We start from the raw sequence: 49899 nt of genomic DNA on the forward strand, positions 1-49899 counted from the left end.
GGCCGCGGTCGACCTGGGCCGCCAGTGCCCGGTAGCTGAGGCGGGTGGTGCCGTCGTCGAGGGCGGGTTCGTCGGGGTACGCCCGTACGGATGCCTCGAAGACGTCGAGGAGGGTGCGGGGCGGGGCGGCGGGGCCGGCGCGGAACCGTGCCGCCTTGCCGGGCTCCTCGTAGGGTGCCGTACCTCCGTCCGGGGTGCCGTGGGTGCTGCGGTCGTCGAGGAGAGCGAGTTCAGTGCGGTCGGGTGTGGCTGGCATCGGCCCTCGCGTGTCGTTCCGGCAATTGGTCCGGTTCATCGGCGGAGACCTGATTCACCCTGTTTGTTCCGGTCTGTCGCCGAACAACCCACCAGCCTAGTGCGGGGTCAAGAATTTTCTCGTCGAAGCTTCGGGTGTGGCCGGTTGCCGACGGTCGGCCGCTCGCCGGCGACCGGGAACTTTCACTTCTCGACCGTGTAGCGGACCCGCGCCCACAACGGCAGGGCGAACCAGCACAGCAGGTACCAGGCCACCACTCCGGCCACCAGCCACGGCACGACGGCATCGTGGGTGGCCACCCGCAGGACGAGGAAGAGCGCCGCCGTGCACGTGGCCAGCAGCAGGACGAGGCCGGCGAAGGTCAGGCGCGAGGCCCAGGCCACGGCCTCGGGCTTGATCCGGCGGCCCGAGACGACGCGGTGGAAGGCCACGGGGCCGATGAGCGCGCCCGTGGCGAGGGAGCCGAGGACGATGGTGACGATGTAGATCGTCTTGTCGGTCTGGGGAAGCTCGTGGAAGAGCGGGGTGAAAACGACGGTCAGGAGGAAGCCGAAGAGGATCTGTACGCCCGTCTGGGCGACGCGGATCTCCTGGATCAGTTCTTGCCACTGCCGGTCGGCGCGCTCCTTCTCGCTCTCGTCCCGTCCTTGGTCCCTCTGGTCGGTGGCGTCGGACATGCCGTCTCCCTGGGTTCGTGTGCGGCGGGCCGGGTGGCCCCTGACGCACGGGCCCGCGTACTGCTTCCGGCTTCCCCGGACCCGTCGGCGAAGGGACTGCCGTCGAGGCCGTCCAGGAGGTCGGCCGGATGCCGGTAGACGGCGCGGGCCCCCGCTTCCTCGAGGTCCCGCCGGGGGATCCCGCCGCTGAGCAGTCCCACCCCGACCACGCCGGCCCGCGTGGCGGCCGTCATGTCCCACACGCTGTCGCCGACGAAGACCGCGTCGGCCGCGTCCGCGCCGACGAGCCCGAGGGCGTGCACCACCGGATCGGGCGCGGGTTTGCCCTCGCTGACGTCGTCGGCGCTCGCGGTCGCCGTGATGGCGTCGTCGGCGCCGATGGCGCCCTTGAGCGCGGTCAGCTCACCGGCGCTCGCGGAGGTCACCAGGACGACCCGCCAGCCCCTGCGGTCGAGCTCGCGCAGCAGCTCGGCGGCCCGGTCGAGGCCGGGCAGCCGGTCGAAGTACGTGGCGTACAGCGTGTCGTGCCCCGCGGTGAGCCGCTCGTCCCCGCTCGTGTCGCGGCCCTCCCCCAGCAGGTGGCCGAGGAGGTCCTCGCCCGGCAGGCCGATGGCGCGGTGGATGGCGTGCATCGCCACGGTGTGGCCGCCCTGCCGCAGCGCCTCCCACCAGCAGACGACGTGCAGGTGGTTGGTGTCGGTGAGAGTCCCGTCGACGTCGAACAGTGCGGCTCGTGTCATCTTCCACCTCCATGCGGGACCGGTGCCCGGGTCCCTTTGCGGACCCCTCCAGGGCTGCGCCTCGTACGGGCGCCTACCCGCAACGCTCCCGCCCACTCGCTCCGCGTTCACCGGCCGCGGGGTTTCGGCGGCGCCGGACGGGTAAGGCGCCTGCCGTCCGGACGGGGACACCCGGCCGGGCGAGTCGGATCGAACGAGGGAGGTCCTCCCGTGAACCAGCCTGCTGTCGATACGGCCGGCGGGGCTCCTCCCCCGGAGGCCCTGAGCCCGCCCCCCATGCCCGGCGGCGCGCTCCCCAAGGACCACACCCAGGCGATCCTGGAGGTCACCAAACGCGTGGCGGCGCTGCTCAAGCAGTCCGGGCAGCCGTTCGCGCTCGCCGGCAGCGTGGCCGCGTTCGCCCACGGCGTCCCGGCCCGGTTCCAGCACGACACGGACTTCTGCATGCGGCGCGAGGATGCCGACGCGGCGATCAAGGCCCTGGAGGACGGCGGCATCGAGATGCGCGGGGCCGCCGAGGACTGGCTGGTCAAGGGCCGCACGGGAGGGGAGGAAATCGACCTGATCTTCGAACTCGCCCGCCGGCCCGTCGGGACGGAACTGCTGGAACGGGCCACCGTGAAATCGGTGGACTCCGTGTGGATGCCGGTCCTGTCCCCCACCGACCTGATGGACAGCCTGCTCGCCGCCCTGTCCGAGCACTACTGCGACTTCGGCGATCTGCTGCCGATGGCCCGGATGCTGCGCGAGCAGATCGACTGGGGCCGGCTGGACCGCGTACACCGCGACACCCCGCTGCCGGATGCCTTCCTCTACCTCCTCGATCGGTTGAACGTCATCGACCGGGGAAAGGGGACCCCATGACTTCCGTCGAGAACCTCGACTACCGCGTGGAGCACCTGCGCGACCGCCTGGCGCACGAGGACATCGCCGAGCTCGGCGTGCGGGTGGAGGCGCGCGGAGCGTGGGTGATGGTCTGGGGCGGCGTCGCCGACGCCCGGTCCCGGGCGGCCGTACTGCGGATCGCCGCGGAGGAACTGGAGGGCGTGCCCTGGCACGAGGACCTGACCGTGCAGCACGCGGGGCCTCCCGGGTCGGCGGAGGTGCTGTCGTGATCCGCATCGCCGCCGTCGGGGACATCCACCTCGGGCCGGGCAGTGCCGGCACCCTGCGGCCGGCCTTCGACACGCTGGGCGACTGCGCGGACGTGCTGCTGCTGGCGGGCGACCTCACCCGGCACGGCACCCGCGAGGAGGCCCGGGTGGTGGCCGCGGAAGTCGCCGGGCTGCCCGTGCCGGTCGTCGCCGTCCTCGGCAACCACGACTACCAGAGCGACCAGGCTGACCTCGTCACCCGCGAGCTGGCCGAGGAGGGCGTCCACGTCCTGGAGGGCGACGGCGTCACCCTCGACATCCGGGGCGTCACCGTGGGGATCGCCGGGACCAAGGGCTTCGGCGGGGGTTTCGCCGGCCGCAGCGCCGCGGAGTTCGGGGAGCCGGAGATGAAGGCCTTCATCCGCTACACCCGGGCGTGCGCGGACGGGCTCGGCCGCACCCTGAGCGAGCTGCGCACCCGGGGCAGCGGCCTGCGGGTGGCCCTCACCCACTTCTCTCCCGTCCCGGACACCCTGGCGGGCGAGCCCCTGGAGATCTATCCCTTCCTCGGCAGCTACCTGCTGGCGGAGGCCATCGACGGGGCCGGAGCCGATCTGGCGGTCCACGGGCACGCTCACCTGGGCACCGAGCACGGGATGACGGGCGGCGGGGTCCGGGTGCGCAACGTCGCCATGCCCGTCATCGACCGCGCCTTCGCCGTCTACCACCTGGCCCCGCCGCCCGGATGAGGGCCCGCGCCCACGACGTGCGGGCCGCGGGAAGGGTCAGACCGCCGCGATCGGGTATATAACCGAACGGGAAACCCACGACGGCCCTGCCGCGCCCCGCGCGGCCCCCCGACCCGTCGGAGGACACTCATGACCCCCCTTCGCGACACCCTGGACCCCGCCCATACGGGGTATCCGGTGGACACCACGGACGACACCCTCGAGATTCCCGAGAACCCCCTCGCCGTCAGCACGGACGACGCCCGGAGCCTTTCCGTGGCGCTCTTCCACCGGCTGCGCTCCCTGGCCGAGGGCACCGCGGAATACTCCTACGTCCGCAACACGCTGGTCGAGCTGAACCTCAGCCTGGTGAAGTACGCCGCCCGGCGCTTCCGCAACCGCAGCGAACCCTTCGAGGACATCGTCCAGGTGGGCACCATCGGCCTGATCAAGGCCATCAACCGGTACGACGTCGAGCGCGGGGTCGAGTTCGCCACCTTCGCCGTGCCGACCATCACGGGCGAGATGAAGCGCTTCTTCCGGGACACCAGCTGGTCCGTGAAGGTCCCCAGGCGCCTGCAGGAGCTGCGCCTGGACATGGCGAAGTGCTGCGACGCGATGGAACAGGACCTGGGCCGCCGCCCGACCGACCACGAGCTCGCGGAGCATCTGGGCGTCAGCGACGACGCCCTGGCCGAGGGCCGGCAGGCCGCCAACTGCTACGTCGCCGAATCCCTCAGCACCTCCGTCGGCCAGGACGCGGACGGCGGCGCGCTGCCGCGTTCGCTGGGCTCGGAGGAGGAGGCGTACGAGCGGATCGAGGACCTGGAGACGCTCAAGCCCCTCCTGAACGCGCTCGGTGAGCGCGACCGGCTGGTGCTGCAGCTGCGCTTCGGCGAGGAGCTCACCCAGTCGCAGATCGGCGAGCGCCTGGGCATCTCCCAGATGCACGTGTCCCGGCTGCTGAGCCGGATCATGGCCAGGCTGCGCACCGGAATGCTGGAGGACCCCCTGGAAGGCCCCGGCGACGGTGAGGGACACGAGGACGCCGGCGCTTCCTGACGGCCCCGGCGCCGGCCGGGAGCCGGCGTCACCACGACACGGACTGCGGTCCCCGGACATCCGGGGACCGCAGCGGCGAGTCGATCTCCGCCCACACGCACTTGCCGTCCGCGAGGGGCAGCGTGCCCCAGCGGCGGGCGATCCGTTCGACGATGAGCAGCCCGTACCCGCCCGGCCGGGCCGGATCCGGACGTGAGCGCGGCGTCGGGGCGACGGGGTTGCCGTCCGTGACCTCGACGCGCAGCACCTCGTCCGTGCACTCCAGGAGCAGGGCTCGGGGCCCGCCCGCGTGCAGGCAGGCGTTGGCCACGACCTCGGACACCAGCAGCAGGACGTCCTCCGCGTCGTCGCGGGCGCCCGGCATCCACTTCCAGTCGATCAGGGCATCGCGGGTGAAGTCACGGCAACGGGTGACGACGTCCGTCATCCCGGTCAGCAAGAGGCTCCGGCTCCGCCTCCGGTCGGGGGAGCGAGGCTCCATGGCGCGCTCCTCCCTCACGCGTGTCGCGGCTCGGCCAGAGCGTGCGCCACGTCGGGGTGTACGGCGAAGATCCCGTCCGCGCCCGTGATGCGGAACATGCGCGCCACGGCTGGGCTCAGCCCGGCCAGCGCGATGCTGCCGCCTTCCTCCCGGAGCGAAAGCCGGCTGTGCAGGAGTACGTTCAGGCCGGTGGAGTCGCAGAACCGGACCCCGGAGAAGTCCACGAGGAGCCTGCGCGCACCGCCCTCGACGGCGGCGGTGAGTGCGGCGCGCAAGGGTTCCGCCGTGTCGTGGTCCAGCTCACCGGTGAGCGTGAAGACCAGTACGTCGCCCTCGGTCCGCACGTCCACGGCGAATCTGTCACCGTCGGCCGGCGGGGCCATGGGGAACCACCTTCTTCCCACGTGCGCAGGTTCGTGCTGTGCCATCGTCCTGCCGACTGCCGCGCGATGCGACCGGCCGGTTCTGCACGGCACCTACCCGGGCGCGCGCACATCATTCGACGGGGCGGCCGGTGGTCCGGGGCGGGCGCAGGCCGGGCACAGGCCCCGGTAGGTGATCTCGACCGCGGAGACCGCGAATCCGAAGCGTTCCGCCGCCGGCAGCACCGCCAGCGGGTCCCCGTCGGGGCGGACGTCGCGGATGAGCCCGCAGCCGGAGCACACCAGGTGCTGGTGCGGGTGGTGCGCGTTGGGGTCGTAGCGTTTGGCGCGGCCGTCGGTGCTGACCTCGGCGACCTCGCCGAGGGCCACCAGCTCGCCCAGGGCGTTGTAGACGGTGGCCCGGGAGATCTCCGGCAGCCGCCGTGCCGCGCGGGCGTGCACCTCGTCCGCCGTCAGGTGCACGTGGTCGCCGTCGAGGACCTCGGCGACGACCCGCCGCTGGGACGTGAGGCGCCAACCGCGCCCCCGCAGCCGTTCCAGCAGGTCACTCATCTCGGCTCCCCCCGTCAGGTTCGGTGCGTGCCCGCCGTGCGCCGATCGGCTTTCCGGAATCCGATCGGATATGGGCTTGGTACTCATCTTGACTTGGATTGCGTCCATCGTAGGATCGGTTCCGTTGACAGCCAAGAGGCAGGAAGACTCCCGAGCGGCGGGAGTACGGGACGGCGACCACTCGGCGTCGAGCGACCGACGAGGCCGAGGCCCGTGCACAGGGACCCCGTGTCCCGCCTGTTCGACCGCATTCGGTCCTGAGCACCGCGATCCCCCTGGTACGGAAGGATTCCCATGTCCGAGAACCACGATGCAATCGTCACGGACGACAAGGCGCAGGGCGGGGGCGGCTGTCCCGTCGCGCACGAGCGCGCCGCGCACCCCACCCAGGGCGGTGGAAACCGCCAGTGGTGGCCCGAGCGGCTGAACCTGAAGATCCTCGCCAAGAACCCGGCGGTGGCCAATCCGCTGGGCGAGGACTTCGACTACGCCACGGCGTTCCAGAGCCTCGACCTGCCCGCGGTGAAGCGGGACATCGCGGAGGTCCTGACGACCTCCCAGGACTGGTGGCCCGCCGACTTCGGCCACTACGGCCCCTTCATGGTCCGGATGGCCTGGCACAGCGCCGGCACCTACCGCATCAGTGACGGACGCGGCGGCGCCGGCGCCGGGCAGCAGCGCTTCGCGCCCCTCAACAGCTGGCCGGACAACGGCAACCTCGACAAGGCCCGCCGACTGCTGTGGCCCGTCAAGAAGAAGTACGGCCAGAGCCTGTCGTGGGCCGACCTGATGATCCTCACCGGCAACGTCGCGCTGGAGCAGATGGGCTTCGAGACCTTCGGCTTCGGCGGCGGCCGCGCCGACGTCTGGGAGCCGGACGAGGACGTGTACTGGGGTCCCGAGACCACGTGGCTCGACGACCGGCGCTACACCGGCGACCGCGAGCTGGAGAGTCCGCTCGGCGCCGTCCAGATGGGCCTGATCTACGTCAATCCGGAGGGCCCGAACGGCAACCCGGACCCCGTCGCCGCGGCCCGCGACATCCGCGAGACGTTCCGCCGGATGGCGATGAACGACGAGGAGACGGTGGCGCTGATCGCGGGCGGCCACACCTTCGGCAAGACCCACGGCGCCGGGCCGGCCGAGAGCGTGGGCGCCGACCCCGAGGCCGCCCCGATCGAGGCGCAGGGCCTGGGCTGGGCCAACTCCTTCGGCACCGGCAAGGGCGGGGACGCCATCACCAGCGGTCTGGAGGGCATCTGGACCAACACCCCGACCACGTGGGACAACAGCTTCTTCGAGATCCTCTTCGGCTACGAGTGGGAGCAGTTCAAGAGCCCCGCCGGAGCCCACCAGTGGCGGCCCAAGGACGGCGGCGGCGCGGGCACCGTGCCCGACGCCCACGACCCGTCGAAGACGCACGCCCCGACGATGCTGACGACCGACCTGGCGCTGCGCTTCGACCCGGCCTACGAGCAGATCTCGCGGCGGTTCCTTCAGGACCCGGCCGCGTTCGCGGACGCCTTCGCCCGCGCCTGGTTCAAGCTGACCCACCGCGACATGGGCCCCGTCGTGCGCTACCTCGGCCCCGAGGTGCCGTCCGAGGAGCTGCTGTGGCAGGACCCGCTGCCCGCGGTGGACCACGAGCTCGTCGACGCCGCGGACGTCGCCTCCCTCAAGGAGCAGGTCCTCGCCTCGGACCTGTCGGTGTCGCAGCTGGTGTCCACGGCGTGGGCGTCGGCCTCGTCCTTCCGCGGCAGCGACAAGCGCGGCGGCGCCAACGGTGCCCGCGTCCGCCTGCAGCCGCAGAGCGGCTGGGAGGTCAACGAGCCGGACCAGCTGGCGGGTGTGCTGCGCGTGCTGACGGGGATCCAGGAGGCGTTCAACTCCTCCCAGGCCGGAGGCAAGCGGATCTCGCTCGCCGACCTGATCGTGCTGGCGGGCGCGGCCGCGGTCGAGCAGGGGGCCAGGGACGCCGGGTTCGACCTCCGGGTGCCGTTCACGCCGGGCCGGGTGGACGCCTCGCAGGAGCAGACGGACGTGGAGTCGTTCGCGGCCCTGGAGCCGACCGCCGACGGTTTCCGCAACTACCTCGGCAAGGGCAACCGGCTGCCGGCCGAGTACCTGCTGCTGGACCGGGCCAACCTGCTGAACCTGAGCGCGCCCGAGCTGACGGTCCTCGTCGGCGGCCTGCGCGTGCTGGGCGCCAACCACCAGCAGTCCCAGCACGGCGTGTTCACCAGGACGCCCGGTTCGCTGACCAACGACTTCTTCGTCAACCTCCTCGACCTGGGGACGGTGTGGACGGCGACGTCCCAGGACGCGAACACCTTCGAGGGCCGTGACACCGCCACCGGCGAGGTCAAGTGGACCGGCACCAGGGCCGACCTGGTCTTCGGCTCCAACTCCGAGCTCCGGGCGCTGGCGGAGGTCTACGCGAGCGACGACGCCAAGGAGAAGTTCGCCAAGGACTTCGTCGCCGCGTGGGACAAGGTGATGAACCTCGACCGGTTCGACCTCTCCTGATCACCGGTCACCGATCACCGATCAAGCGTCCGGGCCGGTCGGCACCCCACGGTGCCGGCCGGCCCGGCGCCGGTCACAGGCGTACGGCGCGCGCCAGACGGCCCAGGTCGACGAACTTGAAGTCGGTGTCGGTACGGGCTTCCCCGTCCGGGCCGGTGGTCTGCGGGGTGTTGGCCCCGTCCTGGACGACGAGGAGGCCGTTGGGGAACCTCCGCCCCAGCGGGGCGCTCATGACGGCGGCGCCGTCGCACTCCTGGGAGCCGTCGGGCGCTCCGGGCCGGTCGCCGGCGGTGATGCGGAAGCCCCGGACGTAACGGTCGCCGCGCTCGCGGTCGAAGACGGCGAAGGTGTCGTCGCCCTGGCTGGAGGCGAGCAGGTAGCCGGCGCGGCGCGGGTGCCGGGCGTCGCGCCAGATGGTCAGGCCCTCCACGTCGGCGGAGAGATGGCGGCCCCCGAAGCCGGGGTCGGCGCCCGCGTCGCACTCCTCGGTCTGCGGGTTCCAGGTGCCGGGCACCCCGAAGGAGCGGACCTTCTCGATCAGCCGGGCGGGCGAGCGCAGGTCGGCGTCCAGCTTCCAGATGCCGACGTCCTCCTGGCCCGCGTACAGGTCGCCCGTGTCCGGGTCGACGACCATGCCCTCGACCTGGGGCAGTTCGCCCGGTTCGTTGCAGGGCGTCCAGGTCCTGCCGTCGGGCAGGGGGAAGGAGGCGGGCAGCGAGGTGGTGCGGACCGTGCGGTAGCCGACCTTTCCCTGGGGGGTGGGCAGGAGTTCGGCCAGTGCGAGAGCGGTGGCGTGGCGCCGGCTGGCGACCGCGAAGGAGCGGCCGCTGCGGCGGTCGGTGTAGGCGGCCAGCCCGTAGGCGGTCCGCTGGTCGGCGACCTCGTCCGGATCTGCCGAGAAGACGAGCGGGGCGGCCGCCTCGTCGGTGACGTCGACCAGGGGGGCGCCCGTCCGCCCGGCGTCGATCCGGTAGACGCGCAGCTGGTCGCGGCCCCGGTCGGAGACGACGGCCACGTCGTGGCGGCCGTCGGGGAAGCGGAGGCCGGAGATCAGGTCGACGTTGTTGAACCGGCCGGCGGCGTCCCCTTCCCGGGGCGGCGGCGGGGCCGGCACGGACTGCACCTGGCGCCCGTCCAGGTCGTACACGCGCAGGCCGCCCTCCTTGGCGGTGGCGATGACCAGGCTGCGGTCGGGGTCCTTGGCGTTGCGCCAGATGGCGGGGTCGTCCGCGTTGGCGTTGCCGCCGGCCTCGTCGTCGAAGAGGGAGGGCGTCTCGACGGAGGCGGGCACCTGGGCCAGTGGCGGCGGGGCGCCGCGGTCCCCGTGGGCGTGCGCCGGTACGGCGATCACGCCCAGGGTTACCACGGCGGCCATGCCGACGGCCGTCGTCCGCCTTCTCGGGATCGCGCTCATCTTGCCTCCTGGTCACGGGGTCGGGGTGCGGCCGGCCGCGCAGTCGGGTCCCACGGGTGCTCCGCGGCCGGGCCGCCCCCACCGTGGGCCACCCGCGGGTGGCCGCCATGGAGCAGACATGACGTGAGCATGACTTCGCTGTGAAATCCCGTGCCGGGCCGCTTCCTTAGCGGAACGTTAGATCTGCGCGGCGGAGCTTGTCCGGGTGCGACGCGGGCCGCATGCTCTGGACACTCCCCCGCCTCCGGGGCCGTTCTCCCCTCTCCCCTCAGGGACTTCCCTCTGGAGCCGCCATGTCCCCGTCCGCCGTCGCGCCCGGATCCCGGCCCGGGTCCCAGCCCGGACGCACCCCCGGCCCGCCCGCCGCTCCGCCGGCCGGCGACGAGCGCAACAAGCGCCGCCTCGCACTGATCGGCGGTTCGCTCGGCAACCTCGTCGAGTGGTACGACTGGTTCGTCTACGCCAGTTTCGCGATCTACTTCGCCGACTCCTTCTTCCCCGGCGACAATCCGACCACCCAGCTGATGAACACCGCGGGGATCTTCGCGGTCGGCTTCCTGATGCGGCCCGTCGGCGGCTGGATCCTCGGCCGCGCCGCCGACCGGCACGGACGCAAGAGCGCGCTCACGCTCACCGTCACCATGATGTCCGTCGCCGCGCTGCTCATCGCCGTCGCCCCGACCTACGGCCAGGCCGGCTACTTCGGCGCGCTGGTGCTGCTGCTGGCCCGCCTCCTGCAGGGCATGAGCATCGGCGGAGAGTACGCCGCCAGCGCCACCTACCTGACCGAGGCCTCGGCCCGCAACCGCCGCGGCCTCGGCTCCTCCTTCCAGTACGTGTCGATGACCTGCGGCCAACTCCTGGGCCTGGGCATCCTGATCACGATGCAGCACACGCTCACCACGAACCAGTTGGAGAGCTGGGGCTGGCGGATCCCCTTCGTCCTCGGGGCGTTGTTCGCGGTGGTCGTCTTCTGGCTGCGGCGCAGGCTCCAGGAGACCGATGCCTTCCGGGAGGAGGCCGCGGCCGGCGAGGACGGGCACGACGACAGCACGCGCGGCACGCTGCGGGCCCTGTGGCAGTACCGGCGGCAGGCCGGCCTGGTCATGGCCCTGACCCTCGGCGGCACCGTGGCCTACTACACCTACACCACCTACCTGACCAAGTACCTGGTCGGCAGCGCGGGCATGGAGAAGACCACCGCCACCCTGGTCAGCTTCACCGCCCTGACCGTCTTCGCCGTGCTCCAGCCCTTCGCCGGCATGCTGTCGGACCGGATCGGCCGCCGCCCCCTGCTGATCACGTTCGCGGTGGGCTGCACCGTCGGCACGTACCCGATCATGACCGCCCTGGGGTCGGCGTCCTCGTACTGGTCCGCTCTCGGCCTCTCGCTCCTCGCCTTGGTGATCATCACCGGTTACACGTCCATCAACGCGGCGGTCAAGGCCGAACTGTTCCCCACCCGGGTGCGCGCCCTGGGCGTGGCCCTGCCGTACGCCGTCGCCAACGCGCTCTTCGGCGGCACCGCGGAGTACGTGGCGCTCTGGTTCAAGAACAGCGGTCACGAGACCATGTTCTTCTGGTACGTCTCCGGGTGCGCGCTGATCTCCCTCGTGACGTACGTGCTCATGCCGGACACGCGCGACGCGGCCCTCAGCCGCGCCGAGGCCGATGCCGACGCCGACCGGGGGGATTCGGCCGCGGCGCCGGCCGAAGCCGTGCGCTGAACGGCGCCGGTAGCCTGGGGCGGCGGCAGCGCGCGCCGCGCACCCCGCCGTGATGGAGGCCTTGCATGCACGCGCTCCTCGTCGAGGACGACGACAGGATGGCGCAGGCCCTCGGCACCGCCCTCGCCCAGCGCGGGCACACCGTCCGCCGCGTCGCACGGGCCCAGGACGCGCTGCGCCACACCCGCGAGGCCGAGTTCGTCCTGCTCGACCTGGGGCTGCCCGACCTGGACGGGATCGAGCTGCTGCGGCGGCTGCGGACCGTGTGCGGCGTCCCGCTGATCGTGGTCACCGCCCGCTGCGAGGAACGCGACGTCGTGCAGGGCCTGCGGGCCGGCGCCGACGACTACGTCGTCAAACCGTTCCGGATGGCCGAGCTGATGGCCCGGATCGACACCGTCCGGCGCCGTACGGACGCACGCGCCGACCGCGACGCCCCGGCCGCGGCCGCGGTACGCCGCGGGGACGTGGAGGTGGACCTGGCGGGGCGCACCGTCACCGTCGCGGGCGACCGGGTGCGGCTGACGCGGCGCGAGTTCGACGTCCTCGCCCTCCTGGCGGCCCGGCCCGACGAGGTGCACTCCCGCGCGGAGATCCTGGACCGGATCTGGGGCGACGCCTTCCTCGCCGCCTCACGCTCGCTGGACGTCCACGTGGCCGGGATCCGCGCCAAGACCGGCCGTTCCGGGATCGTGCGCACCGTCCGCGGCTACGGCTACCAGCTCGGCGGGGAACGGTGAGGCGCAGGCTCCTCGCCGTGCTGACGGTGCTCATGGGGGTCGCGGCGCTGCTCCTGTGCCTGCCCCTGGCCGAGGGGTACGCGCGCGGGCGGACCGAGCACCTGCTGCTCCAGCGGCGCTCGGAGGCCGTACGCTTCGCCGATCTCGCGGAGCGGATGCGCACCGAGGCCGACCGGGCCGAGCTGTCGGCCGAGATCGGCCGCTACGCCGACCTGTACGGAGCGGGCGTCGTGGTCGTCGACACGGCGGGTTCGACCCTGATGCGGGCCGGAGCCGCGCCCGGCGCCGGGGCGCGGGAGGCGCGCGGACGCGCCCTGACCGGCCGTTCCACCGATCTGCTGCCGACCCTGCGCCCCTGGGGCCCGGGCGAGGTCGTACTCGCCGAGCCCGTGGGCCGCGACGAGCGGGTCAGCGGAGCGGTGCTGCTGGCGGTCCCCACCGATGCCGCCCGCCGGGACGTCACGGTCCGCTGGTCGCTCATCGCCGCCGGGGCGCTCGCCTCGTTCGCGGCGGCCGCCCTGGTCGCCGCGGGGATCGCCCGCTGGCTGATGCGTCCGGTCATGGACCTGGACCGGGCGGTGGAGCGGCTGGCGGCCGGCAGCCTCCAGGCCCGGGCGGGCTCGGACAGCGGGCCTCCCGAACTGCGCCGGCTGCGGCAGCATTTCAACACCATGGCCGAGGCCGTCTCCGACTCGATCGGCCGTCAGCGCGACTTCGTCGCCGACGCCTCCCACCAGCTGCGCAATCCGCTGGCCACGCTGGTGCTGCGACTGGAGAACGTCGAGCCGCACGTCACCCCCGGACCGGGCCTCGCCGAGCACGCCCGCGCCCTGGACGAGGCGGAGCGCCTGGAGGAACTGCTCGACGGCCTGCTGGCCCTGGCACGTGTCGAATCCGGCGCGGCCGAGCTGACCGGGCAGGACGTGTCGCGGGCGGTACGGGACCGGGTCGCGGCCTGGCTCCCGGTGTTCCGCGCGGCGGGGCTGGAGCTCACGGCCGTCGGCGTCCCGGACGGCCTGCGGGCCCACGCTTTGCCCGACGCGGCGGGCCGGATCCTGGACGCGCTCCTGGACAACGCGGTCAAGTTCGTACCGCGCGGCGGACGCGTCCAGGTCGCAGCCGCGCGCCAGGCGGACGGAAGCACGGTCGTCCGGGTCGCGGACGACGGCCCGGGCGTGCCGGAGGACGAGGTGGAGCTGCTGCTGCGGCGGTTCACCCGCTCGCCCGCGCACCAGAACGTCCCCGGCAGCGGGCTGGGGCTGGCCATCGCCGACGAGATCGCCCGCATCAGCGGCGGCACCCTCGGCCTCACCGCGAACACGCCGCACGGCCTGGCGGCGCACCTCCTCCTCCCGCCGGCACGGCCCTGACGGCAGCGGCTGGGCGGCCGCTGCGCCGTGGAGCGGGCCGCGCACGCCGCCCTGCGCGGCCGAACAGGATCGACCACGTGCGCCGGCATGCCGCGGGACCTCGGTCGCCGGCGTCCGGGACGGCCTTCAGCCGTACACGGAGCGGTAGTGGGCGACCGCGCCCGGGTGGAGGGGGACCCGGCCGGTGGAGATGGCGAAGCGCGGCTCCAGGCGGGCGCCCGCCGTCACCTCCCGCAGGAGGTCGCGCCACCGGTCGAAGACCACCCGCAGCAGGTCCCGTACAACCCCGTCTGCCACGTCCTCGCGGGCCAGGAGGTAGTTGCCGACGCCGATGGTGCCCACCGGTTCCGTCAGTCCGTACACCCCGGCCGGCAGGGTGACCGCCGTGTAGACGGGGGCGTGGCGCGCCCGCAGCGGGCCCGCGTAGGCGTCCAGCGGCAGGAACCGCAGGGGCAGCTCGCGCGCCAGCGCGGCCAGGGCCGGTGTGGGCACGCCCCCGGACCAGAACAGCGCGTCGACCGAGCCGTCGCGCAGCGCCGCCACCGACGCGGCGAGGCCCAGCGGGCGTTCGCCGGCCGGGGCGCGGGCACCGGCCGGGTCGGCCGCCCGCAGGATGCGCCGGGCGACCACGCGTACCCCGGATCCCGTCGCACCGGCGGCCACCGGGCGGCCGGCGAGGTCCGCCACCGCGCCCACCGGCCCGTCGGCCGGGACGACGAGGTGCGTGTAGTTGACGTAGACGCGGGCCAGTGCCGCCACCGCGGCCGGCCGGGGGAAGGAGTCGCGGCCCAGTACGGCGTCCTCGGCGGCGTCCGCCATGGCCAGGGCCAGCTCCGCGGAGCCCTCGTCCAGGCGGCGCAGGTTGTCCACGCTCGCGGCGGTGCTCACGGGGATGATCTCCAGCGGCAGATCGCTCGCGCCGACGGCCAGTGCCAGGGCTTTGCCGAAGGCGTTGTACGGGCCACCTTCGGGGCCCGTCGCGAGCCGCAGCCGGCGTACGGGGCCGGAGCCCGCCGAGCATCCGCCGAGCGATGCCGTGGCGGCGGCGAACCCGGCGCCCAGTACGGCGCGGCGCGACGGTCCGTCCAACTGTCGGCCTCCGCAAGTGTCGTCGGGTGAGCGGGGTGGCCCACCATGATGCGGCACGCGTGTCGGCGCCGACACGCGCGGCCGTCCGCCCGATCACGCTCCGGTCCTCGCCGCGCTCGATCGTGAAGACCTGATGAACGCTCACCATACGGAGTCCGACGGCGGCAGCGGGAGGGGCCGGGACGGACAAGTGCCAGGTCGGCGCGGCCGCGGCAACCTCCCCGCCGGGGAAAGATGCCCAGGTCAACTGGTCTGTCCGACAGGTGAGTTACTACCCAGAAGACATGGAAGGTCGCTCAGAGTTCGGGTACCTTCCATCACGTCGCCGCCACACCCGGGGCACAGGGCCCCACGGGACTTGCGGCGCAAAGGACCCGACCCCTGTTGACGACAGCAACCGAAGTCTTCACAGTCCGGCCATACACCCCGCACTGCCAGGTGATCAACGATGAGGGCGATCACGCCGTCATCGGCATCTCGCCGGGCAACAGCTATTTCTCGGCCCAACGCGTTCTCGACCTCGCCCAGTGGGGCATGCGCAACTTCGCACAGGTCGACCTCATTTACACCGACATGCACGTCGCGGAGATGTACGAGGCCCTCGGATACGGCGAGGACGAAGCTCGCCGCAAGGCGGTGAAGAACCTGCGCGGAGTCCGCGCCAAGGTCAACAACGCCGCTGCCGAAGCCGACCCCACCGGCGTCCGCCTCCGGGCCCGTCCGATGTCGTCCCTCACCGACATCCCGGCCTACCGGACCCTCCACAACCACCTGAACAACCTGCTCGACATCGATCCGGAGTTCCGCGAGACCTGCAACTCCCTTGTCGACGCGTTCCTTTCCTCGAAGGTGCTGAACGGGAAGGCCGCCACCACCCGGCAGCGCGAGGTCTGCCTGGAGTACGTCTGCGCCGAGGCGCCGCTGTTCCTGGACACGCCCGCCATCCTGGGCGTGCCGTCCTCCCTCAACTGCTACCACCAGCTCCTGCCCATGGCGGAACTGCTCTACTCGCGCGGCTCGGGGCTTCGCGCCTCACGCAACCAGGGCCACGCCATCATCACCCCCGCCGAAGGAGACTCCGATGACCGCTGACACCCTCCTCGACTTCCCGTTCTCCGCACGTGGCGACCAACTCCCGCCCGAGGTTGAGCAGTTGCGCGACGAGCCGGTCAAGCGCGTCCGTACGATAGCCGGTGACGAGGCCTGGCTCGTCTCGTCCTATGCGCTCTGCAAGCAGGTCCTCGAAGACCCGAGGTTCAGCCTGAAGGACACCTCGGCCCCCGGCGTGCCCCGGCAGTACGCGCTGACGATCCCGCCCGAGGTCGTCAACAACATGGGCAACATCACCGGTGCCGGCCTGCGCAAGGCCGTCCTCAAGGCGATCAACCCGAAGACCGGCAACCTCACCGGCTGGATGCGCGACCAGGCCGACAGCCTCGTCGACGGCCTCCTGCGCAGCGGTGCGCCGGTCGACCTGCGCGGCGCGTTCACCAACCCGTACGCGGAGAACCTCCACTGCCGCATCCTCGGCATCCCCGAGGCCGACGCCCCGCGACTGGCCGCCAGCCTCGACATCGCGTTCATGAACTCGGCCTGCCCCGTCACCGGCGCCAAGCTCAACTGGGACCGCGACATGGCCTACATGGTGGAGCGGCTCGACGACCCGGCCACGGTCGGCCTGATGGCCGAGCTCGCCGCACTGCGCAAGGACCCCGACTACGCGCACCTGACGGACGAGATGCTGGCTGTCGTCGGCGTCACGCTGTTCGGCGCCGGCGTCATCTCGACCATGGGCTTCCTGACCATGGCGATCGTCTCGCTCCTGCAGAACCCCGACGTGTGGGAGCAGCTGCGCAAGGCCCCGGAGAAGATCCCGGCCGCCGTGGACGAGCTCCTGCGCGTCAACCTGTCGATCGCCGACGGCCTGCCGCGGCTCGCACTGGAGGACGTCACCCTCGGCGACGTCGAGGTCAAGAAGGGCGAGCTGCTGCTCGTCCTGGTCGAGGCCGCCAACACCGACCCGGCCGTGTACACCGACCCCCACGTCTTCGACATCGACCGCGCGAACGCCGCCACGCACCTGTCGTTCGGCGGCGGGCCGCACTACTGCCCGGCCACCGCGCTCGGCAAGCGGCACACGGAGATCGCCATCGAGGTGCTGCTGGAGAAGATGCCCAACCTCCAGCTGGCCGTGCCCTTCGACCAGCTCGTCTGGCGCACCCGTTTCATGAAGCGCCTGCCGGAGCGGCTCCCCGTCCTCTGGTAGCGGTGTCGGCGCGCGGCGGCGCGTCCGCACGGTGAAGGCGGCCCCGGCCGGGGGGAATCCGGCCGGGGCCGCCGCTCGTGCACGGCGACCGGGTCCGTGCCAACGGTGCGGTCGGGGTCACCCCAGGAACGCCGCGGCGGCCGACACGAACCGGTCGGGGTCGTCCAGCCAGGGGTAGTGGCCCGCTCCCCGCTGGACGACGAGCGCGGCGTCGGGGAACAGCTCCGCGCATGCGGCGACCGACCCGGGCGGGCTGTTCAGGTCGAACTCCCCGGCGAGCATCAGCACCGGGGCCCGGAGGGCGGCGAGTCCCGCGCGGGTGGCTTCCGGGTCGAAGGCGCCCTCGGCCCCGAAGAGCGCGACGGCCTCCGGGTTGTCCGGGCGGCACGCCGAGTCGTGGCGCTGCGCGTCGGCGTCCCAACGACCGTGGAAGAAGGGCGCGATGGCGTCGCGGTCGGCGCCGCTGCCCTCGATGAGGGCCTCCAGCGCGGCGAAGGCCGCCGGGAACCACGGTTCGTCCGCCCGCAGCCGGGCGAGCTCCCGCCGGGTGTCCCCCGTGATCTCCGTGCCGACGGCCCGCATGCCCGGGGTGATCAGGGCGAGCCTGCCGATGCGGTCGGGGTGCCGGGCCGCGTACTGCATCGCGGGGTTCGCCCCGGCGGAGTGGGCGAGCAGGTCGATCCGGTCGAGGCCGAGGTGCTCGCGCAGGGCCTCGATGTCGTCGACGAGACGGTCGCTGCGGTAGGACGAGGTGTCCCGCGGAACGGCGGAGCGGCCGGTGCCGCGCAGGTCCAGGACGATCAGGCGGCGGTGGGCGGACAGGCCCCCGAGGTCGCCGAGGTAGGCGGAGTCCGCCGGGCCGCCGGGGACACAGACGAGCGGTTCGCCGCCGCCGTGGGTGCGGTAGGCGAGACGGGTCCCGTCGGGCGCGGTGAACGCGGACGCGTCGGAGGTGGAGGCGGATGGGGGCACAGGTGCGGGTGTGAGTGCGGCCATGCGGCGGATCCTGACAGCTATAACCACGTTGTACAACCTGGTTATGACGTGGAGGTCCCCCGGGTGTATAACCGAGTCGTGGAAGGAGACGCAGTGCGGCAGGAACCGGGGGCGCTGAGCGAGGAACAGGCGGCGCGGATGCTCGCCGGCATGAACGAGGTCATCCGTGCGGGCGAGGAGATGCGCAGGCTGCGCACCGAGATGATCAGGCTGTTCGCCGGTTTCGGCTGGACGCAGGACAAGATCGCCCGGATCACGCAGATGAGCCAGCCCGCCGTGTCCAAGCAGATGACGCGGTTCGCGGCCGACGAGCCGCTGCCGCGGCTGGGAGTCGCTCTGCAGCAGCACGACGTGGCATGGCTCGAAGGGCGCCTGTGGGCGCTGGCGGAGGAGGTCGCCGAGACCCTGGACGCCGCGCGCTGCGCACGCTTCGTCGCCGCGCTCGCCAGGGGGCGCAGGCGCTTCACCCCGCAGAGCACCGACGAGTTGCGACGGCTGCTCGAAGCGGACCTGCGGCTCGGCGCCGCCGAACTGCCCGCCGCCTTCCGGACCGCCTACGACGAGATCAGCCGCGGCCTCGACACCGGTGCCGAGCCGGCCGGCCCCGCGTCGGCCGCGGCGTCGGTACGCCGGACCGTCGCCCGGCAGCTCCAGCGCGACCGGCTCAGGGGCGACGCCTGAGCGGGAGCGGCCAACCGCCGGGCGGTCAGGGCTCGTCGTACCAGGAGAACGCCGCGATGCGCCAGCCCTGCGGGGTGCGGACGAACTGGATGGTCTTGGTGCCGCCGCCCTCGAACGGTTCGCCGTCCAGGATCCCCGATTTGCGGTACCCACCGAACCGCGACGCGATGTCGCCCGCGATCTCGGTCCGTTCGGACGTCTCCCACTCGGCGAACTCCACCAGCCGGCCGCCGGCCAGCAGCTCCTCGCGGGGCGCGATGAACTCGTCCACGGTGTAGGCCGTGAACCGCGGGCCGGTCATGACGATGACGGCGCCCGGCAGTGCGAGCCGGCGGATCCGTGCCACGTCGGCGGGCTTGCCGCCCCGGTTGTCGAAGGAGCCGAAGAACTCGGCGGTCACCATGTCGATCTCGGCCTTGGACATGCACGCGACATTAATTCGCCGGAGCCGCCGTCCGCAATCGCCCAGGGTCCCCCGACGGTGCGCCGCGGCCGTTTCCCGGCGCGCACATCCGCGCCTGCCTGGAGACGGGCCCTCGCGCCCCCGATGGCCGCGGACCGGCTCGCGGTGCTCCTCCTGCGGCGGCCGCGCCCGCAGGCGGGGCGGTCAGGCCGCGACGGCCGTGGTGACCACCAGGGGCGGCCTGGCCCGCTCCGCCGACCACGGGCGGGCGGCGACGAGGTCCGGGGCGGCGACGGTGAGCACCTCCTGCACCGACGGGCGGTGCTGGACGACGTCGCGGAAGCGGGCACGCTCCAGCAGCACCGGGTAGAGGCCGACGGGCCACGCGTGGTTGCGCATCCGCTGCCAGGTCCCGTCGGTGCGCCGCAGCCGGACCGTCACCTCCTCGCCCGGCGCGTACGCCTCGCCCGGCTCGCCGATCCGCAGCGAGGCGTACTCGGTGCCGCTGCAGGCGGGATCGGTGGTCAGCAGGACGAACGGGGCGTGCGGCCGCAGCAGCCGGCGGATCTCGGTGAACACGCCGAGCAGGGCGTCCTGGGTGGGCAGGGACGCCAGTACGTGGTTGCACATCACCGCGTCCGCGCAGCCGTCGGGCAGGCCCGTCACCCGCCCGTTCTCGACCAGGTGGAAGCCCGCCACCGCGGTCGCCGAGGCGCGGGCCAGCTCCAGCATCTGCGGGGAGGTGTCGGCGCCCAGCACCCGGGCCCCCAGCACGCGGGCCGCGTGGTCGGCCACCCGGCCCGGCCCGCACCCGTAGTCCACCAGGACCTGACCGGCGCCGATGCGGCCGGCCAGTTCCCGCAGGACGAACGGGTAGCCGAGGAGCCAGTCCGTGGCGGCTTCGACCGCCGCGAACGCCTGCGCCCCTTCTCGGCCGGACCAGGCGGGGCCCTCTGGGGTGCCGCCGCTCGGCCCGGGTTGCTGCGACCTGTCGCTCACAGCCCCACTATCGGCCCGCGACGACCCTACGGCACCCGCACGACACGGCCGCGGGCATGCCTCAGAGGGTGATCCAGTAGCGGCGCTTGGGGCCGATCAGGGTTTCGCGTACGTCCTCCAGGACGCCGCCGCACCGCTCGATGGTGCGCACGGAGCCTTCGTTTCCAGGGTCGCAGGTGAGCAGGACCCGGTCCATCCCGAGCACGCGCGCCTCGTGGAGGACGGCGGACAGGGCCCAGCCGGCCAGGCCCCGCCGGCGGGCCGAGGGCCGGATGCCGTAGCCGATGTGGCCGCCGGCGTCGAGGAGGAAGCCGTTGAGGTAGTGGCGCAGGTCGATGGCGCCGAGGTAGGTGTCTCCCTCGGTGATCCACCAGTACGTCGCGTGGACGCGCCCGTGGTCGACCGGCACCGTGCGGTCCGCGTACCGGCGCAGCTTCTGCGTCCAGGCGGTGAAGCCCTCCGTGCTGTCGACGTCGTCGTCGAAGCCGAGCCCCGCGCCGTCCATGGGGGCGTCGGGCCCCCACTCCTGCTGTGCGGCGGTCCAGGATCCGTGCAGGTGGGGGGTGGGGGCGATGAGCTGGGGCATGCCTGGGACCCTAACAGTCGGATCATCCGACGTGTTCTGCCCGGCAGGGGGCGCGGGTCCGTCAGCCGGATTTCGGCTCGGACGGCTTGTGGCCGGGGTAGACGTTGTCGGGGCTGACGATGCTGGTGATCGCCTCACCGAAGAGCGTGCTGGGTTCCTGGCCGTCGTGGAGGATGTCGGTGTTGAGGATGACGACCAGGGTCGCCTGCGCCTGCGGCAGGTACACGCCGAGGCTCTCGTAGCCCGGGAGCGAGCCGTTGTGGCCGATCCACCCCTGGACGTCGAAGAGGCCCAGGCCGTAGCCGGCGCCGGGGATGCCGACGGAGGTGGTCTTCAGGCGCTGGGCCTGCGTCGCGGGCGTCAGGAGGGTGCCGGTGGCGAGGGTGCGCGCCCAGCTGCGCAGGTTCTGCAGGTCGGAGATCATCGCGCCGGCCGCCCAGGCCCAGGAAGGGTTCCAGTCGGTGGACACTTCCACCTTCCCGGACGCGGTCTGGTCGGTGTAGCCCTGCGCGTGCGGTGCGGGGAACTCGGGGCCGGTCGGGAAGAAGGTGCGGCGCAGTCCGGCCGCCGCCACGACGTCCTTGTCGATGACCTCGGCGAGCGGGCGGCCGGTGACCTTCTCGATCACCAGGCCGAGCAGGATCAGGTTGGTGTTCGAGTACTGGAACTTCGCGTCCGGAGCGAACTGCACCGGGTGCTTGAAGGAGTAGTCGAGCAACTCCTGCGGTGTGAACGGGCGGTCGGGGTCGGTGGTGAACGCCTTGTCGAAGTCCGGGTCCTCGCTGTAGTTGAACAGCCCGCTGCGCATCCCGGCCAGTTCGCGCAGGGTGATGAGGTCGCCGTTGGGGACCCCGGAGATGTAGTCGCCGATGGGGTCGTCGAGACCGACCCTGCCCTGGTCGACCAGCTGGAGGAGGGCCGTGACCGTGAACGTCTTGGTCTGGCTGCCGATGCGGGTGTTGAAGTCGGTCCGCATGGGCGCGCCGGTCGCCTTGTCCGCCACGCCGAAGGCCTTCACGTAGCTGCCCTTGCCGGGTGCCCACAGCCCCACGATCACGCCGGGCACCTGGGCCTCGCGCATGACCTGCCGTACGGCGGCGTCGAGTTGGAGCGCGACGGCCGGGGTGATCTGTTTGAACTCCCCGCCCGCGTCCGGGGACGGGGTGGCGGAAACGGACGGCCCGGGGGTGGGCGCCCCGTAGGCGGGGGCCGTGACGGCCCCGGTGAGGAGCAGGCCCGCCGCGGCGGTGGCCGCGCAGGCCCGGCGAAGCCGTATGTGCGTCGTTTTCACCAATGCCTCCTGCGGTACGGGGACCAGGGCACGGCATACACGGTCAGGCTAGGCCCGTACGGCCGCGGCCGCGAGGCGAGCCCGCCGGCGCTCCTGGGAACTGCCCGGCGGGACGCGGCCTGATCCGCAGGAGACGGCCTCAGGCGAGGGACCGGGCGCGGGCGATGACGAGGGCCACGTCGTCGTGGTCGTCGTGGCGGCGCAGGGAGTCCAGGAGGCGGTCGCAGGTCTCCTCCAGAGGGCGCCCGGTGTCGGCGAGCAGGTCCAGGAGGAGGTCGAGCCGTTCGTCGATGGGCTGGTCGCGCGTCTCGACCAGGCCGTCCGTGTAGAGGACCAGTTGGTCGCCGGGCGCCATGGCGACGGTGGTGGCCTCGAAGGGGATGCCGCCCACGCCCAGGGGCGCTCCGGTGGGCAGGTCGAGCAGTCGGGGCGCCTGGCCTGCGCGGATGAGCACGGGCGGGAGGTGTCCGGCGACGGCGATGCGGCATTGCGCACGGTGCGGGTCGTGGACGACGTAGACGCAGGTGGCGATGGTCTCCTCGAGGGCGGCCGTGGTGCGGTCCAGCTGTTGGAGGACCTGTGGCGGGTCGAGGGCGAGTTCGGCGAGGGTGCGGGTCGCGGTGCGCAACTGCCCCATGCTGGCGGCGGCGTTGATGCCGCTGCCCATGACGTCGCCGATGACGAGGACGGTGGTGTCGTCCGGTCCGGCGATCGCGTCGAACCAGTCGCCGCCGATCTCGCTGCTGGCTGCGGCGGGCCGGTAGCGGGAGGCGACCTCCAGGCCGGGCGTGGGCGGCGGGTGGTGGGGCAGGAGGTGGTGCTGGAGTGCGAGGGCGGTGTGGTGCGCGTTGCGGTACCAGCGGGCGTTGTCGATGCACACGGCGGCGCGCGCGGCCAGTTCGCCGGCCAGCACGATGTCGTCGTCGTTGAACGGCAGCGGGTTGCGGGTGCGTTTGAGGTCGAGGGCGCCGAGGACCTCGCCGCGCGCGATCAGGGGCACGGCCAGGTAGGAGCGCAGGCCGGCGCGGGTCAGGAGGGAGGCGGCGTTGCTGTCTCGGGCGATCCGGGAGATGTCCCTGGCCTGCACGTGGGCGACGAGGACCGGGTGGCCGGTGGTCACGGACTGGGTGACGAGCCGGTCGGCGGCGTAGCGGGCGATGTCCCCCGGGGGGTCAGCGGCGCGGACGGCCTCGCTGGGGTAGGCGGCCGCGACTGCGAGGGCGCGGAACACGGCCGGCTCGTGGGCGGACGACCTGAGGGTGGGCCGGCCTTCGAGGACCGAGTCGAGGATGTCGACGGCTGCGATGTCGGCGAGCTCGGGCACGACGACGTCCGCGAGCTCGCGCGCGGTCTGGTCGAGGTCGAGGGTGGTGCCGATGCGGACGGTGGCGTCGGCGATCAGGGCGAGGCGGCGGCGGCTGCGGGCGATCTCGAGGGCCGCCTGGTGACTCTGGGTGACGTCGACCACGGAGGTGGCCAGTCCGAGGACCCGCCCGGTGGCGTCCTCCAGCCGGTAGTAGGACACCGACCAGGCGTGTTCGGCGCGGTGCCCGCCGTGGGTGCGGCCGGCCGTGAACTGCTCCAGCAGCGGCGTGCCGGTCGCCAGGACCTGGCGCATCGCCGACTCGGCGGCCTCCGTGTCGTCGAGGAAGGACAGTGCCTCCCGCACGCCGCGGCCGATGTGCTCGGAGGCGGGCAGCCCGTTGATCCGCTCCAGCGTGGGGTTGACCAGGACGTAGCGCAGTTCGGTGTCCAGGACCGCGAGTCCGATCGGGGACTGGGCCACCAGGCGGGCGGACAGGGCGAGGTCCCGCTCCAGCTGCCGCAGTGTCGTGCGGTCGGTCGCGATGCCCAGGGCGTACAGGTCGCCGTGCTCGTCCTGCAGCCGCATGTTGCGGAACTCCACCAGGCGGGTGCTGCCGTCCTTGTGCCGTACCGGGAAGGCGCCCGCCCAGTCGCCGGCGCCGCCCATGACCCGGGCGAACAGCTCCGAGACCAGACCCACGTGCTGGGTGTCGGCCAGCAGCCGGGCGGCGGGCTGGCCCAGCGCCTCGGCCGCCGTCCAGCCGAACAGCTGCTCGGCCTGCGGGCTCCACAGGGCGACCCGGCCTTCGGCGTCGAGGACGACGGCCGCCACGTTGAGGACGTCGAGCAGCCCGCTGGGCGGGGCGATCCCGGCCGCGGCAGGCTGCCTCCCACTGGCCCCCGACCCGTCGATCGCACCCATCGGCGTTGCTCCCTTCCGCCGCCGTCGGCCCGGCGGCCACCTGCGGCGGCCCGCCCGGGCCCGGTCCGGGCGGGCCGGGGCGCACGGTTACCTCTCATCGTCCCCCCGAAACCGCCGGGAAGCGTCCGGAGCGACCGTGGGGCGCCCGGCCCGCGCCACCGGACGCGGGCCGCCGCCACCGCCGGAGCCGCCGGCGCCGTCGGGCCGCGGGAGCTGTCGGAGGGCGCGCCGGCGACCGCGTAGGCTCGGCGGATGGCGAAATACTTCGACGTGCACCCCGAGAATCCCCAGCGGCGCACCATCGACAACGTGGTCGACATGATCCGCTCGGGCAGGCTCGTCGCGTACCCGACGGACTCCTGCTTCGCGCTGGGATGCCAGCTGGGCAACCGGGACGGCATCAACCGGATCCGCTCCATCCGCAACCTCGACGACCGTCACCACTTCACCCTGGTGTGCCAGAACTTCGCCCAGCTGGGGCAGTTCGTGCACATCGACAACAACGTGTTCCGTGCCATCAAGGCGGCCACGCCCGGCAGTTACACCTTCATCCTCCCGGCGACCTCGGAGGTGCCGCGCCAGCTGCTGCACCCGAAGAAGAAGACCGTCGGCGTCCGGATCCCCGACCACGTGGTCACCCAGGCCCTGCTCGCCGAGCTCGGCGAGCCGCTGCTGTCCAGCACGCTGCTGCTGCCGGACGAGACCGAGCCGATGACGCAGGGCTGGGAGATCAAGGAGCGGCTCGACCACGAGGTGGACGCCGTCCTGGATTCGGGTGACTGCGGCACCGAGCCGACGACGGTCATCGACTTCTCCTCCGGTGATGCCGAGATCGTCCGCCGGGGGGCCGGGGACACCTCACGCTTCGAGTAGCCCGCCCACGCCGCCGCTCAGGGGTCGGTACGCACGTCCGTGTACCGGCCGAGGTACCGGAACCGGCCCGATTCGGCCCGGTAGAGGTGGGCGAGGGGGTCGCCGGTGAGGGCGCGCGTCCCGGGGTCGAAACCGACCGTCTTGGCGAGGCCCTCGTACGCCGTGCGGAAGATCCTGCGGGACAGGCCCGCCCGGTCGCGTCCCTCCCCCTCCAGCCCGGCCAGGGCGGCGGCCACCAGCCCCACCGCGTCGTACGCCTCGGTGGCCCAGCGCGCGGGCGGTTCGCCGTAGGCGCTGCGGTGGGCCGCGACGAACCCGGCGGCGGCGGGCACGGCCGGCGGGTCGGTGTACAGGCTGCTGAACACCCAGCCTTCCGCGGCCTGGCCGGCCGAGTCGAGGAAGGCCGGTTCCATGGCGTGCTGGAGTCCCACGCGCGGGCCCGGGAACCGGGCGTCGGCCAGTGCGCGGGCCAGCTCGCCCGCCCGCTGCGGCGAGGTGCCCGCGTACACGACGCCCTCGGCGCCGGCTTCGGTCAGGGCGCGTACGGTGCCCGAGAAGTCGGAACCGTCTCCGGGGACGCGGTGGACGCTGACGCTGCCCTGCGCCGGCGGGCTCTGCTGGAGCGCTCGTGTGACCAGCCACGCCGGTGATCCGTTCGCCGCGTCCTCGACGACCGCCGTACGCCGCGAGATCCGCACCTTGGACAGGTAGTGCAGGACCGGGAGGCCGAGGCCCTCGTCGTTCGGGCGGGTGACGCAGGCCGTGCGCCACAGCGTGGTGGCGTTGGTCGGGGTGTCCGCCGACACCACCAGCAGGGTGAGGTCCGCGGCGAGGCAGGCGTCGGCGAGCACCGGCACGGCCGCGTCCCAGGTGGGGCCGGTCACGGCGAGCACCGCCGGGTCGGCGATCAGCTCCTTGACGGCCTGCGCGGCGCGCTGCGGGTCCCCGGCGTCGTCGGCGACGCGCAGGGCCAGCCGGAAGGCGGCGTCGGACCGGGCGTTGTGCCGGTCCAGGGCGAGCCGCATGCCGCGCTCGTGGGCCTGGCCGGTCGCACGGCCGGGCCCGGTGAGGTCGGCCTGCAGGCCGAGGGTCAGGACCGGGAGGTTCCGGTCGCGGCCGGATGTCCCGCGGCCGCCCCCGGGTCCGCGGGTGGTGTACCAGGCGACGGGCGCGGCGGCGGCGACGAGGGCTCCGCCGGCCGCGAGCAGCCGTCTGCGGGTGAGCTGCCGGGCGGGTTCGGGGGCGTCGATCCGGGTGGGTTCGGGGGCGGGCAGGTCCAGGGCGCGGGTGGAGCGTTCGGCGATGATCCGGGGCAGCGGGGCGGGCAGCCAGTCCGCGGCCGCCGCGGGGCCCGCGCCGCCCGGGTCGGGTCCGAGGAGGGCGGTGAGCTCACCGAGCGTGGGCCGGTCCGCCGGTTCCTTCAGCAGGCATCCGCCGACGGACTCCCGCAACTCCCCCGGCAGTGAGCCGAGTTCCGGTTCCTCGTGGACGGTGCGGAAGACCACCGCGGCGGCGTGCCCGCCTCCGAAGGGGCCGGTGCCGGTCGCCGCGTACGCCAGGACGCAGCCGAGGGAGAAGACGTCGCTCGCCGGTCCCGCGACGGGGCCCGCGGCGCGGGCCAGCTCCGGCGCCAGATAGCCGGGGGTGCCGACGACCGCGTCCACGGCGGTGAGGGTGGTCGCCCCGGCCGCCCGCGCGATCCCGAAGTCGATCAGGCGGGGTCCGTCGGGGGCCAGCAGGACGTTGCCCGGCTTGACGTCGCGGTGGATCAGCCCGGCCGCGTGCACCTCGGACAGTGCCTCGGCGAGGCGGACGCCGAGGATCCGTACGGTCCGGACGGGCAGGGGTCCGTAGCCGCCCACGGCCTCGGCCAGCGAGGGACCGGGGACGAACGGGGTGGCCAGCCAGGGTTCACGGGCCTCGGGGTCTGCGGCGACGACCGGCACGACCCAGCGTCCGGTCAGCCCGCCGGCGGCCTCGGCCTCGCGGCGGAACCGGGCGCGGAAGGCGGGGTCCGCGCCGTGGTCGGCACGGATCACCTTGACGGCGACGAGCACGCCTTCGGGGGAACGCCCCAGGTAGACGGTGCCCATGCCGCCCGAGCCGAGGCGGCCCAGCAGCCGGTTCCCGCCGATCGCGGCCGGATCGGCGGGCAGGAGGGGTCGCATTCGGCGCTATCCGGCCGGGGCTTCGGGGACCGGGCCCATGTAGCGGATCCGGCCGCCTTCCACCTGGTGGAGAAAGTAGGTGTTGCCCTTCACCGTCCGGTCCTCGCCGAAGGAGTACTCCTTGGTCAGTCCGCGGAAGGAGCCCTTCGCGAGGGCCGTCAGCAGTTCGGCGCGGGCCGGGCGGCCCCCGCCGCGGGCCGCCGCGACGAGCCGGTCGATGACCAGGCCGGCCGCGTCGTAGGCCTCCGCCGTCCACACGTCGGGCGCGGCGCCGCCGTACGCGGCCTTGTGCGCGCGGGCCAGTTCGGCGGTCTCGGGAGCCTCGGGGCCCGTGTACGGGGCGACGAACTGCCAGCCTTCGGCGGCCGGGCCCGCGGCGGCGAGGAACTCCGGCCCCATGACGGTGTAGTCGGCGGCCCGGTGCCCCCGGTAGCCGGCGCCGGCCAGCAGGGTGGCGGTCCTGGCCGCCCCCTCGGGGGTGCCGGCGTAGAAGAAGGCGTCGATGCCGTGCGCGAGCATGTCGGTGACGACCGGGGACAGGTCCCGTGTGCCGCGCGGGACCACCCGCGGGTGGACGGCGGCTCCCCGGATGTGGCCGGGGAGGGTGCGGGTGGCGTGCAGCACCGCCTGCCAGCCCTCCACGTCGCCGTCCCGGTCGCACAGGACACCGAGCCTGCTCACCCCCTGCTGCCGGGCCAGTTGGCGGCCCAGGGCCGAGCCCTGGATGAAGGAGATGGGGCTGACCTGGAAGAAGCTGCGACGGTCGGCGACGCTGAAGGCGCTCGCCAGGGCGGAGACGGTCAGCAGGGGCAGTGCGGCCTCCCCGTACAGCTCCAGGCACGGGGTGACCGAGGCGTTCGTGGTCGGGCCGATCACGGCGAGCACGTCCGGGTTGGAGATGAGGCTGCCGGCGGCGGCCGGGGAGCGGTCGGCGCCGCCCGCGTCGTCGGCGGTGGCGACGGTGAGGGTGAAGGGTTTGTCCTTGCGGGAGTTGAAGGTGTCGACGGCGAGCCGTACGCCGCGTTCCTGTGCGAGTCCGGCGGCCTTCTGCGGGCCGGAGAGGTCGGCCTGTACGCCGATCACCCAGGGGCGGGGGGCCGCCCCGGGCGTGCCCTGCGGCTTGTCGTCGTCGCGCAGTGCCAGCCAGGCGGCCGTGCCGCCGCCGACCGCGAGCACGGCGCCGGCGGCCAGGCCGAGGAAGCGCCTGCGGGAGGACACCGGGCCGGTGGCGCCGGGCACGGGGGCCGCCTCCGGGTCGGCGGCGGTCTCCTCGATGCCGGGCAGGGCGAGCAGGGCGGCGGCTCGTTCGGCGATGGTGGCGACGACCGGGTCGGGCAGCCAGTCGGTGCCCTCGCCCGGGGTGTCCTCGGTGAGGGCGTCGTCGAGTCCGGCCGCGGTGGGGCGGATGTCGGGGTGTTTGGCGAGGCAGGTCCGCAGCAGGGCCGTCAGTTCGGGGTCGGCGAGGAGCTCCGGGCCGAAGTCGGGCTCGTCGTGGACGGTGCGGTAGAGCACGGCCTCCGCGGTGCCGGTGCCGAAGGGCAGGCGGCCGGTGGCGGCGTACACGAGGAGGCAGCCGAGGGAGAAGACGTCGCCGGCCGGTTCGGCGGGGCGGCCCTCGGCCTGCTCGGGCGCGATGAAGCCGGGGGTGCCGAGCACGGCGTCGGCCGAGGTCAGGGCGGTGTGCTCGCCGCCGCGGGCGATGCCGAAGTCGATGAGCCGGGGCCGGTCCATGCCGAGCAGTACGTTGCCGGGCTTGACGTCGCGGTGGACGAGGCCCTGCGCGTGCATCACGCCGAGGCCCTTGGCCAGGGCCTTGCCGAGGATCCGGACGGCACGCAGCGGGAGCGGGCCGTGGGCGGATACGGCCTCGGCCAGGGAGGGGCCGGCGACGAAGGAGGTGGCCAGCCACGGCTCCCGTGCGTCGGGGTCGGCGCCGGTGATCCGGACCGCCCACGGGCTGTCGACCTCGGCGGCGATCTCGGCCTCGCGGCGGAACCGGGCCCGGAAGTCGGACTCTTCGGCGTACTCGGCGCGGATGACCTTGACGGCGGCGAGCGCGCCGTCGTCGGTGCGGCCGAGGTAGACGACGCCCATGCCGCCGGCGCCGAGCCGTCCGAGGAGTCGGTGGCCGCCGATGCGGGACGGGTCGGAGGGGTGCAGCTGCTCCATCAGCCGGCCGCCTTTCCGAGGGCCTGCTTGGCGTGCGCGATCATGCGGCTGTTGCCCTGCACGACAAGCTGGGTGAGGGTCTCGTCCTTGAAGCCCTCGGCGCCCTTGCCGGCGATGGCCACGGTGACCGGGCCGAACTGCGCCTGGTACCAGAAGTACCGGTGGGGTCCGCCGTCCGCCTCGCTGACGTAGGTGCCGATCTCGCTGAAGGCGTCCTCGCTCCAGTTGTTCATCTGCTCGCCCTGGTACATCGCGTTGCCCAGCAGGCCTTTGATGTCCTCGCCCTCGCGCAGCTTCTGGTCGGGGCAGCGCAGGACCTCCTCCATGGCGCGGGCGGTCTCCCAGCCCGATTCCCCGCGGTCGCGGTGGACGGTCACCGTGGCGTTGAGCCGGACGCGGCCGTGGCCGTCGGCGGCCGGGATCTGGAAGTAGCGGGTGTTCGTGGCGAGCACGTCCGGCGGCAGGCCGGTGGTCTGCCACACGCACCGCTCGTCGAGGACGGGCCAGCGGCCGGAGTCGCTCTCGAACGGTGTGGCGCGTACGACGCCCGGGCCGAAGGCGTCCTCGGTGATGAGGATCCGGGCGAGGAGGTCGCGGGCCTCGGCGGCCGTCTTCGGCTGCTTGGACTCGTCCAGCGCCGGCACGAGGGAGACCGCCGAGGGCGCGGTGGTGGACGTCGACGGCGCGGGTGACGCGGCCGGGGCGCGGCTCGTCGCCCCGTCCTTCGCCGTCCCGTCGGCCGTGCACCCCACCAGTGCGGCCGTGAAGAGCAAACCTGCCGCCGCGCAGCCGTAGGCGCGCGGCACACCATGGCGTCGTGTCACATTACCCCCCAACGGCAGGGATGGTACCCCGCCGCCGCGGTGCGCAACTCACCTATGCGCAACCGTTGTTGCGGTGTCGGAGCACACCGGGGCGGAGGCGGTCCGCCGTCCAGGCGGCCGGCATGCGGGCGAACGGGTCGGCGCCGCGCAGTCCAGCGGGCCGAATACAAACCGGTGGACCGGTATGTATGGGCCGGGAGGCGGGCATGCTGCAAGGGCTCGCGTTCTCGGGAAGGAGCGATGTGCTCACTCAGATTCTCGACCGACTCCGACGGCTCCTCGGACGCCCCACCTCCACCCACCCCGAACGTGACGGCGTCAGCCCGGCGAGCGCCCGGGCCCCGGTCTTCACGGCGGACTTCGGCTCGACCCGCCAGTGGGTCGCCGGCCGTTCCTGGGCCTATCCGAACGGCGGCCCCACCAACCCCGGCGACAACAAACTGGACTACCTGGTACCGGACCCCTCCTACAGCCGCACCGGCACCTTCCGCGCGGTCCGCCGCCCGGACGGCAAATGGAACACGGGCCTGCTGACCACCGAGGGCAGCGAAGAAGGGTTCATGGTGCGGACCGGCGACATCCTGGAGTCCCGGGTGCGGCTGCCCTCCGAGCTCGGGGCCTGGCCCGCGATCTGGACCTGGCTGGACGGCGACAACGAGATCGACGTCTTCGAGTACCACCCGGACAACCCCGACCTCCTGGAGCTGTCCAACCACGTCAGGGGCGGCTCCCGCTACCACCGGGACCCGGCGGTCGGCCACGGCCGCTGGGTGGACCTCAAGGTCGAATTCGGATCCCGCTCGGTGGTGTGGTGGGTCAACGGCAAGCAGGTCTTCGCGGACCGGCGCGGGGTGGGGCGGCGCTGGCGCGCCTACCTCATCGTCAACCTCTCGGTGTGCGCGGGCCGCTACCACCCGGCGCCGGAGGCGGGCGTGTCCGAGATGGCCTACGAGGTGGCCTACCTCCGGGTGATCCGCCCGTAGGCCCTCTCTTCCGTATCCTGCCGGCCCGGCAGGATACGGAAGGCCGCCCCCCCCCGGGCACGCGCCCCTACGAGGCTCCGTCGGCGGCTGCGGTCGCGCAGCTCTCGTGGCCCCAGCGGCTGCCGTTCTTGGCGATCATGTCGCCGACGGCGTACGGCTTCCCGCAGGGGCAGCTGCCGGGGAACTTCGCCTTGATGGCCCGGCTCCCGCGGCCCGCCGCGGACCCGCCGGCCGATCGCTTCCTCGCCCCGGCGGACGTGGGGCGCGCGGGCGCGGCGGGGGCCGGTACGGGCATGTCCGCGTCCCCCAGGGCCGTGCCCGCGGGCTCCTGCCTGAGCGCCGCGTCGCTGGCGGCCTGGTCGGCGATCGCGTTCAGGTGGTCGCCGTCCTCGCGGTGCGCGGGAACGTATCGGAACGTCACGTCCCGGTCGGTCAGCAGCCGGTCGATCTCCTCGACGAGCTCACGGTTCGCGACGGGCCCGCCCGAGGACGTCTTCCATCCGTTGCGCTTCCAGCCGGGCAGCCACTGCGTGACCGCCTTCATTGCGTACTGCGAATCCATCCGCACCTCGACGGCCGTCCCGGGCGCCAGCGCCTCCAGCAGCCGCCGGAGCGCGGTCAGCTCCCCGATGTTGTTGGTGGCCCGCCCCAGCGGACCGGCCTCCCAGCGCTCGGGGCGCCCCTCGGCGTCGGCGATGACCCAGCCCCAGCCGGCGGGCCCGGGGTTACCCTTCGCCGCTCCGTCACAGGCGGCAATGATGCGATCAGACATCCCCCGATCATGCCTCATCCCCGGAAGCGGTACGGCCCACGGCCGGTCAGGCGCCCGGTCCCCCCTCGGCGAGCAGCCCGCACCGGTCGAAGTTCACGCATCCGCAGGCGAGGCAGTCGGCGACCGGGGCCTGCTGCTGGGGGCCGCGCTCGCCGCGTACGGGCTTCCCGGGGGGGTGCTGGCGGCGTCCGGCATCGCGACGGTCCTGCTCGCCGCCGTCGGGGCGGTGGTCCGGTTCCGGAGGCCCGGGCGGCCGGACTCGCGGCCGGCGCGGGACACGCCGGCCCTCAGGAGTCGGCGGACCTCACCTCGTCCGCCGGCAGCCGGGCGGTGGGGTGAACGGATCAGGGCCGTGCGGCGCTGCCGCACGGCCCTGATGGCCCCTCCCCCGGTTCACACCGGCGGAGGAAACGGTTCTCCGGAGCCCGGGCCCAGCCCGGGCCGGCCGCGGATCAGGCGGGGGTGATGTTCTCCGCCTGCGGGCCCTTCTGGCCCTGCGTGATGTCGAAGGTCACGGCCTGACCCTCCTGGAGCTCACGGTAGCCCGTGGCGTTGATCGCGGAGTAGTGGGCGAAGACGTCCGGGCCGCCACCGTCCTGCGCGATGAAGCCGAAGCCCTTTTCGGAGTTGAACCACTTCACGGTTCCCGTAGCCATGTTCATGCCTTCCCGTTGACGTACGTCCCCCACACGGCGTGGAGGACGGAGGTGATCGCCCTGGTCCTACGGCACAACACAGCAAAACTGCCCACACCTGAAGGCGTGGGCAAGGCACTTGGAACCACGACAGCTACCGGAGAAGGTACACGCCTGCACGCACTGTCACCAGGGGGGAATGATCACGCCTGCGCGGCCGGAATTCGCCCTTGTACGGACTTGCCGGGCGGCCTGCGGGAAAAATGCGTCGGGCGCAGTCCCCCGAATGCCGTAGGGTGAGGTCCATCGACGCGGGGTGGAGCAGCTCGGTAGCTCGCTGGGCTCATAACCCAGAGGTCGCAGGTTCAAATCCTGTCCCCGCTACTGCTCGGAAGGGCCCGGATCCTTGTGGATCCGGGCCCTTCCGCCGTTCCGGGCGGGCGCCGCGCCGCGGGCCGGGGGCTCCCGGCCGCCTCACCCGCCGGACCCTGTCCGCACTCGTGGCGCCGCCGTCCCCGCCTCCGCCGACGCGACGATGGGCGAGCCGGACGCCATGTGACCGCAGTCACACACATTCCTGTCGTTCCTTGTCGACCGGATGCGGTGCGCCGGGCGTATGCCCGGTGAGAGGGATACATGGATTCGGGAGCGATTTTTGACCGTCGAGGAGTTCGAAGCGTTCTACGCACAAGCGGCGGGAAGGCTCACAGGACAGCTGTACGTGATGCTCGGTGATCATCACGAGGCGCAGGACGTGGTGCAGGAGGCCTTCGTCCGGGGCTGGGGGCGCCGGCGCCAGCTGGACCGCGACGGCCGGCCGGAGGCGTGGATCCGCACCGTCGCCTGGCGGCTCGCGGTCAGCCGCTGGCGGGTGCGCCGGCGTTCCGCCGACGCCTGGCGGCGCAGCGCTCCCGCACCGCATGTCGAGGGCCCCGGGCCCGAGGCGGTGGCTCTCGTGGAGGCCCTGCGGCAGCTGCCGCTGAAGCAGCGCCGCACGATGGCGCTGCACTACCTGTGCGACCTGACGGTCGAGCAGATCGCCGTCGAGACCTCGCTGTCCGCGAGCACGGTCAAGACGCACCTCTCCCGCGGCCGGGCCGCGCTCTCACGCCAGCTGCAGGATCCGCGCACCGAGGAGGCCCCCGATGCCTGAGTCCCACGACCCGCTGCGGTCGGCCTTCCGCGCCGCGGCCTCGGCCGGGCAGTCGGCGGCCGCGCTCCCGCCCGTCTCCGTCATCGAGCAGCACGGCGAACGGGTCCGGCGGCGCCGGATCGTGGGCATCGCCGCCGCCTGCTGTCTGCTGCTCGGCGGATCCGGAGCGGCAGTGGCCGCGTTCCTGCCCCAGGACTCCGGCCGCCCGACGCTTCCGGCGACCACCCCCTCTCCCGCGCCGCCGTCCGATCCGCCGACCTCCCTGCCGACCTCCCTGCCGACGTCCGCGCCTCCCTCCGCGCTGAGCACCACCTCGCTGCCGACCCCGCCCACCGCGACCGCCGGGACGGGCGACCCCGACCCCACCCGGACGATGAGCCCCCGCCCGCCCCAGGGGTCGAGGTTCCCCGGCGCGACCACCGCGACCGCTCAGCCGCCCCGGTAGCGGGGCGTCCCGCGGATCGGGCCTGATCCGCGGGACGCCTCGCGGCCGGCGCCCGGCGCCTCCCGCGCACCTCCCTCGCGCCCGCCCCGCGTCCACCACAGCCCACACCGCCGCCTGCCGACACCGGCCCGGAAACCCGGTCCGGCGGTTCCGCACACCCTCAGACGGCCAGGAGATCCTTCATGCCCGTTTCAGCCCCGCTCCGCGTGTCCGAGGCTGCCCGCTCGCGTCCCGCTCCGGCGAGCCGTCCCGCGACCCGCCGTCCCCGCCGTCCCGTCCGGCCCCGTTCGCTGCGGGCCCCGCGGTGGTTCGGGCCGGCCGACCGGGAGGTGCTGTGGCTCTACCTGCTGACCCGCGCCGGCATCTGGGCCACCGCCGGCGCCGTCGGCTGGCTGTTCCCCTCCGACGGTGAGAGCCGCCGGCCCGCCGCGCTGCTCGCGCCCTGGGAGCGGTGGGACTGGGCGTTCTACTTCCGCATAGCCAAGGACGGCTACTTCCCCGACGCGACGGGCCCCTGGACGGTCGGCTGGGACAACAGGGAGGCCTTCCTGCCCGGTTTCCCCCTCGCCCTGCGCGCCGTGCACACGATCGTCCCCTCCTGGGCCGCGTCCGGAGCGCTGATCTCCTTCGTCGCGGGAGGCGTCGCCGTCCTGGCCCTGGCCCGCATCGCCCGCGGCCGGCTGGGCGACGCCGAGGCCGGCCGGCGTGCCGCGGCCTTCCTCCTGGTGTCCCCCTGCGCGGTGTTCCTCGCCGCCGGCTACACCGAGTCGCTCTTCCTCGCGCTGGCCCTGCCCGCCTGGCTGGCCGCGCAGCGCCGGAGCTGGGCCGCCGCGTCCGTCCTGACCTGCCTGGCCTGCTCGGTGCGGGTCACGGGGCTGTTCCTCGCGGCCGCGCTCGTCCTGCACTTCCTCCTGACCGCGCGGACCCGCGCCGCCTGGCGGTCGGCCCCCTGGCTGTTCCTGCCGGCCCTGCCCCCGCTGCTCCACAGCTGGTACCTGCATGCGTGGACGGGCGACTGGATGGCGTGGAAGCACTCCCAGGAGCGGGGCTGGTACCGGGAGTTCCACCTGCCGTGGGAGGCATGGTCCAACACCTGGACGGCGGCCTTCGAACACACCCAGCCCACGGGCTACGCGTTCATGTGGCAGGCGGAGCTCCTGGCCATGGCGACCGGCGCCGTCCTCCTGGCCGTGCTGGTACGGGGCCGCCGCTGGCCGGAGGCCCTCTACATCGCCCTCACCCTGTGGGCCCTGGGCACCTCCTACTGGTACACCTCCGTGCCGCGCTCGACGCTGCTGTGGTGGCCGCTGTGGATCGCCCTGGCCGGTTGGAGCCTGCGCCGCCCGTGGGTGCGGAGCGCCTACCTGTACGTCGCCGGACCGCTGTGCACCACGGTGGCCATCACCTTCCTCACCGGGCGCTGGGCCGGATAGTGCGTGCCCCGGCGGGCCGAACGGGCCCCCGGCCGGCCGCCGGGCGCGCATACTCGGAGAATGGCCGACACCACCACCGTCGAGGTCGACACCGACGTGCACGACCGGCTCGCCGCTCTCGCCGCCGACCGCGGACTGAGCCTGCGCGCGTACCTCGCCGAACTCACCACCGCCCAGGAGAACGCGACCGCGCTCGCACGTGCCAGCCGGGCCTTCGAGGACGCGCTGGAACGCCCCGGCTTCCGCGAAGGCTTCGCGCGCGACTTCGGCGGCCTCACAGCCCGCGACTGACGGACCCGGCGCGGACGTACACCCGGGTGGCTCCGCCGACGGGTCGGTCCGACGGAACGTCCCTAGGCTCGGGGAAGGACCGCTTCGAGCGCTGGAGGACGGCTGTCATGACCGATGCGAGCGAGGCGCGGCAGGCCGACCGCAGCCTGAAGGCCAAGCACCGTGCGATGTGGGCCATGGGCGACTACCCGTCCGTGGCGTCCCACGTGGTCTCCCGGCTGGGGCCCCTGCTGGTGAAGGAGTGCGGGATCCAGATCGGCGACCGGGTCCTCGACATCGCGGCGGGCTCCGGCAACGCCGCCATTCCGGCCGCGCTGGCCGGGGCGGACGTCGTGGCATCCGATCTGACCCCCGAACTGCTGGAGGTCGGGCGGCACCTGGCGGCCGTGCAGGGCGCGAAGCTGGAGTGGCGGGAGGCCGACGCCGAGGACCTGCCCTTCGCGGACGGCGAGTTCGACGTCGTCATGTCCTGCATCGGCATCATGTTCGCGCCGCACCACCGGACCGCCGCCGACGAGATGCTGCGCGTGTGCCGGGCCGGCGGGACGGTCGGTCTGCTCAGCTGGACCCCCGAGGGGTTCGTCGGCCGGCTGTTCGCCACGATGAAGCCGTACGCCCCGCCGCCCCCGCCCGGTGTTCAGCCGCCGCCGCTGTGGGGGAACGAGGAGTACGTCCACGAGCTGCTCGGCGACGCGGTCACCGACGTCGTCGCCCGCCGCCGGACGGTCCCCGTGACCCTCTTCAAGAACCCTCCGGACTTCCGGGAGTTCTTCAAGGCCTGCTACGGGCCGACCATCGCCGTGTACCGCGCGGTGGGCGACGATCCGCAGAAGGTCGCGGCCCTGGACGCGGCGCTGGACGCCCTCGCGGCCGAGCACACCACGGACGGCGTGATGGAGTGGGAGTACCTGCTGCTGACCGCCCACCGCTGGGGCTGACGCCCCACCAGCCGCCCCCTCCCGTCACGGGCGGCGGCAGCCGGCAAGGCCTGGCTCGACGCGTACGGCTCCACCCGCACCGGCACCCTCCCGGTGGGCCGGGCCACGGGCTGAGCCCCACCGGCCCACCGGCCCGCCGAAGCCTGGCCCGGGCCCGCCCGCACGACAGGCCGGGCCCTCGCGCCTCACACCGGGCGGTCGCCGGCGAACTCGGCTTCGAGGACCTGCGTGAAGATGCCGATCGGGTCGTCCCAGTCGCCGTTGACGCTCTGGGCGACGAGGTGCTCGCCGTCGCGGGTGCCGTAGGTGTAGCAGAACGAGCCGTTGATGGCGCCGCCCATGCCCCATACCGTCGCGCCTGAGGACACCGTCATCGACGACATGCCCAGGCCGTAGGCGGCGCCGGGGATCCATTTCCCCTCGGGGGCCGGGCGGGCCGCGAACATCTCCTCCTGCTGGGCGGGCGGCAGCAGCCGGCCGCCGAGCAGCTCCGCGAAGAAGCGGTTCAGGTCCCGGGCGGTGGAGACCATCCCGCCGGCCGACCAGGCGAAGCTGGTGTCCAGCTCGGTCACGTCGTGGATCTCGGCGTCGGGCGTGTTGAGGAAGTTCTTGCTGTAGAGGCGGGCGTGCGGGCCGCGCAGCCCGTGCTCGTCACCCCCCGGAAGGTATGTTCCGGCCAGCTCCAGCGGGCGGGCGATGCGCCGCTCCAGCTGCTGGGCGAAGGTCCGCCCGGTCGCCTTCTCGATGATCAGGCCGACGAGGACGTAGCCGGTGTTGCTGTACGTCCAGCCCTCACCCGGTGCGAAGTCCGGGGCGTGGGTGGTCGCGATCTCCACGAGCTGCTCGGGGCTGAAGCGGTCGTAGCGGTGCTCCAGGAAGGCCGGACCGTAGTGCCGGGAGAGCAGCGACTCGTCGACGGCGTAGTTGAAGACCCCGCTGGTCATGCCCAGCAGGTGCCTGACGGTGATCGCGTCGGCGTCGTATCCGTTGCCCCTGACCAGGCCGGGCAGCCACTGCTCGACGGTGTCGTCGAGGGACAGCTTGCGTTCGGCGGCGAGCTGGAGGGCCAGGGTGGCCGTGAAGGTCTTGGTGGTGCTCCCGATGCGGTACTGCTCCTCGGGCAGCCGCCCGCGGCCGGTCGCCGTGTCGGCCACCCCCGCAGCCGCGAACCACCGGCCCCGGCGGTCCTGGACCTCGGCGACCATGCCGGGGAGGCCGGCGCCGCTCACCGCCCGGTCCAGGACCTCCTGCACGGCGGCTCGCGAACTCCTCTGCTGGGGAACGGGCTTGGTCATCCGTTGGCTCCTCGATGCGCGCCAGTCACGTTCTTCCCGATGGGGAAGACGCTACGGCGCGGCACCGCGGCCGCGCTGGCCCGCTCCCGGCCAACATCAATACGACCGAAACGCCCCGGTTCACCCGTCGGTGCGCCCCTCCTTGCGGCGGGCGCCGCCCCGGCCCCTGCCCTCGGGGGCGATCATGGCGATCAGTCCGTAGTCCAGCTCGGCGCCGTCGACGAGCAGGGCTTCGATGGTGCGGGTGGCGGGGTCGATGTCGGCCTCCACGCCTTCTCCCCGGTAGCGGGGGTAACCGGAAGCCCCCTGCTCGCCGGTCGCCTCGACCACGGCCGACCTCAGGGCGCGGTCCGCCGGGGAGGCGCCACGGAGGTTCTCGATGTGTTCGGGCACCACCAGGATCTCGAAGCTCTGCGGCTCAGTGGTCATGGAACCGAAGCTACCGGATAGTGCGCCGCACAGCCGGTCTCACACGTCGCGGCGTCCCACCGCGATCACGTGACAGAGCCTCCGGCCCGGTCGGGGGCGGGAGGCTCTGTGGTGTGACGTCCGGTGCCCACGTCGCCGGCCGTCCGGGCCGGCGCGCGCCGTTCGAAGCGTCGGATCGTCGGATCCGGACGGACCAAGCCGGGGCCCCGTGGGCACTCGCGCGGGCGTCGGAGGCCCCGGCTCGTACAAGGGGACTGCGTCAGCTGCCGGCCGAGAGGTTGCCCGACAGGACCGGGATGTTGTCCAGGATGTGGGAGAGCGACTCGTCGCCCTTGGCCTGGGTGGAGTTCTCGGTGCACTGCTGGTTCTGCGGGTTGGACAGGACGTTGATGTCCTGGACGCCGACGTTGGCGATGAGCGCCAGCACGGACTGGGCGTTGACCTTGACCGGCAGGCCGATGCAGGGCTTGTTCAGGGTGCCCTGGACCAGGCCGAGCTGCGGGCTCTGGTCGCCGTGGGTCTTCTGGTTGCCGTAGATCTGCTGGGCGCCGTTGCCGTTGACGGTGTTGATCCCGTTGTCGTTGCCGACGGCCATGGCCGGGGCGGCGACGGCGGCGCCCGCGCCGACGATGGAGGCGGTGGCAGCGGCGGTGGCCATAATCTTCTTGAGCATCAGGGGTCCTTGTGTCACACGAGTGCGTGGGGGTGAGCGCCTTGATCAACGGATGGGGCGGCGGCGGGTTCCGGCGCTTCACCCGATTGGCGGCACCCCGTGTCACCCTCCCCTGACGGCCACATTCAGCTCGACCACGTAGTGCTCCTCCACCCACCCGTCGGGGAAACGGCCCAGGAGGAGGGCGCGTTCGTCGCCCAGGAAGGCTTCGGTTCCCGGCTCGCCGACGAGGAAGAGGGAATGGGTGGACAGTTTGGCCAGGTGCGTGTCGACCGAGACCCGCCGCGACCACGACAGGTGACGGGCGGTGAACCGCAGCCCGTCCTGGGAGCGGGCGCGTTCGTTGATGTACCAGCCGGGGCCGAACCGGGCCTCGATGCGGGACTGCTGCTCCGCGATCCAATCGACCGTGGTGTCGGGGTCGTTGTGCCAGATCGCCAGCGCCCCGCCGGGCCGCAGCACCCGCAGCGCCTCGGGGACGGCGCGGTCCGGATCGGTCCAGTGCCAGGACTGCGCGTACGTGAGCAGGTCCAGGCATCCGCAGGACAGCGGCAGCCTGTTGCCGTCCGCGCGCACCAGAGGGGTGCCGGGGTTGCGGCGCCGGAACTCGGCGGCCATGCCCTCGCCGGGCTCCACCCCGACCACCCGCGCGCCGCGCGCCTCCAGCAGGGACGTGGCGATTCCCGTACCCGCGCCCACGTCGGCGACGCGGGCGCCGGCCAGGGGGAAGCCGGCCAGTTCCGCGAGCGCGTCGAAGAGCTCGGGCGGATACGAGGGGCGGTTCGCGGCGTAGCGCGCCGCCGCGGAGCTGAATGAACGAGCACGGGATTCGGTCGTCATGACGCCCATGATGCCGCTGGGCCGGCCTTCCGTGGAGTGTGCCGCCGGTGTGGTGGAGGCGGGCGCGGCAGGAGTGACCGTACGATCACCCTCGGTAGGCGGGAAGGGGGGTCGCACATGGTGGCCGCGCGATATGTCACGGAGCTGGTCGCGGCGTTCGAGCGGCACGCGGGGCGGCCCGCGCTCGGGACCGGGCCGGTCGTGCTGGAGTTCCAGGAGGTGCTCGACGCAGCTGGCCGGCTGGCGGGAGTCCTGGCGGAGTCGGGGATCGGGCGGGGCTCGGGGCTGGCGTGCGTGGCGGGCACGAACCGCCCCGAGGTGCTGCTGGTGCGGATCGCCGCGCACCTGCTGGGTGCGCGGCTGACGCAGGTCGTCACCGGACCGGCCCTGTACGGGCTGGAGTTCATCCTCCGGGACTGCCGGCCGGACCTGGTGGTGCACGACGTGCCGGTGCCCGGTACGGGGGCGCGCCGGCTGGGCCTGGACGAGGCGGTCCGGCAGTCCGGCCGGAGTGCGGCCGGGCCGGTGTCGGTACGGGCGCGGGACGACGACGTGGCGCGCGTGACCTACACGGGCGGGACGACGGGACGGCCCAAGGGGGTCGCCTCGACCTTCGGGGCGATGGCCGCCCGCAACTCCGTACGGCCGGCGGGCTGGGCGAAGACGGACTACCTGTCGGTCACCTCGCTGGCGCAGCGGTCCGGGGGGCGGTGCCTGGAGCAGTTCCGGGCCGGCGGCCGGGTGGAGATCCTCGAGCCGTTCGGGACGCGGGAGTTCGCCGCGGCCTGCCGGAGGCTGGCGCCGGTGTCCACCTACCTGACGACGTCGATGGTGTACCGGCTGCTGGACGATCCGGTGACGGCCCGCGGCGTGCCGGGGCTGGAGGTGGTCTCCTACGGGGACTCCCCCGTCCATCCGGAACGGTTGCGGGAGGCGGTGACGCGGTGGGGCGGGCGGTGGCGGCAGGGCTACGGCACGAACGAGGCGGGGGTGGTCTGCCGGCTGTCCCCCGCCGACCACGATGCGGGGGTGGGCGCGCGGCCGGAGCTGCTGGCGTCGGTGGGCAGGCCCGTCGACGGGGTGGAGGCCGAGGTCCGCGACGAGCGGGGCGCGGTGGTGGCGGCCGGGCTCACGGGCGAGGTGTGGACCCGGTCGGCGGCGATGATGTCCGGCTACTGGGGCCGGCCAGGGATGACGGCCGAGGTGCTGCGGGAGGGCTGGCTGCGGACCGGGGACCTCGGTCACTTCGACGGGGACGGCTACCTGTACCTCGACGACCGGGCCGTGGACGTGGTGATGGTCGACGGGGACAACGTGTACTGCGTGCCGGTGGAGGCGGCGCTCGCCCGGCACCCCGCCGTCGCGCAGGCGGTGGTGGTGGGCCGGCACAGCGACCTCACCGGGGAGGAGGTGTGCGCCTTCCTGGTGCCGGCGGTCGGCTGCGGGCCGAGCCCCGAGGTGGCCGGCGAAGCCTGTGACCTGGTGGAACGGGCGCTGGCTCGGGCCCACCGGCCCACCGCCGTGTTCTGGGTGGCGGAGGTGCCGCTGACCGTGCGCGGCAAGCCGGACAAGCGACGGCTGCGTGAACGCGCGGCGGCGGCCGCGGAGGCAGGCGGCGGGCGGGCGTAGCGGTGGCCGCCGCGACCCGCCGGGGGCGTGCCGCCGCCGGTAGCGCGCGCCCGGGGCGCCTCGCCCCGGGAGCCTCGCCCCGGCCGGTGCCGGTCCCGCGCGCCATGCGGTCCCTCGGCCGCCACGCCTACCACGCCTTCGGGCAACGCCGTCGGGGGCGCGGGCTCGTGGCCCGTGCACGGTGGACCGCAGTGGCCGGCCGGCCACCCCCGGGACGGGTGCGGGTGGTTGACTGGGTGTATGGATCTCGCGCGCGACGGGCTCGGCCCCGACTCCGTGGCGGGGTGTGCGCCCCCGCTCGATCCCGAACTGGCCTTGGCGGTGCAGGCTTTGGGGGGCGGGGTGGTCGCGGAGCCGTTCACTCCGGAGAATCTTGCCGCCCGGCAGGCGCGGGACGTCGCCGTGCGGCCGCGGCCGACCGTGCGGGAGCTTCGGGACGGCGGCCGCTTCGACGTCGACGAGCTGTGCGTGCCGGGGCCGCCCGGCGGGCCCGACGTGACGCTGGTCAGTGCGCGGCCCGCGGGCCTCGACGGGCCGCTGCCGCTGCTCTACTACATGCACGGCGGCGGCATGATCCTGGGCAACGCCCCGGTCGTGCTGCCGCAGTTGCTCCGCGAATGGGCCCTGCCCCTGGAGATGGCCGTCGTCTCCGTCGAGTACCGGCTGGCGCCCCGGGTGCGCCATCCCGGCCCGGTGGAGGACTGCTACGCCGGCCTCGTCTGGGCGGCCGCCCATGCGGCGGAGCTGCGCATCGACCCCGAGCGCATCGTCATCGGCGGGAAGAGCGCCGGCGGCGGCCTCGCCGCGGCGCTCGCCCTGCTCACCCGCGACCGGGGCGGCCCCACGCCGATCGGGCAACTCCTGCTGTGCCCGATGCTCGACGACCGCGGCGACACCTTCTCCGGACGCCAGATGGCCGGTGTCGACGTCTGGGACCGGACCTCCAACGCGACGGCGTGGCAGGCGCTGCTCGGCGATCTGTACGGCACCCCGGACGTGCCGCCGTACGCCGCCCCCGCGCGGGCCACGGATCTGACCGGGCTGCCCCCGGCCTACATCGACGTCGGGTCGGCCGAGACGTTCCGGGACGAGGACGTGGCCTACGCGAACGCGATCTGGCAGGCGGGCGGCCAGGCCGAACTCCACGTGTGGCCGGGGGCCTTCCACGGCTTCGACACCTTCGCGCCGGACGCCGCCCTCAGCCGGGAGGCCCGCGCCGCCCGCACCCGCTGGCTCCGGCGCGTCCTCAGCCGGTCCGCGGCCGCCTGAACGGCCGGCCGTCGCACGGCCACGCGGGCCGGGACGGCCGGGCCGCCGCGGCGGACGGTGCGGGGCGGGTGCCGCGGCTGCGGCTCGGGCCGGAGCGCCCCGCCGCGGGCAGTACGCCGACGGGCGGCCCGGTCGTCCGGCCCGGTCAGGAACTCGGCGCCGGCCCCGGCCCACGGGAAAACGCCCCCACCGGTCCGGACCCGCGAGGCGCCGGGCCCCGGTTCGGTCCGTACCCGCCGTGCCGACGCGCTGTCAGCCCCACCCCTCGCCGCCGGCCGGCCTGCGCCGGATCCAGTCTGCGAACCCGGCGGGCTCGCCGTCGGGGGCGGGGCTGGCGCCGACGTCGGCGACCAGCCAGACCCGGCCGCGCTGCGGTCCCGTGGTGACGAGGAGCCAGAACGACCGGGTGTCCTGCGCGCAGAGCACGATCGAGCCGTGGGAGAACACCGCGTCGATCCGGGCGTCCTCGTCGTCCCCGACGGACTCGTCGTCCTCCCAGATCCACTCGTCCTCGAGCGGGAACAGCGCGTCCGGCCGCCGCTGCTTCCCACCGGCCCAGCACGCGGGCAGTTGCCCGAGGGGTTGCAGCCCGCCGTCGCGCGGCCCCGGGGCGGACCCGTTGCCGACTTCGGCGACGAACGACCGGTAGGGCTCCGGCAGGGTCACCCCGTGCTCCGCCTCCCACGCCTCGACGGCCGCGTACCCGAGGGCCGGCTCGCGCAGCGCGGCGGGTACCGCGGCGCGCAGTCCCGCGAGGGTGGCTTCGTCGGGGCGCGGATCAGGTGTTCTCGTCACGCCGCCATGATCGCAGGAGCCGGGCGGGACGTAGCCTGGGCTTCGCTTCGAGGGAGGCGACAGGTTCGAAGTCCATGTGCGCGATCGACAGGTTCGCGTGGACGCCGTGGACGCCGGCGGGGACGGTCCGGAACCCACGTGGCGCGGCCGGGAGTCGACGAGCTCCTGGTAGTGCTCGGGGCGAGGTCCTGGAGCTCGGGCACGAGGCACTCGCCGACCCCGGGGGCGTGTTGCGGCCCTGCTCAGCCGCGGCGGGTCACCACGCGTCGCACGGCCCCTCCCCGGGACAGCACAGTCCGATCTGCGGCTCACCCCCCTGCGACCTGGGGAAACGGGTGTGACGCGGTCGTAGGGATGCCGTAGGTTCCTGCCTGGCCCGCCCTCTTCGGCGCGCGCCTTCCTGTTTTCCGTACCCGTGGGGGTTCTTCAGCATGTCCGCGTCCCCGGCCGGTCCGCCGGTCCCGTCCCCGAATCCCCTGCCGGCCGTCACGCGCGTACGGCTGCGCCCGGTCGTGGGCCTGGCCATCGCGCTGACCGTACTGTGCGTGGTGCTCGCCGGGTGCAGCGCGTACGCCGTGCACGCGGACTGGACCAGGTGGGCGCTCATGGACCGGCTTGTCTCGGACCCCGGTGCGGTCGGCGATGCCGAACTGGGCCGCGCCGAGAGCCTGATCGGCCTGGCCGGCTCCGTCCAGTCCAGGGCCTTGATCGTCACGTGCGCCGTGTTCGTCGTCTGGTTCCACCTGGTGCGCACGAATGCCAGGGTCTTCGCGTCGGGCTCGGACGAGCCCACAGCCGGTGTGGCGGTCGGGGCCCGGTTCGTGCCGCGGGGCAAACTCTGGCTGCCGTACCGGATCGCGGCGACCGCCTGGGTGTCGAGCAGGCCTCTCGGGGCGGAGGACGGCTCGCGGCGGTTCCCGTCGACCCTGGTCAACGTCGGGTGGGGCGCCTTCCTGGCGGCCCGGGTCCTGGGGTGGTGCGGGGGCATGGCCTCCAGCCTCGCCGAGAGCCCCGACGCCGTTCGCCACGCGGCCGCGGCCATGCTGGTGGGGGACGTCCTCGACGTCGTGGCTGCCGTCCTCGCGGTGCTTTTCGTCGTCAGGCTGACGGCCATGCAGTGGAGCAGGTCCGCCCAGGAGCCCGCCGTCGCGGCGGTGCGGCTGTAGCTGTTCGCTCAGGCGGCCGGGACGACCGAGGCGCGGACGGCTGCGGCCCACTCCTGGAGCAGGGCGGCGTGACGGATGCGCTCCGCGTCGGAGAGGCGGCCTTCGGCGCGTGCGAAGAGACAGCGGATGTCGGCGTTGATCTCGGCGAGGGTGCGTTCGGGCGTCGGGCGGTCTTCAGGGGTCGGGCTCACGTGATCAAGAGTAGGGCCGGGGTCCGACAACGGTGGGCCGTGTCCGGCATGCGGACGCCGGGTTCCGCCGTGGCGGACCCGGCGGACTTGGCCTGGGATCCGGGCGGCCGGTACCGGACAGTTCAAGGGTGCTGAGCCCGTGTCGGGGCCGTGGCGGCTCCTGGCCTCGCCGTACGGACCGTCGGAGACGACGGGTGCCATGTCGGCGCAGGCGGTCACCGGCTCGGCCCGGCGGCATTCGGTGAGGCCTTGTCGGTCGTGCCCGTCGCCACCGGCGTGTACCGCACGGGGTGCCCCTGCTTCGGGTCGCGCGCCCCGATCGGGAGCCGCTCACCCGTCGGCCACGGCGGCGCGAGATCACCGTCGCGTCGCCGCTTCACCTGCCGCTCGCCCGCCGTGTCACGGCCGTTACGCTGCCGCCATGAAGATCATCGACCTGGAGCCCGGTGACGGCCGGCTCACCGCCGACCTGCTTCCCGTGCTGCTCGAACTGCGCCCCCACCTCACCGAGGAGCTTTTCCTCTCGGTCCTCGCCGAGGGGCGGGACCAGGGGCTGCGCTTCACCGCCGCCTACGACGCGGACGGTGCGTGCGTGGGGGCGGCGGGCTGGCGGATCGTCGCCACCACGTCCATGGTGCGCAAGCTGTACGTCGACGATCTGGTCACCGCGGCCGCCGCCCGTTCCGGCGGTGTGGGACACGCGCTGCTGGCGCACCTGGAGCAGCACGCACGGGCCGCCCGGTGCACCGCCCTCACCTTGGATTCCGGGACCCAGCGGACCGACGCGCACCGCTTCTACTTCCGCGAGCGGATGGCCGTGACGGCCTTCAGCTTCGAGAAGCCGCTCCTCTGATCCGAGGAGGGTGAGGGGGCGAGCCCGCCGCGCGGCGGTGTCGGCCGCGCCCCGCGGTCCGGTCCGCAGAACGGGGTCCCGGTTTGCCAGCGCGCAGCCGCAAGCCCTGCCGCTGTACACGGGCGTCGGGCCACCGGCTGGGCGCGCCCGTCGGCACGGACACCGACCCGCCCATCGGCCGCCTCGGGCACAGCGCCTGTTGGGCCGTCATACGGCCGCGCAGGCCTCCCCGGCGGCGGTGGCGGCGGTGCGCCAGGCGGCGGTGACGGCCTCGCGGGCCCGGTCCGTCGCCTCCGGCACCCGGTCGGGGAGGTGCACCGGCGACCCGATGTGCACGTGGAGGCAGGGCCGGCGCAGCGGCGCCGTGAAGACCCCGGCGAGTTGCTTGGCGCCGCTGCCGGAGCACAGGCGGCGGGAGCCGGCCTGACCGACGGGTACGACGGGCGCCCCGGTGGCGGCGGCGAGCCGGGCCAGGCCGCTGCGGAAGGGGCCCGGGGCCGACTCTCCCGCGTCGCGGCGCGCCGGCAGCCCGCCCTCGCCGTAGAGCAGCACGCTCCGGCCCGAGGCGAGGGCCACGGCGGCGGCGTCCAGCGAGTCCGCGGCCCGGGCGGTGCCGCGGTGGACGGCGATGTGGCCCTCGCGGCGCAGCGCCGGACCGAGCAGCGGTACGCGCCACAGTCCGGCCGTGGCCAGGATCACCGGCTCGATGCCGTGCCGGCGCAGCGCGGCGACCACCACGGCGGGGTCGGCGAGCGAGGTGTGGTTGGCCACGAGGATGGAACCGGTGGCGGGTCGGGCACCGGGGTCGGCGGTGACGGTCAGCCGCCCGAAGGCGGGGACCAGGGCGGCGGCGATTCGGCTGAGCATGGACGGCCCCGTTCGGTGGTGCGGTGGTGTTGCGGTCCATCGTCGGCGGGGGCGAACACGCGGTCATGAGTAGCCGTACTCACCGAATATGACCGAACGGTCACAAGATCGGGCTCGGGGAACGTGTACTGCGCGCCCTGCATCTAGCAGTGTGGCGGGGCCCTCTCGGGTGCCGCCGAACGGTATCTGCACAGTGTGAGCGGCAAGGCGGGGCTGGGATGAAGGCGGTTACGGTGACGGACGGTTCCTCGGACGACCCGAAGGGCGAGGGAACCACCGTCGCGGGGGCGGAACCCGAGAAGGCGGCGTCCGCGTCGGCGGACGCGACCGCGGAAGCGGAGTCCTCGCGGCCCGCCGCCGCGTCGGACGGTGAGCCGGAGGCCACGGCGGAAGCGGACCCCGAGACGGAGGCCGACGCGAACGGGGACGTCGCCCACCGGCCGGCCCGTGGTGCCGCGGCCGGGGCCGGAGCGGCCTCCGGGGTTGAGGCCGAGGAGAGCCAGGCGGAACCGCCTGCCGAGGCCGGCTCCGGCTCCAGCTCCGGCTCCGAGGACTCCCGCACGCAGATCCTGCGTGTACCCCCCGCCACCGCCCCGGACGACAAGCCCGAGCCCGAGGCGCCCACGGCCAAGGCGAAGCCTCGCGCGGACACCCCGGCAGCCCCCGACCCCGACAACGGGACCGACGCGCCCGACGCGGCGGCCAAGCCCGCGCCCGGCGACCCGCGCGCGCAGATCCTGCGTGCGCCCCGCACCGCCGCACCCGACGACAAGCACGCAGAGCGGACCGCCGACGAGGCCGCCACCGGGACCGAAGGCCCCCGGGCGGACACCGAGTCGAAGGCCGCGCCGAAGCAGACGCCCGAGGCCGGCGCGGGATCCCGCTCCGGCTCCGGCTCCGAATCCGAGGACTCCCGCACGCAGATCCTGCGTGTACCCCCCACCACCGCCCCGGACGACAAGCCCGAGCCCGAGGCGCCCACGGCCAAGGCGAAGCCCCGGGCGGACACCCCGGCAGCACCCGACCCCGACAACGGGACCGACACGCCCGACACCGCCCCCGAGCCCGACGCGGCGGCCAAGCCCGAGCCCGATGACTCCCGCACGCAGGTCCTGCGCGTACCCGGCACCACCACCCCCGACCGCAAGGCCGAGGACAAGCCCGAGCCCGACGACTCCCGCACGCAGGTCCTGCGCGTACCCGGCTCCACCACTCCCGACCGCAAGGCCGAGGACAAGCCCGAGCCCGAGTCTTCCGGGAAGAAGGGTGCCGAGAGCGCTCCGAAGGTGCCGTCCTGGGCGGCGGCGCGGCAGGAGAAGCCGGAATCCGCATCGGAGTCCGCATCGGAGTCTGAGTCGGCGTCCGACTCGGAGTCGGAGTCCGAACCGAGGTCGGGGTCGGAGTCCGAGCGGACGAGTCGGTTCGTCGCGCTCAAGGACCTCGATTCCCCGCCGCCCGTCGCGGCGCGCCCCCGGCCCACCACCCAGCCCCACCCCCGGCCGGAGGCCGCCGCGCCGACGGCCGTGCCGCAGCCCCTGCCGCCGCTGGACCTGCTGGCCGAACTCACCAACACCCCGGCCGCGCCGGAGACCCCCCGCCGCACCGTGCTCCGCCGCGTCAAGGTGTGGACGCCGATCCTGCTGCTGCTGGTCGGTGCCTGCATCGGCGGCCAGATGCTGCGGCCCCTGCCCGACTCCCGGCTCGTGGCCGCCGAGACCGACCACACCGTCGACGGGCAGCTGTCGATACCGTGGCCCGCCAAGGGCCAGGGCGCCGTCCGCGTCGTGGGCTCCGGCGACATCGGGACCTTCGGGGAGCAGAAGGCCGTCCCGACCGCCAGCGTCGCCAAGATCATGACGGCCTACGTGGTTCTCAAGGGCCACCCGCTGCGCAAGACCGAGCCCGGACCGGAGATCACGGTCGACGCGAAGGCCGTGGCGGACGGCAACTCCGGGAACGAGTCCCGGATCACGGGCCTCACCGTCGGCTCCAAGTTCAGCCAGCAGGACATGCTGAAGATGCTCATGATCCCCTCGGGCAACAACGTCGCCCGTCTGCTGGCGCGCTGGGACACGGGCACCGATTCCGAGGCCGCGTTCGTGGAGAAGATGAACGCCGCCGCCCGGGAACTCGGGATGAAGGACACCGTGTACACCGATCCGAGCGGGCTGGACGCGGGGACCGTCAGCACCGCCACCGATCAGCTGAAGCTCGCCGAGGCGGTGATGAAGGACGAGGCGTTCCGCGCGATCGTCGCGCTGCCCGAGGCCCCCATCAAGGGCCTGGGTGAGAAGCTCGTCAACAACAACGACCTGCTCACGGTGCAGGGCCTGAGCATCCGCGGCATCAAGACCGGCTCCAGCACCCCCGCCGGCGGAACCTTCGTGTGGGCGGCCTACAAGTCGGTCGGTGACGAGACCCCGCTGATCGTGGGCTCGTTGATGGAGCAGCGCGCGCCCGCGCCCGACGAGAACGCCCTCAAGAGCCTGGAGCTGGTGAAGGCGAACAGCAGGAAGATCATCGAAGCGGTACGGGCGGCCCTGGCCTCCACCCCGCTCGTCCGCAAGGGCGACGTCGTCGGGTACGTGGACGACGGGCTCGGCGGCCGTACTCCGCTCGTGGCCGTCAAGGACCTGAACGTGATCAGCGTGCCCGGTCAGCGGTTCAAGCTGTCCCTGAAGGCCGGCGCCTCGCCGCTGCCGCGCACCGCGAAGGACGGGACGGAGGTCGGTGTGCTGACGGCTGGCGAGGGCGAGGGGGCCAAGAGCGTCCCGGTGGCCGTCAAGGGAGCCCTGGCCGAGCCCTCGTTCGGCACCCGGCTCACCCGTCTCGGCTGAGCAACGGGGCGACCGGGCAGCTGAGCGGCTGCGGCACAGCGGGGATCCGGGTCCCGGCCGCCGGTCCGGGTCCGGACCGGCGG

Annotated in this window: 48 protein-coding genes, 1 tRNA gene and 2 pseudogenes; 24 read left to right on the forward strand and 27 right to left on the reverse strand. The window is 73.6% G+C overall.

What is annotated here, in order from left to right:
- From AVW11_RS23055 to AVW11_RS23065, 3 genes and pseudogenes are all read right to left on the reverse strand, one after another.
- The coding region (locus AVW11_RS23055) for a hypothetical protein (RefSeq protein ID WP_143568880.1) at window positions 1-256 on the reverse strand (256 nt) is incomplete at its 3' end.
- Window positions 257-438: 182 nt separating this feature from the next.
- Entirely contained in the window at window positions 439-933 is a 495-nt protein-coding gene (locus AVW11_RS23060; protein ID WP_030842845.1) for a DUF6328 family protein, read from the reverse strand.
- A gap of 86 nt (window positions 934-1019) precedes the next feature.
- Window positions 1020-1673: pseudogene (locus tag AVW11_RS23065) on the reverse strand (HAD family hydrolase); the annotation flags it as partial.
- Between the two features lie 210 nt (window positions 1674-1883).
- On the opposite strand from AVW11_RS23065, the gene AVW11_RS23070 reads away from it, so the two are divergent.
- From AVW11_RS23070 to AVW11_RS23085, 4 genes are all read left to right on the forward strand, one after another.
- A complete protein-coding gene (locus tag AVW11_RS23070; RefSeq protein ID WP_076045651.1) occupies window positions 1884-2537 on the forward strand; it encodes a nucleotidyltransferase family protein in 654 nt (217 codons plus the stop codon).
- Complete coding sequence (locus tag AVW11_RS23075) at window positions 2534-2788, forward strand: hypothetical protein (protein ID WP_037832756.1); 255 nt, start codon at window positions 2534-2536, stop codon at window positions 2786-2788. The genes AVW11_RS23070 and AVW11_RS23075 overlap by 4 nt, the downstream gene beginning before the upstream one ends.
- A complete protein-coding gene (locus AVW11_RS23080) occupies window positions 2785-3516 on the forward strand; it encodes a metallophosphoesterase family protein (RefSeq protein ID WP_076045653.1) in 732 nt (243 codons plus the stop codon). Before AVW11_RS23075 ends, AVW11_RS23080 begins: the two co-directional genes overlap by 4 nt.
- A 129-nt stretch (window positions 3517-3645) precedes the next feature.
- Complete coding sequence (locus AVW11_RS23085) at window positions 3646-4557, forward strand: SigB/SigF/SigG family RNA polymerase sigma factor (RefSeq protein WP_060178326.1); 912 nt, start codon at window positions 3646-3648, stop codon at window positions 4555-4557.
- Between the two features lie 28 nt (window positions 4558-4585).
- Here the strand turns inward: AVW11_RS23085 and AVW11_RS23090 are convergent, their stop codons facing one another.
- The 3 genes from AVW11_RS23090 to AVW11_RS23100 all read right to left on the reverse strand — a co-directional run bounded on the left by AVW11_RS23090 (window position 4586) and on the right by AVW11_RS23100 (window position 5973).
- Window positions 4586-4984 carry an ATP-binding protein gene (locus tag AVW11_RS23090; RefSeq protein ID WP_063898492.1) on the reverse strand — a complete coding sequence of 133 codons (399 nt, stop codon included), beginning with the start codon at window positions 4982-4984 and terminating at the stop codon, window positions 4586-4588.
- A 68-nt stretch (window positions 4985-5052) separates the two neighbouring features.
- Window positions 5053-5421 carry an STAS domain-containing protein gene (locus AVW11_RS23095; protein ID WP_030842864.1) on the reverse strand — a complete coding sequence of 123 codons (369 nt, stop codon included), beginning with the start codon at window positions 5419-5421 and terminating at the stop codon, window positions 5053-5055.
- A 93-nt stretch (window positions 5422-5514) separates the two neighbouring features.
- The gene (locus AVW11_RS23100; protein ID WP_030842867.1) at window positions 5515-5973 is read right to left on the reverse strand and encodes a Fur family transcriptional regulator; all 459 of its coding nucleotides are present in this window, start codon (window positions 5971-5973) and stop codon (window positions 5515-5517) included.
- 294 nt (window positions 5974-6267) lie between these two features.
- On the opposite strand from AVW11_RS23100, the gene katG reads away from it, so the two are divergent.
- Window positions 6268-8499, forward strand: coding sequence for a catalase/peroxidase HPI (gene katG / locus AVW11_RS23105; protein WP_076045655.1), 2232 nt, complete (start codon window positions 6268-6270; stop codon window positions 8497-8499).
- Between the two features lie 73 nt (window positions 8500-8572).
- Here the strand turns inward: katG and AVW11_RS23110 are convergent, their stop codons facing one another.
- Window positions 8573-9913 carry a phytase gene (locus AVW11_RS23110; protein WP_076045657.1) on the reverse strand — a complete coding sequence of 447 codons (1341 nt, stop codon included), beginning with the start codon at window positions 9911-9913 and terminating at the stop codon, window positions 8573-8575.
- A 407-nt stretch (window positions 9914-10320) separates the two neighbouring features.
- On the opposite strand from AVW11_RS23110, the gene AVW11_RS23115 reads away from it, so the two are divergent.
- The 3 genes from AVW11_RS23115 to AVW11_RS23125 all read left to right on the forward strand — a co-directional run bounded on the left by AVW11_RS23115 (window position 10321) and on the right by AVW11_RS23125 (window position 13750).
- Window positions 10321-11640, forward strand: coding sequence for an MFS transporter (locus tag AVW11_RS23115; RefSeq protein WP_076045686.1), 1320 nt, complete (start codon window positions 10321-10323; stop codon window positions 11638-11640).
- A 65-nt stretch (window positions 11641-11705) separates the two neighbouring features.
- Window positions 11706-12380, forward strand: coding sequence for a response regulator transcription factor (locus tag AVW11_RS23120; protein ID WP_030842882.1), 675 nt, complete (start codon window positions 11706-11708; stop codon window positions 12378-12380).
- Window positions 12377-13750: a sensor histidine kinase gene (locus tag AVW11_RS23125; RefSeq protein WP_076045659.1), complete on the forward strand. Its 1374-nt coding sequence runs from the start codon at window positions 12377-12379 to the stop codon at window positions 13748-13750. The genes AVW11_RS23120 and AVW11_RS23125 overlap by 4 nt, the downstream gene beginning before the upstream one ends.
- A 126-nt stretch (window positions 13751-13876) precedes the next feature.
- On the opposite strand, the gene AVW11_RS23130 is transcribed toward AVW11_RS23125, so the two are convergent.
- Window positions 13877-14839 (reverse strand): TAXI family TRAP transporter solute-binding subunit, encoded by a 963-nt coding sequence (locus AVW11_RS23130; protein ID WP_060178330.1) that lies wholly within the window; start codon window positions 14837-14839, stop codon window positions 13877-13879.
- A 384-nt stretch (window positions 14840-15223) separates the two neighbouring features.
- Between AVW11_RS23130 and AVW11_RS23135 the strand changes: the two genes are divergently transcribed.
- Both AVW11_RS23135 and AVW11_RS23140 read left to right on the forward strand, forming a co-directional pair.
- Window positions 15224-15931, forward strand: a complete 708-nt coding sequence (locus AVW11_RS23135) for a cyclodityrosine synthase (RefSeq protein ID WP_076045661.1) — start codon at window positions 15224-15226, stop codon at window positions 15929-15931.
- Window positions 15921-17105, forward strand: a complete 1185-nt coding sequence (locus AVW11_RS23140; protein WP_060178331.1) for a cytochrome P450 — start codon at window positions 15921-15923, stop codon at window positions 17103-17105. The genes AVW11_RS23135 and AVW11_RS23140 overlap by 11 nt, the downstream gene beginning before the upstream one ends.
- Window positions 17106-17222: 117 nt before the next feature.
- Here AVW11_RS23140 and AVW11_RS23145 read toward each other — a convergent pair whose 3' ends face one another.
- On the reverse strand, window positions 17223-18101 hold the full coding sequence (locus AVW11_RS23145) for an alpha/beta fold hydrolase (RefSeq protein WP_060178332.1): 879 nt from the start codon (window positions 18099-18101) through the stop codon (window positions 17223-17225).
- Between the two features lie 93 nt (window positions 18102-18194).
- On the opposite strand from AVW11_RS23145, the gene AVW11_RS23150 reads away from it, so the two are divergent.
- Window positions 18195-18782 carry a sigma-70 family RNA polymerase sigma factor gene (locus AVW11_RS23150; RefSeq protein ID WP_225885050.1) on the forward strand — a complete coding sequence of 196 codons (588 nt, stop codon included), beginning with the start codon at window positions 18195-18197 and terminating at the stop codon, window positions 18780-18782.
- 25 nt (window positions 18783-18807) lie between these two features.
- Here the strand turns inward: AVW11_RS23150 and AVW11_RS23155 are convergent, their stop codons facing one another.
- The 5 genes from AVW11_RS23155 to AVW11_RS23175 form a co-directional block, all read right to left on the reverse strand.
- Entirely contained in the window at window positions 18808-19206 is a 399-nt protein-coding gene (locus AVW11_RS23155; RefSeq protein WP_076045665.1) for a DUF4440 domain-containing protein, read from the reverse strand.
- 183 nt (window positions 19207-19389) lie between these two features.
- Window positions 19390-20184: a class I SAM-dependent methyltransferase gene (locus AVW11_RS23160; RefSeq protein ID WP_076045667.1), complete on the reverse strand. Its 795-nt coding sequence runs from the start codon at window positions 20182-20184 to the stop codon at window positions 19390-19392.
- Window positions 20185-20245: 61 nt separating this feature from the next.
- Window positions 20246-20770 carry a GNAT family N-acetyltransferase gene (locus AVW11_RS23165; RefSeq protein WP_060178336.1) on the reverse strand — a complete coding sequence of 175 codons (525 nt, stop codon included), beginning with the start codon at window positions 20768-20770 and terminating at the stop codon, window positions 20246-20248.
- 61 nt (window positions 20771-20831) lie between these two features.
- Complete coding sequence (locus AVW11_RS23170; RefSeq protein WP_060178337.1) at window positions 20832-22061, reverse strand: serine hydrolase domain-containing protein; 1230 nt, start codon at window positions 22059-22061, stop codon at window positions 20832-20834.
- Window positions 22062-22200: 139 nt separating this feature from the next.
- A complete protein-coding gene (locus tag AVW11_RS23175) occupies window positions 22201-24288 on the reverse strand; it encodes a SpoIIE family protein phosphatase (protein WP_060178338.1) in 2088 nt (695 codons plus the stop codon).
- 252 nt (window positions 24289-24540) lie between these two features.
- On the opposite strand from AVW11_RS23175, the gene AVW11_RS23180 reads away from it, so the two are divergent.
- The gene (locus AVW11_RS23180; protein ID WP_030842906.1) at window positions 24541-25161 is read left to right on the forward strand and encodes an L-threonylcarbamoyladenylate synthase; all 621 of its coding nucleotides are present in this window, start codon (window positions 24541-24543) and stop codon (window positions 25159-25161) included.
- A 17-nt stretch (window positions 25162-25178) separates the two neighbouring features.
- On the opposite strand, the gene AVW11_RS23185 is transcribed toward AVW11_RS23180, so the two are convergent.
- The 3 genes from AVW11_RS23185 to AVW11_RS23195 are packed head-to-tail and all read right to left on the reverse strand — an operon-like array spanning window position 25179 to window position 30322.
- Window positions 25179-27329, reverse strand: a complete 2151-nt coding sequence (locus tag AVW11_RS23185) for a bifunctional serine/threonine-protein kinase/ABC transporter substrate-binding protein (protein ID WP_076045669.1) — start codon at window positions 27327-27329, stop codon at window positions 25179-25181.
- Window positions 27330-27335: 6 nt separating this feature from the next.
- Window positions 27336-29498 (reverse strand): bifunctional serine/threonine-protein kinase/ABC transporter substrate-binding protein, encoded by a 2163-nt coding sequence (locus tag AVW11_RS23190; protein WP_076045671.1) that lies wholly within the window; start codon window positions 29496-29498, stop codon window positions 27336-27338.
- On the reverse strand, window positions 29498-30322 hold the full coding sequence (locus AVW11_RS23195) for a hypothetical protein (RefSeq protein ID WP_143568881.1): 825 nt from the start codon (window positions 30320-30322) through the stop codon (window positions 29498-29500). Before AVW11_RS23195 ends, AVW11_RS23190 begins: the two co-directional genes overlap by 1 nt.
- A 242-nt stretch (window positions 30323-30564) precedes the next feature.
- On the opposite strand from AVW11_RS23195, the gene AVW11_RS23200 reads away from it, so the two are divergent.
- Entirely contained in the window at window positions 30565-31305 is a 741-nt protein-coding gene (locus AVW11_RS23200; RefSeq protein WP_240528238.1) for a LamG domain-containing protein, read from the forward strand.
- Window positions 31306-31372: 67 nt separating this feature from the next.
- Here AVW11_RS23200 and AVW11_RS23205 read toward each other — a convergent pair whose 3' ends face one another.
- On the reverse strand, window positions 31373-32077 hold the full coding sequence (locus AVW11_RS23205; protein ID WP_030842912.1) for a ribonuclease H family protein: 705 nt from the start codon (window positions 32075-32077) through the stop codon (window positions 31373-31375).
- A 452-nt stretch (window positions 32078-32529) separates the two neighbouring features.
- Complete coding sequence (locus tag AVW11_RS23210) at window positions 32530-32733, reverse strand: cold-shock protein (RefSeq protein WP_030036890.1); 204 nt, start codon at window positions 32731-32733, stop codon at window positions 32530-32532.
- A gap of 289 nt (window positions 32734-33022) precedes the next feature.
- On the opposite strand from AVW11_RS23210, the gene AVW11_RS23215 reads away from it, so the two are divergent.
- The 6 genes from AVW11_RS23215 (at window position 33023) to AVW11_RS23240 (ending at window position 36972) form a co-directional block, all read left to right on the forward strand.
- A tRNA-Met gene (locus AVW11_RS23215) sits at window positions 33023-33096 on the forward strand.
- Window positions 33097-33367: 271 nt separating this feature from the next.
- A complete protein-coding gene (locus tag AVW11_RS23220) occupies window positions 33368-33865 on the forward strand; it encodes a SigE family RNA polymerase sigma factor (protein WP_030842913.1) in 498 nt (165 codons plus the stop codon).
- The gene (locus tag AVW11_RS23225; RefSeq protein WP_076045673.1) at window positions 33858-34310 is read left to right on the forward strand and encodes a hypothetical protein; all 453 of its coding nucleotides are present in this window, start codon (window positions 33858-33860) and stop codon (window positions 34308-34310) included. Before AVW11_RS23220 ends, AVW11_RS23225 begins: the two co-directional genes overlap by 8 nt.
- A gap of 182 nt (window positions 34311-34492) precedes the next feature.
- Entirely contained in the window at window positions 34493-35743 is a 1251-nt protein-coding gene (locus tag AVW11_RS23230; RefSeq protein WP_076045676.1) for a mannosyltransferase family protein, read from the forward strand.
- A 60-nt stretch (window positions 35744-35803) separates the two neighbouring features.
- The gene (locus tag AVW11_RS23235; protein WP_076045678.1) at window positions 35804-36034 is read left to right on the forward strand and encodes an antitoxin MazE7; all 231 of its coding nucleotides are present in this window, start codon (window positions 35804-35806) and stop codon (window positions 36032-36034) included.
- A 107-nt stretch (window positions 36035-36141) separates the two neighbouring features.
- Window positions 36142-36972 (forward strand): class I SAM-dependent methyltransferase, encoded by an 831-nt coding sequence (locus AVW11_RS23240; protein WP_076045680.1) that lies wholly within the window; start codon window positions 36142-36144, stop codon window positions 36970-36972.
- Window positions 36973-37157: 185 nt separating this feature from the next.
- On the opposite strand, the gene AVW11_RS23245 is transcribed toward AVW11_RS23240, so the two are convergent.
- The 4 genes from AVW11_RS23245 to AVW11_RS23260 all read right to left on the reverse strand — a co-directional run bounded on the left by AVW11_RS23245 (window position 37158) and on the right by AVW11_RS23260 (window position 40209).
- Window positions 37158-38267 carry a serine hydrolase domain-containing protein gene (locus AVW11_RS23245; RefSeq protein ID WP_060178344.1) on the reverse strand — a complete coding sequence of 370 codons (1110 nt, stop codon included), beginning with the start codon at window positions 38265-38267 and terminating at the stop codon, window positions 37158-37160.
- A 120-nt stretch (window positions 38268-38387) separates the two neighbouring features.
- Window positions 38388-38696, reverse strand: coding sequence for a hypothetical protein (locus tag AVW11_RS23250; RefSeq protein WP_051699744.1), 309 nt, complete (start codon window positions 38694-38696; stop codon window positions 38388-38390).
- 259 nt (window positions 38697-38955) lie between these two features.
- The gene (locus AVW11_RS23255) at window positions 38956-39369 is read right to left on the reverse strand and encodes a rodlin (protein ID WP_030842928.1); all 414 of its coding nucleotides are present in this window, start codon (window positions 39367-39369) and stop codon (window positions 38956-38958) included.
- 102 nt (window positions 39370-39471) lie between these two features.
- Entirely contained in the window at window positions 39472-40209 is a 738-nt protein-coding gene (locus tag AVW11_RS23260) for a class I SAM-dependent methyltransferase (protein WP_076045692.1), read from the reverse strand.
- Between the two features lie 117 nt (window positions 40210-40326).
- On the opposite strand from AVW11_RS23260, the gene AVW11_RS23265 reads away from it, so the two are divergent.
- Window positions 40327-41838, forward strand: coding sequence for an AMP-binding protein (locus tag AVW11_RS23265; protein WP_076045682.1), 1512 nt, complete (start codon window positions 40327-40329; stop codon window positions 41836-41838).
- 240 nt (window positions 41839-42078) lie between these two features.
- Entirely contained in the window at window positions 42079-43107 is a 1029-nt protein-coding gene (locus tag AVW11_RS23270) for an alpha/beta hydrolase (RefSeq protein WP_076045684.1), read from the forward strand.
- A 252-nt stretch (window positions 43108-43359) separates the two neighbouring features.
- Here AVW11_RS23270 and AVW11_RS23275 read toward each other — a convergent pair whose 3' ends face one another.
- Together AVW11_RS23275 and AVW11_RS39325 are read right to left on the reverse strand one after the other, a co-directional pair.
- Window positions 43360-43902 (reverse strand): SMI1/KNR4 family protein, encoded by a 543-nt coding sequence (locus AVW11_RS23275; RefSeq protein WP_060178347.1) that lies wholly within the window; start codon window positions 43900-43902, stop codon window positions 43360-43362.
- Window positions 43886-44029, reverse strand: a pseudogene (locus tag AVW11_RS39325) (hypothetical protein); the annotation flags it as partial. The pseudogene AVW11_RS39325 and the gene AVW11_RS23275, both read right to left, overlap by 17 nt.
- A 304-nt stretch (window positions 44030-44333) precedes the next feature.
- On the opposite strand from AVW11_RS39325, the gene AVW11_RS23280 reads away from it, so the two are divergent.
- Window positions 44334-45068: a DUF4328 domain-containing protein gene (locus AVW11_RS23280; RefSeq protein ID WP_079250742.1), complete on the forward strand. Its 735-nt coding sequence runs from the start codon at window positions 44334-44336 to the stop codon at window positions 45066-45068.
- Window positions 45069-45076: 8 nt separating this feature from the next.
- Here the strand turns inward: AVW11_RS23280 and AVW11_RS23285 are convergent, their stop codons facing one another.
- The gene (locus tag AVW11_RS23285) at window positions 45077-45259 is read right to left on the reverse strand and encodes a hypothetical protein (protein ID WP_030842951.1); all 183 of its coding nucleotides are present in this window, start codon (window positions 45257-45259) and stop codon (window positions 45077-45079) included.
- 421 nt (window positions 45260-45680) lie between these two features.
- On the opposite strand from AVW11_RS23285, the gene AVW11_RS23290 reads away from it, so the two are divergent.
- Window positions 45681-46112 carry a GNAT family N-acetyltransferase gene (locus tag AVW11_RS23290; protein ID WP_030842955.1) on the forward strand — a complete coding sequence of 144 codons (432 nt, stop codon included), beginning with the start codon at window positions 45681-45683 and terminating at the stop codon, window positions 46110-46112.
- 207 nt (window positions 46113-46319) lie between these two features.
- On the opposite strand, the gene AVW11_RS23295 is transcribed toward AVW11_RS23290, so the two are convergent.
- A complete protein-coding gene (locus AVW11_RS23295; protein ID WP_060178349.1) occupies window positions 46320-46979 on the reverse strand; it encodes a lysophospholipid acyltransferase family protein in 660 nt (219 codons plus the stop codon).
- A 233-nt stretch (window positions 46980-47212) separates the two neighbouring features.
- On the opposite strand from AVW11_RS23295, the gene AVW11_RS38535 reads away from it, so the two are divergent.
- The gene (locus AVW11_RS38535; RefSeq protein WP_240528239.1) at window positions 47213-49816 is read left to right on the forward strand and encodes a serine hydrolase; all 2604 of its coding nucleotides are present in this window, start codon (window positions 47213-47215) and stop codon (window positions 49814-49816) included.
- The last annotated feature ends 83 nt before the right edge of the window (window positions 49817-49899 follow it).

The sequence above is a fragment of the Streptomyces amritsarensis genome, from assembly GCF_001953875.1.
GTDB lineage: Bacteria > Actinomycetota > Actinomycetes > Streptomycetales > Streptomycetaceae > Streptomyces > Streptomyces amritsarensis.

What these genes read in the sequence shown, in the direction of transcription:
- AVW11_RS23060 (WP_030842845.1), bottom strand. Translation starts at nt 933, where the DNA reads ATGTCCGACGCCACCGACCAGAGGGACCAAGGACGGGACGAGAGCGAG.
- AVW11_RS23075 (WP_037832756.1), top strand. Translation starts at nt 2,534, where the DNA reads ATGACTTCCGTCGAGAACCTCGACTACCGCGTGGAGCACCTGCGCGAC.
- AVW11_RS23085 (WP_060178326.1), top strand. Translation starts at nt 3,646, where the DNA reads ATGACCCCCCTTCGCGACACCCTGGACCCCGCCCATACGGGGTATCCG.
- AVW11_RS23090 (WP_063898492.1), bottom strand. Translation starts at nt 4,984, where the DNA reads ATGACGGACGTCGTCACCCGTTGCCGTGACTTCACCCGCGATGCCCTG.
- AVW11_RS23095 (WP_030842864.1), bottom strand. Translation starts at nt 5,421, where the DNA reads ATGGCCCCGCCGGCCGACGGTGACAGATTCGCCGTGGACGTGCGGACC.
- AVW11_RS23100 (WP_030842867.1), bottom strand. Translation starts at nt 5,973, where the DNA reads ATGAGTGACCTGCTGGAACGGCTGCGGGGGCGCGGTTGGCGCCTCACG.
- katG (WP_076045655.1), top strand. Translation starts at nt 6,268, where the DNA reads ATGTCCGAGAACCACGATGCAATCGTCACGGACGACAAGGCGCAGGGC.
- AVW11_RS23110 (WP_076045657.1), bottom strand. Translation starts at nt 9,913, where the DNA reads ATGAGCGCGATCCCGAGAAGGCGGACGACGGCCGTCGGCATGGCCGCC.
- AVW11_RS23120 (WP_030842882.1), top strand. Translation starts at nt 11,706, where the DNA reads ATGCACGCGCTCCTCGTCGAGGACGACGACAGGATGGCGCAGGCCCTC.
- AVW11_RS23140 (WP_060178331.1), top strand. Translation starts at nt 15,921, where the DNA reads ATGACCGCTGACACCCTCCTCGACTTCCCGTTCTCCGCACGTGGCGAC.
- AVW11_RS23145 (WP_060178332.1), bottom strand. Translation starts at nt 18,101, where the DNA reads ATGGCCGCACTCACACCCGCACCTGTGCCCCCATCCGCCTCCACCTCC.
- AVW11_RS23155 (WP_076045665.1), bottom strand. Translation starts at nt 19,206, where the DNA reads ATGTCCAAGGCCGAGATCGACATGGTGACCGCCGAGTTCTTCGGCTCC.
- AVW11_RS23165 (WP_060178336.1), bottom strand. Translation starts at nt 20,770, where the DNA reads ATGCCCCAGCTCATCGCCCCCACCCCCCACCTGCACGGATCCTGGACC.
- AVW11_RS23175 (WP_060178338.1), bottom strand. Translation starts at nt 24,288, where the DNA reads ATGGGTGCGATCGACGGGTCGGGGGCCAGTGGGAGGCAGCCTGCCGCG.
- AVW11_RS23180 (WP_030842906.1), top strand. Translation starts at nt 24,541, where the DNA reads ATGGCGAAATACTTCGACGTGCACCCCGAGAATCCCCAGCGGCGCACC.
- AVW11_RS23185 (WP_076045669.1), bottom strand. Translation starts at nt 27,329, where the DNA reads ATGCGACCCCTCCTGCCCGCCGATCCGGCCGCGATCGGCGGGAACCGG.
- AVW11_RS23190 (WP_076045671.1), bottom strand. Translation starts at nt 29,498, where the DNA reads ATGGAGCAGCTGCACCCCTCCGACCCGTCCCGCATCGGCGGCCACCGA.
- AVW11_RS23205 (WP_030842912.1), bottom strand. Translation starts at nt 32,077, where the DNA reads ATGTCTGATCGCATCATTGCCGCCTGTGACGGAGCGGCGAAGGGTAAC.
- AVW11_RS23210 (WP_030036890.1), bottom strand. Translation starts at nt 32,733, where the DNA reads ATGGCTACGGGAACCGTGAAGTGGTTCAACTCCGAAAAGGGCTTCGGC.
- AVW11_RS23225 (WP_076045673.1), top strand. Translation starts at nt 33,858, where the DNA reads ATGCCTGAGTCCCACGACCCGCTGCGGTCGGCCTTCCGCGCCGCGGCC.
- AVW11_RS23230 (WP_076045676.1), top strand. Translation starts at nt 34,493, where the DNA reads ATGCCCGTTTCAGCCCCGCTCCGCGTGTCCGAGGCTGCCCGCTCGCGT.
- AVW11_RS23235 (WP_076045678.1), top strand. Translation starts at nt 35,804, where the DNA reads ATGGCCGACACCACCACCGTCGAGGTCGACACCGACGTGCACGACCGG.
- AVW11_RS23240 (WP_076045680.1), top strand. Translation starts at nt 36,142, where the DNA reads ATGACCGATGCGAGCGAGGCGCGGCAGGCCGACCGCAGCCTGAAGGCC.
- AVW11_RS23245 (WP_060178344.1), bottom strand. Translation starts at nt 38,267, where the DNA reads ATGACCAAGCCCGTTCCCCAGCAGAGGAGTTCGCGAGCCGCCGTGCAG.
- AVW11_RS23250 (WP_051699744.1), bottom strand. Translation starts at nt 38,696, where the DNA reads ATGACCACTGAGCCGCAGAGCTTCGAGATCCTGGTGGTGCCCGAACAC.
- AVW11_RS23255 (WP_030842928.1), bottom strand. Translation starts at nt 39,369, where the DNA reads ATGCTCAAGAAGATTATGGCCACCGCCGCTGCCACCGCCTCCATCGTC.
- AVW11_RS23260 (WP_076045692.1), bottom strand. Translation starts at nt 40,209, where the DNA reads ATGACGACCGAATCCCGTGCTCGTTCATTCAGCTCCGCGGCGGCGCGC.
- AVW11_RS23265 (WP_076045682.1), top strand. Translation starts at nt 40,327, where the DNA reads ATGGTGGCCGCGCGATATGTCACGGAGCTGGTCGCGGCGTTCGAGCGG.
- AVW11_RS23270 (WP_076045684.1), top strand. Translation starts at nt 42,079, where the DNA reads ATGGATCTCGCGCGCGACGGGCTCGGCCCCGACTCCGTGGCGGGGTGT.
- AVW11_RS23280 (WP_079250742.1), top strand. Translation starts at nt 44,334, where the DNA reads ATGTCCGCGTCCCCGGCCGGTCCGCCGGTCCCGTCCCCGAATCCCCTG.
- AVW11_RS23290 (WP_030842955.1), top strand. Translation starts at nt 45,681, where the DNA reads ATGAAGATCATCGACCTGGAGCCCGGTGACGGCCGGCTCACCGCCGAC.
- AVW11_RS23295 (WP_060178349.1), bottom strand. Translation starts at nt 46,979, where the DNA reads ATGCTCAGCCGAATCGCCGCCGCCCTGGTCCCCGCCTTCGGGCGGCTG.